General features: G+C 70.2%; 45 protein-coding genes. 26 read left to right on the forward strand and 19 right to left on the reverse strand.

Annotated elements, in window-relative coordinates:
* The 6 genes from creD to CEK65_RS02355 all read left to right on the forward strand — a co-directional run.
* Positions 1-761 (forward strand): cell envelope integrity protein CreD (gene creD, locus CEK65_RS02330; RefSeq protein WP_193314667.1); only part of this gene is annotated, 761 nt, incomplete at its 5' end.
* Between the two features lie 20 nt (positions 762-781).
* Entirely contained in the window at positions 782-1,219 is a 438-nt protein-coding gene (locus CEK65_RS02335) for a hypothetical protein (RefSeq protein ID WP_152180640.1), read from the forward strand.
* A 389-nt stretch (positions 1,220-1,608) separates the two neighbouring features.
* Positions 1,609-2,214 (forward strand): GNAT family N-acetyltransferase, encoded by a 606-nt coding sequence (locus tag CEK65_RS02340; RefSeq protein ID WP_152180641.1) that lies wholly within the window; start codon positions 1,609-1,611, stop codon positions 2,212-2,214.
* A complete protein-coding gene (locus CEK65_RS02345; protein ID WP_152180642.1) occupies positions 2,211-3,095 on the forward strand; it encodes a carbon-nitrogen hydrolase family protein in 885 nt (294 codons plus the stop codon). The genes CEK65_RS02340 and CEK65_RS02345 overlap by 4 nt, the downstream gene beginning before the upstream one ends.
* Positions 3,096-3,257: 162 nt before the next feature.
* Positions 3,258-4,664, forward strand: coding sequence for a glutamate--tRNA ligase (gene gltX, locus CEK65_RS02350; protein ID WP_152180643.1), 1,407 nt, complete (start codon positions 3,258-3,260; stop codon positions 4,662-4,664).
* 16 nt (positions 4,665-4,680) lie between these two features.
* Positions 4,681-5,169, forward strand: coding sequence for a transcriptional repressor (locus CEK65_RS02355; protein WP_010343476.1), 489 nt, complete (start codon positions 4,681-4,683; stop codon positions 5,167-5,169).
* Positions 5,170-5,355: 186 nt separating this feature from the next.
* On the opposite strand, the gene rtcR is transcribed toward CEK65_RS02355, so the two are convergent.
* Complete coding sequence (gene rtcR, locus CEK65_RS02360) at positions 5,356-6,966, reverse strand: RNA repair transcriptional activator RtcR (RefSeq protein WP_152180644.1); 1,611 nt, start codon at positions 6,964-6,966, stop codon at positions 5,356-5,358.
* A 184-nt stretch (positions 6,967-7,150) separates the two neighbouring features.
* Here rtcR and CEK65_RS02365 point away from each other — a divergent pair, with 184 nt between their 5' ends.
* Positions 7,151-8,698 carry a TROVE domain-containing protein gene (locus CEK65_RS02365; protein WP_152180645.1) on the forward strand — a complete coding sequence of 516 codons (1,548 nt, stop codon included), beginning with the start codon at positions 7,151-7,153 and terminating at the stop codon, positions 8,696-8,698.
* Between the two features lie 329 nt (positions 8,699-9,027).
* On the opposite strand, the gene CEK65_RS02370 is transcribed toward CEK65_RS02365, so the two are convergent.
* Positions 9,028-9,393 (reverse strand): hypothetical protein, encoded by a 366-nt coding sequence (locus tag CEK65_RS02370; RefSeq protein ID WP_152180646.1) that lies wholly within the window; start codon positions 9,391-9,393, stop codon positions 9,028-9,030.
* Positions 9,394-9,505: 112 nt separating this feature from the next.
* On the opposite strand from CEK65_RS02370, the gene CEK65_RS02375 reads away from it, so the two are divergent.
* Positions 9,506-10,726, forward strand: a complete 1,221-nt coding sequence (locus CEK65_RS02375; RefSeq protein WP_017911856.1) for an RtcB family protein — start codon at positions 9,506-9,508, stop codon at positions 10,724-10,726.
* A 96-nt stretch (positions 10,727-10,822) separates the two neighbouring features.
* Positions 10,823-11,842 carry an RNA 3'-terminal phosphate cyclase gene (gene rtcA / locus CEK65_RS02380; RefSeq protein ID WP_152180647.1) on the forward strand — a complete coding sequence of 340 codons (1,020 nt, stop codon included), beginning with the start codon at positions 10,823-10,825 and terminating at the stop codon, positions 11,840-11,842.
* Positions 11,843-11,935: 93 nt separating this feature from the next.
* Here rtcA and CEK65_RS02385 read toward each other — a convergent pair whose 3' ends face one another.
* From CEK65_RS02385 to CEK65_RS02395, 3 genes are read right to left on the reverse strand one after another with little or no spacing between them, the layout of a single operon-like run.
* Positions 11,936-12,715 carry a LytTR family DNA-binding domain-containing protein gene (locus CEK65_RS02385; protein WP_152180648.1) on the reverse strand — a complete coding sequence of 260 codons (780 nt, stop codon included), beginning with the start codon at positions 12,713-12,715 and terminating at the stop codon, positions 11,936-11,938.
* Positions 12,712-13,791, reverse strand: coding sequence for a histidine kinase (locus tag CEK65_RS02390; protein WP_226980449.1), 1,080 nt, complete (start codon positions 13,789-13,791; stop codon positions 12,712-12,714). Before CEK65_RS02390 ends, CEK65_RS02385 begins: the two co-directional genes overlap by 4 nt.
* Before the next feature lie 46 nt (positions 13,792-13,837).
* On the reverse strand, positions 13,838-14,719 hold the full coding sequence (locus CEK65_RS02395) for a DUF2306 domain-containing protein (protein WP_043090463.1): 882 nt from the start codon (positions 14,717-14,719) through the stop codon (positions 13,838-13,840).
* Between the two features lie 206 nt (positions 14,720-14,925).
* Between CEK65_RS02395 and CEK65_RS02400 the strand changes: the two genes are divergently transcribed.
* From CEK65_RS02400 to CEK65_RS02410, 3 genes are all read left to right on the forward strand, one after another.
* Complete coding sequence (locus CEK65_RS02400; protein ID WP_152180650.1) at positions 14,926-16,074, forward strand: crosslink repair DNA glycosylase YcaQ family protein; 1,149 nt, start codon at positions 14,926-14,928, stop codon at positions 16,072-16,074.
* Positions 16,075-16,312: 238 nt separating this feature from the next.
* Positions 16,313-17,365 carry an XdhC/CoxI family protein gene (locus CEK65_RS02405; RefSeq protein ID WP_152180651.1) on the forward strand — a complete coding sequence of 351 codons (1,053 nt, stop codon included), beginning with the start codon at positions 16,313-16,315 and terminating at the stop codon, positions 17,363-17,365.
* Positions 17,365-17,970: a nucleotidyltransferase family protein gene (locus CEK65_RS02410; RefSeq protein ID WP_017916845.1), complete on the forward strand. Its 606-nt coding sequence runs from the start codon at positions 17,365-17,367 to the stop codon at positions 17,968-17,970. Before CEK65_RS02405 ends, CEK65_RS02410 begins: the two co-directional genes overlap by 1 nt.
* Before the next feature lie 267 nt (positions 17,971-18,237).
* Here the strand turns inward: CEK65_RS02410 and CEK65_RS02415 are convergent, their stop codons facing one another.
* The 4 genes from CEK65_RS02415 to CEK65_RS02430 all read right to left on the reverse strand — a co-directional run bounded on the left by CEK65_RS02415 (position 18,238) and on the right by CEK65_RS02430 (position 25,012).
* The gene (locus tag CEK65_RS02415) at positions 18,238-20,433 is read right to left on the reverse strand and encodes a xanthine dehydrogenase family protein molybdopterin-binding subunit (RefSeq protein ID WP_152180652.1); all 2,196 of its coding nucleotides are present in this window, start codon (positions 20,431-20,433) and stop codon (positions 18,238-18,240) included.
* 22 nt (positions 20,434-20,455) lie between these two features.
* Complete coding sequence (locus tag CEK65_RS02420) at positions 20,456-21,457, reverse strand: xanthine dehydrogenase family protein subunit M (protein WP_152180653.1); 1,002 nt, start codon at positions 21,455-21,457, stop codon at positions 20,456-20,458.
* Entirely contained in the window at positions 21,444-22,277 is an 834-nt protein-coding gene (locus CEK65_RS02425; RefSeq protein ID WP_152180654.1) for a 2Fe-2S iron-sulfur cluster-binding protein, read from the reverse strand. The genes CEK65_RS02420 and CEK65_RS02425 overlap by 14 nt, the downstream gene beginning before the upstream one ends.
* Before the next feature lie 344 nt (positions 22,278-22,621).
* Positions 22,622-25,012, reverse strand: a complete 2,391-nt coding sequence (locus CEK65_RS02430; RefSeq protein ID WP_152180655.1) for a TonB-dependent receptor — start codon at positions 25,010-25,012, stop codon at positions 22,622-22,624.
* Between the two features lie 452 nt (positions 25,013-25,464).
* Between CEK65_RS02430 and CEK65_RS02435 the strand changes: the two genes are divergently transcribed.
* Entirely contained in the window at positions 25,465-25,797 is a 333-nt protein-coding gene (locus tag CEK65_RS02435; RefSeq protein ID WP_152180656.1) for an SMR family transporter, read from the forward strand.
* A 56-nt stretch (positions 25,798-25,853) separates the two neighbouring features.
* Here CEK65_RS02435 and CEK65_RS02440 read toward each other — a convergent pair whose 3' ends face one another.
* The gene (locus CEK65_RS02440; protein WP_152180657.1) at positions 25,854-27,926 is read right to left on the reverse strand and encodes a TonB-dependent receptor; all 2,073 of its coding nucleotides are present in this window, start codon (positions 27,924-27,926) and stop codon (positions 25,854-25,856) included.
* Positions 27,927-28,081: 155 nt separating this feature from the next.
* Here CEK65_RS02440 and CEK65_RS02445 point away from each other — a divergent pair, with 155 nt between their 5' ends.
* Positions 28,082-28,495, forward strand: coding sequence for a MerC domain-containing protein (locus CEK65_RS02445; RefSeq protein WP_017907253.1), 414 nt, complete (start codon positions 28,082-28,084; stop codon positions 28,493-28,495).
* A 111-nt stretch (positions 28,496-28,606) separates the two neighbouring features.
* A complete protein-coding gene (locus CEK65_RS02450; RefSeq protein WP_017911843.1) occupies positions 28,607-28,792 on the forward strand; it encodes a 30S ribosomal protein THX in 186 nt (61 codons plus the stop codon).
* Positions 28,793-28,960: 168 nt separating this feature from the next.
* On the opposite strand, the gene CEK65_RS02455 is transcribed toward CEK65_RS02450, so the two are convergent.
* The 4 genes from CEK65_RS02455 to CEK65_RS02470 form a co-directional block, all read right to left on the reverse strand.
* Positions 28,961-30,394: a chloride channel protein gene (locus CEK65_RS02455; RefSeq protein WP_152180658.1), complete on the reverse strand. Its 1,434-nt coding sequence runs from the start codon at positions 30,392-30,394 to the stop codon at positions 28,961-28,963.
* A 224-nt stretch (positions 30,395-30,618) separates the two neighbouring features.
* Positions 30,619-31,890: an ectonucleotide pyrophosphatase/phosphodiesterase gene (locus CEK65_RS02460; protein ID WP_193314668.1), complete on the reverse strand. Its 1,272-nt coding sequence runs from the start codon at positions 31,888-31,890 to the stop codon at positions 30,619-30,621.
* 124 nt (positions 31,891-32,014) lie between these two features.
* Positions 32,015-32,542, reverse strand: coding sequence for a methylated-DNA--[protein]-cysteine S-methyltransferase (locus CEK65_RS02465; RefSeq protein ID WP_152180660.1), 528 nt, complete (start codon positions 32,540-32,542; stop codon positions 32,015-32,017).
* Entirely contained in the window at positions 32,539-34,011 is a 1,473-nt protein-coding gene (locus tag CEK65_RS02470) for a DNA-3-methyladenine glycosylase 2 (RefSeq protein WP_152180661.1), read from the reverse strand. Before CEK65_RS02470 ends, CEK65_RS02465 begins: the two co-directional genes overlap by 4 nt.
* A 225-nt stretch (positions 34,012-34,236) precedes the next feature.
* Here CEK65_RS02470 and CEK65_RS02475 point away from each other — a divergent pair, with 225 nt between their 5' ends.
* The 5 genes from CEK65_RS02475 to ubiM all read left to right on the forward strand — a co-directional run bounded on the left by CEK65_RS02475 (position 34,237) and on the right by ubiM (position 38,008).
* A complete protein-coding gene (locus CEK65_RS02475) occupies positions 34,237-35,265 on the forward strand; it encodes a hypothetical protein (protein ID WP_226980450.1) in 1,029 nt (342 codons plus the stop codon).
* Positions 35,266-35,351: 86 nt separating this feature from the next.
* Positions 35,352-35,639, forward strand: coding sequence for a hypothetical protein (locus tag CEK65_RS02480; RefSeq protein ID WP_150410323.1), 288 nt, complete (start codon positions 35,352-35,354; stop codon positions 35,637-35,639).
* A gap of 75 nt (positions 35,640-35,714) precedes the next feature.
* Entirely contained in the window at positions 35,715-36,290 is a 576-nt protein-coding gene (locus CEK65_RS02485) for a DUF4019 domain-containing protein (RefSeq protein WP_226980451.1), read from the forward strand.
* A 41-nt stretch (positions 36,291-36,331) separates the two neighbouring features.
* Positions 36,332-36,721: an MAPEG family protein gene (locus CEK65_RS02490; RefSeq protein ID WP_026143987.1), complete on the forward strand. Its 390-nt coding sequence runs from the start codon at positions 36,332-36,334 to the stop codon at positions 36,719-36,721.
* A gap of 99 nt (positions 36,722-36,820) precedes the next feature.
* The gene (gene ubiM, locus CEK65_RS02495) at positions 36,821-38,008 is read left to right on the forward strand and encodes a 5-demethoxyubiquinol-8 5-hydroxylase UbiM (RefSeq protein WP_152180663.1); all 1,188 of its coding nucleotides are present in this window, start codon (positions 36,821-36,823) and stop codon (positions 38,006-38,008) included.
* Positions 38,009-38,116: 108 nt separating this feature from the next.
* Here the strand turns inward: ubiM and CEK65_RS02500 are convergent, their stop codons facing one another.
* A complete protein-coding gene (locus tag CEK65_RS02500) occupies positions 38,117-38,446 on the reverse strand; it encodes a hypothetical protein (protein ID WP_017916269.1) in 330 nt (109 codons plus the stop codon).
* Between the two features lie 67 nt (positions 38,447-38,513).
* Positions 38,514-38,735, reverse strand: a complete 222-nt coding sequence (locus tag CEK65_RS02505; RefSeq protein WP_017909138.1) for an RNA-binding S4 domain-containing protein — start codon at positions 38,733-38,735, stop codon at positions 38,514-38,516.
* Between the two features lie 265 nt (positions 38,736-39,000).
* Between CEK65_RS02505 and CEK65_RS02510 the strand changes: the two genes are divergently transcribed.
* The 3 genes from CEK65_RS02510 (at position 39,001) to CEK65_RS02520 (ending at position 43,031) form a co-directional block, all read left to right on the forward strand.
* On the forward strand, positions 39,001-40,959 hold the full coding sequence (locus tag CEK65_RS02510; RefSeq protein ID WP_152180664.1) for a DEAD/DEAH box helicase: 1,959 nt from the start codon (positions 39,001-39,003) through the stop codon (positions 40,957-40,959).
* A 151-nt stretch (positions 40,960-41,110) separates the two neighbouring features.
* Positions 41,111-41,830 (forward strand): pseudouridine synthase, encoded by a 720-nt coding sequence (locus CEK65_RS02515; protein WP_010343505.1) that lies wholly within the window; start codon positions 41,111-41,113, stop codon positions 41,828-41,830.
* 133 nt (positions 41,831-41,963) lie between these two features.
* Positions 41,964-43,031, forward strand: coding sequence for a sensor domain-containing diguanylate cyclase (locus CEK65_RS02520; protein ID WP_152180665.1), 1,068 nt, complete (start codon positions 41,964-41,966; stop codon positions 43,029-43,031).
* 270 nt (positions 43,032-43,301) lie between these two features.
* On the opposite strand, the gene CEK65_RS02525 is transcribed toward CEK65_RS02520, so the two are convergent.
* The 3 genes from CEK65_RS02525 to CEK65_RS02535 form a co-directional block, all read right to left on the reverse strand.
* Positions 43,302-44,249 carry a DMT family transporter gene (locus CEK65_RS02525; RefSeq protein WP_017916225.1) on the reverse strand — a complete coding sequence of 316 codons (948 nt, stop codon included), beginning with the start codon at positions 44,247-44,249 and terminating at the stop codon, positions 43,302-43,304.
* Between the two features lie 52 nt (positions 44,250-44,301).
* Positions 44,302-45,276: a 2-keto-3-deoxygluconate permease gene (locus CEK65_RS02530; protein ID WP_152180666.1), complete on the reverse strand. Its 975-nt coding sequence runs from the start codon at positions 45,274-45,276 to the stop codon at positions 44,302-44,304.
* Positions 45,277-45,483: 207 nt separating this feature from the next.
* Entirely contained in the window at positions 45,484-46,323 is an 840-nt protein-coding gene (locus CEK65_RS02535) for a DUF72 domain-containing protein (protein ID WP_152180667.1), read from the reverse strand.
* Between the two features lie 373 nt (positions 46,324-46,696).
* On the opposite strand from CEK65_RS02535, the gene CEK65_RS02540 reads away from it, so the two are divergent.
* The 3 genes from CEK65_RS02540 to tgt all read left to right on the forward strand — a co-directional run bounded on the left by CEK65_RS02540 (position 46,697) and on the right by tgt (position 51,828).
* Positions 46,697-48,313, forward strand: a complete 1,617-nt coding sequence (locus CEK65_RS02540) for a serine hydrolase (protein ID WP_152180668.1) — start codon at positions 46,697-46,699, stop codon at positions 48,311-48,313.
* A 304-nt stretch (positions 48,314-48,617) separates the two neighbouring features.
* A complete protein-coding gene (locus tag CEK65_RS02545; RefSeq protein ID WP_152180669.1) occupies positions 48,618-50,447 on the forward strand; it encodes an ABC transporter ATP-binding protein in 1,830 nt (609 codons plus the stop codon).
* Between the two features lie 235 nt (positions 50,448-50,682).
* The gene (tgt, locus tag CEK65_RS02550) at positions 50,683-51,828 is read left to right on the forward strand and encodes a tRNA guanosine(34) transglycosylase Tgt (RefSeq protein WP_026144018.1); all 1,146 of its coding nucleotides are present in this window, start codon (positions 50,683-50,685) and stop codon (positions 51,826-51,828) included.
* Positions 51,829-51,882: the final 54 nt, after the last annotated feature.

A 51,882-nucleotide genomic window follows, 5' to 3' on the forward strand; every position in this document is an offset into this window, starting at 1 on the left:
CGGTGCTGCCGGCATTGCGCGATACGCAGCAGGGCCGGCTGACCGATCTGCACGAGGTGCAGATGGAATTCGTGCTCGACGGCACCCAGGCGCTGTCGATCGTGCCGGTCGGCGACGACAACCAGATCGCGCTGAACTCGCCGTGGCCGCATCCGTTGTTCGGCGGCCGCTTCCTGCCCAACGAGCGCCGCATCACCGCGCAAGGGTTCCAGGCGAGCTGGGCGCTGTCGTCGCTGGCGACCGGCGCGCAGGCGCAGCTGGCCTCCGGCGGACAGGATCTCGACGCCTTGCGCGTGGACCTGGTCGACCCGGTGGACGTATATACCCAGGCCGAGCGCGCCAGCAAGTACGGCCTGCTGTTCGTGGTGCTGACCTTCGTCGCCTTCGGCCTGTTCGAGCTGATCAAGCGCCTGCCGATCCATCCGCTGCAGTACCTGCTGGTCGGCCTTGCGCTGGCAATCTTCTTCCTGCTGCTGCTCAGCCTGTCCGAGCACATCCCGTTCTGGCAGGCGTATCTGGTCTCGGCGGTGGCCTGCATCGGGCTGCAGTTCTTCTACCTGTCCGGGGTCTTGCGCAGCCGCCTGCGTGCGGCCGGCTTCGCCAGCATGCTCACCGTGCTGTACGGCGCGCTTTACGGCCTGCTGGCCTCGGAAGACAACGCCTTGCTGATGGGCTCGCTGCTGCTGTTCGGCATCCTCGGCGCGATCATGTGGATCACCCGCCGGATCGACTGGTACGAACTCGGCGCGTCGCTGCGCTGAGCCGTCGGGGAGAACCGGACATGGTCGCGCATCGTCATCGTCATCTGCATCGGCGTCTGCAGGCGCTGCTGCCGCCCGCCCTGGAGACCCATGGCCTGCATCCCGGCAACCTGCCGGGGGCGCTCGCGCGCAGCGCGCAGGCCGCGCTGGTCACCGCCGCCGACCGCGGCGGAGCCCTGTGGCTGCGTTTGAGCGAACGCAGCCGCGCGGCCCTGGCCGGCGACGCGGTGGCGTTCCTGGCCGGCGCGCTGCAGGCGCGTGCGGCCTTGCCGGGCGATGTCGCGCCGTGGCGCTACTGCCCCTGGCGCGCGGTGCGCCGCGATCCGGCCTGGGCGATGGACGTGGAGCGGTGCGGGGACACGCCTGCGCCGGGGTTCGTGACCTGGGAAGCGGAAGGCCGCGCGCGCTTGCTGGTGCTGCCGGCACAGGCCGCGCTGCTGTGCCGCTGGTGGCGCTGAGGCAGGGCACCCGCATCGATCGCCGCCACGGCGGGCGGATCGGTCGGATGGTCATCGGCCATTGACGGCAGAAACACCGACGGTGGCGGGACGGATGCCGCCATGGGTCACAGGACGGGCAGGGACGCCCACGCAGGGACGCTGCAAGGGCGCACGCAAGCGCATCGCCCAGGCAGCTAGCGCAAGGAGGCGCTTGCGTCACAGGACGGGCAGGACGCTCACGCAGGGAGGCGGCAAGGGCGCACACGCCAAGGCGCCGCAGGCAGGGCAAGGAAGCGCGTGCGCCACAGGACGGGCAGGACGCCCGCGCAAGGACGCGGCAAGGAGGCACATGCAAGGGCATCGCCAGGCAGGCAGCGCCAGGGAAACGCTTGCGGTAGAGTGCACGGATGCACTCTCCGCTCTCCATTCAGCGCCTGCGCGGCGCCGGGATCGTGCCGTTCCTGGACGCGGTCGCACAACTGCGCATCGTGGTGTTCCGCGACTGGCCCTACCTCTACGACGGCGACCTGGGCTACGAACGCGAGTACCTGGCCGCCTATGCGGCGTCGCCCGACAGCGTGTTCGTGCTGGCGCGCGACGGCGAGCAGGTGGTCGGGGCCTCCACCGGGCTGCCGCTGGTCGACGACACCGAGGCGTTCGCCGCGGCCTTCGCCGGCAGCGGCATCGACCCGGCCGAGGTGTTCTATTTCGGCGAGTCGGTGCTGTTGCCGCAGTACCGCGGGCGCGGCGCCGGCCATGCCTTCTTCGACGAGCGCGAGGCGCATGCGCGCGCGCTCGGTCGCTTCCGCCTGACCGCGTTCTGTTCGGTGGAGCGGGCGCCCGACGACCCGCGGCGACCGCCGGACTACCGCGGCAACGACGTGTTCTGGCGCAAGCGCGGCTATCAGCCGCAGGCTGCCTTGCGCATGCATCTGCCGTGGAACGAGGTCGACCGCGGCGAAACGCCGCATACCCTGGGTTTCTGGACCCGCGCGCTGGAGCCTGCCGCATGAAAGTCGCCGTCGCCAAGTATCCGATCGGCGCGCCCGCCGACTTCACCGCTTTCGCCGACAAGCAGGCCACCTTGCTCGGCGAGGCCGCGCAGGCCGGCGCGCAGCTGGCGGTGCTGCCGGAGTACCTGTCGCTGGAACTGGCCGCGACCTTCGGCGCCGAGGTGTCGGCGCGGCTGCCGGCCTCGCTGGCGGCGATCCAGGCACTGCATGCGCCTTACCTGGCCCTGTTCGCCGACCTGGCGCGGCGCCATCGCCTGCACGTGGTCGCCGGCAGCTTCCTGCTCGACGACGGGCAGGGGCGCTACCGCAACCGCGCCTACTGGTTCACCCCGGACGGCGACCACGGCTGGCAGGACAAGCTGCAACTGACCGGCTTCGAGAAGGCCACCGGCCTGATCGACGGCGGCGAGGCGCTGAAGGTGTTCGAGGCCGAGGGCGTGCGCGCCGGCGTGGCGGTCTGCTACGACAGCGAGTTTCCGCTGCCGGTGCGTGCCCAGTACGAGGCCGGGGCGCGGCTGCTGGTGGTGCCCAGTTGCACCGACACCGAGGCCGGCGCCACCCGCGTGCGCGTGGGTTGTCTGGCGCGGGCGCTGGAGAACCGCATCTTCGTCGCTCAGTCGGTGACCGCCGGCGTCGCCGAGTGGAGCCCGGCGCTGGACGTGAACACAGGCGAAGCGACGCTGTACGCGCCGATGGACGCTGGTTTCCCGGCCGACGGCATCGTTGCGCAGACCCGCGGCGAGCAGGTCTGGGCGATCGCCGAGTTGGACTTCGCCGCGTTCGAGGCCAGCCGCGCCAACGCACAAGTGGCCAACGACCGCGATTGGCGCGGGCAACTGGCACCGGCCGTGCTACGCGCGGAACTGAGCCGCTTCGCATAGGAGCGTTTCCCGCAACGTGCCGCGCCTCGGCGTGCCATGCCCTGTTCCCGGGGCGAGACGCTGCTTGACCAATCCCGAATCACCAATCCCCAATCCCGCGGCGCCAGCAGGCGCCGCCCCGGCAAGGTAAAATCGCCCGATTCCCGTCGTTTCGAGCGTTCCATGGCCTGCCGCACCCGTTTCGCCCCCAGTCCCACCGGTTACCTGCACATCGGCGGCGCGCGCACCGCGCTGTACTGCTGGCTGGAGGCGCGCCACCGCGGCGGCGAATTCGTGCTGCGGATCGAGGACACCGACCGCGAGCGCAGCACCCAGGCGGCGATCGACGCGATCCTGGAGGCGATGGAGTGGCTGGGCCTGGATTACGACGAAGGCCCGATCTACCAGACCCGGCGCCTGGATCGCTACCGCGAGGTCGCCGAGCAGTTGCTGGCGCAGGGCCAGGCCTACTACGCCTACGAGACCCGCGAGGAACTGGACGCCATGCGCGAAGCGGCGATGGCGCGGCAGGAAAAGCCGCGCTACAACGGCGCCGCGCGCGAGCTGAACCTGCCGTACCGCGACGATCCCAACCGGGTGATCCGCTTCAAGAACCCGACCGAGGGCGTGGTGGCGTTCGACGACCTGATCAAGGGCCGCATCGAGATCGCCAACAGTGAACTGGACGACATGGTGATCTTCCGTCCCGACGGCTACCCCACCTACAACTTCGCGGTGGTGGTGGACGACTGGGACATGGGCATCACCGAGGTGATCCGCGGCGACGACCACATCAACAACACCCCGCGGCAGATCAACATCTACCAGGCGCTGGGCGCGCCGGTGCCGAAGTTCGCGCACATGCCGATGATCCTGGACGAGCAGGGCGCCAAGCTGTCCAAGCGCACCGGCGCGGCCGACGTGATGCAGTACAAGGACGCCGGCTACCTGCCGCACGCGCTGATCAACTACCTGGCGCGGCTGGGCTGGTCGCACGGCGACCAGGAGCTGTTCGGGCGCCAGGAGCTGATCGACATGTTCGACGTCAAGGACGTCAATTCCAAGGCCGCGCGCCTGGACATGGCCAAGCTCGGCTGGGTCAACCAGCACTACCTCAAGAGCGACGACCCGGCGACGATCGCGCCGCAGCTGGAGTTCCAGTTGCGCAAGCTCGGCATCGACCCGGCCGCCGGCCCGGCTGCGGCCGAGGTGGTGGTGGCGCTGCGCGAGCGCGTGCAGACGCTCAAGGAAATGGCCGAGAAGGCCGAGGTCTGGTATCGCCCGCTGACCCGCTACGACGACGCGGCGGTGGCCAAGCACTTCAAGCCGGGCGCCGAACTGGCGCTGGGCAAGGCACGCGAACTGCTGGCCGCGCTGCCGCAGTGGAGCCTGGATGGCGTCGCCGCCGCGCTGCACGACACCGCCGCCGCCCTGGAGATCGGCATGGGCAAGGTGGCACAGCCGCTGCGCGTGGCCATCACCGGCACCCAGGTCAGTCCGGACATCTCGCAGACCGTCTACCTGGCCGGGCGCGAGGAGGCCTTGAAACGCATCGACGCCGCGCTCATCAAGATCCCAGCGGGAAGCTGATTCCCGGGAGACCGCCATGTCCAGCAAGAAGACCGCCTGTACCGAGCCGCACCACCACGTCCACGACGCTGCCGACTTCGTCAAGGTGGTGGAGCGGGTGAGTCGCGAGCGCGGTCTGCGCCTGACCCCGATCCGCGCCAACGTGCTGCGGCTGATCGCCGAGGCCGGGCGCCCGGTCAAGGCCTACGACCTGCTGGAATGGGTGCGCGAAGGCAAGGGCGTGGGCGCCGACGCGCCGCCCACCGTGTACCGCGCGCTGGACTTCCTGATGGCCAACGGCTTCGTGCACAAGCTCGAATCGGTCAACGCCTTCGTCGCCTGCCACCACCCGAGCAGCGCCCAGCACTCGGTGCCGTTCCTGATCTGCGACCGCTGCCACAGCGCGGTGGAGCTGGAGGACCGCGACGTGGTCGCGCAACTGGAGCAGCGCGCCAAGGCCCTGGGCTTCCAGCCGCAGGCGCAGACCCTGGAAGTGCACGGTCTTTGCGCGAAGTGCGCGGGCTGAGCCGGCGCAATTTGATGGGCGCTGCGTAGCGACCGGGTAGGGCGTTCGATCGATCTGAGCCTGGCTGCCGCGCACATTGCAGCCCCGGTGTTGCGCCGTCGCGGATAGGGCGGTTCCGTCCCCGTCGTTCTCTTGGCCAGCCCGGTTGCGGCCTTTTCGTGTCTCGCAGCGCCGCACGCCGATCGCTCAGTCCTGCGCCGCGGCGCGCCCACTCTCGCGCACCTGCTCCCAGTCCAGTCCGAACCGCGCCAGGTACTTGCGCAGGCGGTCGGCGTCGTTGGTGCTGGCGCGTTGCGTGCGGGACACGGCGAACAGTTCGCGTCCGGCCTGCGACAGCGACTTGGCGGTCGCGCAGACCCGCAGCACGTCTTCCAGTTGCACGCGCTCGAAGCGATCCAGCTGCGCCGCCGCGTCGCCGAGCAGGGCGTCCAGCGGCGAGGGCGGGGTGCCGTCGCGCCATTGCCGGCGCAGGCGCGCGATTTCCTCCTCCACCAGTTCGAGTTGGATGCGCCCGGCATTGGCCAGCGTCGCCAGGCGCATCACCGAGGCGCTGAGGTCGCGGAAGTTGCCGGACCAGCGCGCCTCCGCGCCGGTGGCGAAGGCGAGGTAGCGGCTGCGCGCCTCGCGATTGAAGGTCACCCGCTGGTGCTGCTCGTGCGACCAGCGCTCCAGTTCGAAGTCCAGGTTCGGCTCGATGTCCTCGCGGCGTTCGGCCAGGCCGGGCAGGTGGTAGGTCCACAGGTTCAGGCGCGCCAGCAGGTCCTCGCGGAAGCGGCCCTGCGCGACGTGCTGGTGCAGGTCGCGGTTGGTGCCGGCGATCAGCTGGAACTCGCTCTCCACCTCGCGGTCGCTGCCGACCGGCAGGAAGCGCTTCTCCTCCAGTGCCCGCAGCAGCATGGCCTGCTCGTCCAGGCCCAGTTCGCCGATCTCGTCGAGGAACAGCAGGCCCTGGTGGGCCGAGCGCAGCAGCCCCGGGCGGTCGCTGACCGCGCCGGTGTAGGCGCCCTTGGTATGGCCGAACAGCGCGCTCATGGCGCCGTCGCCGCGCAGGGTGGCGCAATTGACCTCGACGAAACGCCCCGGCAACTGGTGCTTGAGCTTCTTCAGTTCGAACACGCGCTTGGCCAACTGGCTCTTGCCGGCGCCGGTCGGCCCCATCAGCAGCATCGGCGCCCTGGAGCGCGTGGCCACGGTCTCGATCTGTTCGATCATGCGGTTGAACGCCGCATTGCGCGTGGCGATGCCGCTCTTCAGCAACGCACGGTCCTGCAGTTGCTGCTGCTGGAAGCGCTGCGCGATGCGGTCGTAGCGCGACAGGTCCAGGTCGATCACGGTGTAGGCGCCGGCCTCGCCGCTGCCCTGTTTGCGCGGCGGCGAGGTCTGCAGCAGGCGCCCGGGGAAGTGCCGGCTCTCGGTCAGCAGGAAGCCGCAGATCTGGCTGACGTGGCTGCCGGTGGTGATGTGCAGGTAGTAGTCCTCTTCGTCCGGGCGGAACGCGTAGCCGGCGAAGAAGTCGTGCAGGGTGGCGTAGACCCCCTCGAAGTCCCAGGGATCGGCCAGGTAGGTGTCGTGCAGCCGCACCTGTGTGCCCGGCGAGACCTGGCCCAAGTCCTCGCTCACCAACTGCGCCAGCTTCTGGTAGCGGCGCAGGTCGGTCAATAACTCCAGGCGGCTGAGCAGAAAGTCCTCGTGCATGCCCAGCGCCACCGTCGGGCGCCACTTCTCCCAGCGCCCGGGGCCGCTACCGGAATCCAGCTGGGTGCCGAGCATGCCGAACACCACCTGTGGCCTATCCATATCCATCCTTATAAAAGTCTTGCTGAAGTTATAGGAATGTTCGGCGCCGAACAAGCGGGGGTCGCCGCTTGATTCTCGATTTTCTTTTTTTAATCAATGCGTTGAGGTGTTATCGAAAAAGTTGGCACGGCCATTGCGATACCTGGGCATCACCAACGCGGGCCGTTCCCGCCAGGAGCCTGACATGGCCAACCTCTCTCTGTTCTCGTCCTCGCGTGGCGCGCTGCTGCCGCCGGCGACCGTGCGCAACGACGCCGGTGGCGCCGCCTATGCGCGTTCGCCGCAGGCGGCGCTGGCGCTGTATGCGGCCACCGGCTGCTTGAACGGCACGTTCTATGCGGGTGCCGAGGTGCAACTGCAGCAAGTACTCGGGCTGTGCGCGCAGGTCGATCCGGCCTTCGTCGCGCAGACCGCGATCTACGCACGCCAGGTCGCGCACATGAAGGACATGCCGGCATTGCTGTTGGCCACGTTGACCACCCGCGATCCGGACCTGTTCGCACGGGCCTTCCCGCGCGTGATCGACAATGGCCGCCTGCTGCGCAACTTCGTGCAGATCGTGCGCAGCGGGCAACTCGGGCGCAAGTCGCTGGGGTCGCGGCCCAAGCGCCTGGTGCGGCAGTGGCTGCAGCAGGCGTCGGCGCAGACCATCGTGCAGGCGGCGATCGGCCAGCAGCCGTCGTTGGCCGATGTGATCCGCATGGTTCACCCGAAGCCGGCCGATGCCGAGCGCGAGGCGCTGTACGCGTGGGTCGTGGGCAAGCCGTACCGCGAGGACGCGCTGCCGGCGATGCTGCAGGCGTACGAGGCGTTCAAGCGCGCACCGTCGGGGCCGTTGCCGGAGTTGCCGTTCCAGTACTACACCGCCCTGCCGCTGACCGCGGCGCATTGGGCGGCGCTGGCCCGGAACGCCTCGTGGCAGACCTTGCGCATGAACCTCAACACCTTCGCGCGGCATGGGGTGTTCGAGGACAAGGCGATGGTGGCGCAGGTGGCGGCACGCTTGCGCGATCCGGCGCAGATCCAGCGCGCTCGGGTGTTCCCGTACCAGTTGCTGGTGGCCAGCACCGCGGCCAGCCAGTTGCCGCCGCAGATCGGCGAGGCGCTGCGCGACGCGATGGAGATCGCGACGCGGCAGGTGCCGCGGCTGGACGGCAAGGTGGTGGTCGCGGTGGACGTCTCCGGGTCGATGGCCGCACCGGTGACCGGCTTCCGCCGCGGCGCCAGCAGCAGCGTGCGCTGCGTCGATGTGGCCGCGCTGATCGCGGCCTGCGTGCAGCGGGTCAATCCGCGCGCCACCGTGTTGCCGTTCGACACCGAGGTGCGGTCGCTGCGCTTGCGGCAGCGCCAGGACGTGATCGCGCAGGCGCAGCAACTGGCCGCGTTGTGCGGTGGCGGGACCAGCGTCAGCGCGCCGCTGCTGCAGTTGAACGCGCAGCGTGCGCTGGTGGATTTGCTGGTGCTGGTGTCGGACAACGAGAGTTGGCGCGACACCCGTAGCGGTGCGACCGCGACCATGCAGGCCTGGGCCGAACTGAAGGCGCGGTGTCCGCAGGCGCGCATGGTCTGCATCGACCTGCAGCCGGTGGCCACCAGCCAGACGGTCGAACGCGACGACATCCTGCACGTCGGCGGCTTCAGCGACGCGGTGTTCGACCTGCTGGCCACGTTCGCGGCCGAAGGCGCCGGCGCCAAGCGCTGGGTCGAGCGGATCGGCTCGATCGTGGTCTGAGGTGGCTTGAAAACAAGGTTTACCCGGCGGGCAATGGGGCCCGCCGGGCCGCGGGAGAAGCACGATTCGCGTTGACGGAGGCGGCCATGGCGGCCTCCATGTTTCGCCGCCGGCGTCCACGAATGCCGATGGAACTACAGCCTCCGAAGCTCCATGTCGCGGGTTCGAATCCCGCCCACTCCAAGGATGGGGTCGGTAGCTCAGTTGGTAGAGCGGGAATGTTCCATCACTCTTGTCGTGGCCGTCGTCGGTCCTGTTGTGTGCGTTGCATGGAAGCACTGGACCCGGCGGGCAATGGGGCCCGCCGGGCTGAAGGAGACGCAAGATGTTCAGTTGAAGGAGGCGGTGCTCGCCGCCTCCATGTTTCGCCGCCGGCGTCCACGAATGCCGATGGAACTACAGCCTTTTAAGCTCCAGGTCGCGGGTTCGAGTCCCGCCCACCCTTCGATGGGGTGGTAGCTCAGTTGGACAGAGCGGGAATGTTCCATCTCTCTTGTCGTGGCCGTCGTCGGTCCTGTTGTGCGCGTTGCCTGGCGGATGCAGGCGGAACTCCATCGGTCGCGGGTTCGAATCCCGCCCGCCGTCAGGCGGTAGCTCAGCGGTAGAGCGATCGTTCCGCACATGGACTTGCCGCGTGAGGCGATGCGTTGGTTTTGCGGTGAATGCAGGTGGAACTCCATTTGGTAGCCCTTCATGGGTCGGGTTCGAGTCCCGGCCGCCTGGCGGCACTGCCTCCAGGCGGCAGGTTCCACCGTCACTCGTCACCGCGCTTTTTTTTTGAAGATCCGTTGCACAAGGAGCAACACCATGAACACCGAGCAGTACGACGTCATCGCGCAGCCGGGAGCGGCGCCGATCAAGCTGTGGACCCGCGGCGTGCCGCTGGAGGACGAGGCGCGCCAGCAGCTGCAGAACATCGCCAAGCTGCCCTTCATCCATCGCTGGATCGCGGTGATGCCGGACGTGCACCTGGGCAAGGGCGCGACCGTCGGCTCGGTGGTGCCGACCATCGGCGCGATCGTGCCTGCCGCGGTCGGCGTGGACATCGGCTGCGGGATGATCGCCGCGCGCACCTCGCTGGTCGCCAGCGATCTACCGGATAACCTGGCGCCGATCCGCAGCGCGATCGAGCGTGCGGTGCCGCACGGGCGCACGCCTGGCGCGCGCGACAAGGGCGCGTGGCAGACGCCGCCAGGCGCGGCCGTGGACGGCTGGGCGCAGCTGGCCAGCGACTTCGCGTTGATCTGCGAGCGTCATCCGCGCCTGCGCAAGACCAACAACCTGCAGCATCTCGGCACCCTCGGCACCGGCAACCACTTCGTCGAGATGTGCCTGGACGAGGCGCAGCGGGTCTGGTTCATGCTGCACTCCGGTTCGCGCGGCGTCGGCAATGCGATCGGCAACCATTTCATCCAGCTCGCCAAGGAGGAAATGCGGCGCTGGATGATCAACCTGCCGGACCAGGACCTGGCCTATCTGCCGGAAGGCAGCCAGTACTACGGCGACTATGTGTTCGCGGTGGACTGGGCGCAGCGCTATGCGCGGATCAACCGCGAGATCATGATGCGCAGCGTGGTCGAGGCGGTCCGTACGGTCATTGCCAAGCCGTTCGAGGCGCAGGCCGAGGCGGTGAACTGCCACCACAACTACGTCAGCCGCGAGCATCACTTCGGCAAGGACGTGTTCGTGACCCGCAAGGGCGCGGTGAGCGCGCGCAAGGGCGAGCTGGGTATCATTCCGGGCAGCATGGGCGCCAAGAGCTTCATCGTGCGCGGGCTGGGCAATGCCGACAGCTTCCACAGCTGCAGCCATGGGGCCGGCCGGGTGATGAGCCGCACCGAGGCGCGTCGCCGCATCAGTGTCGACGAGCACGTCAAGGCCACCGCGCATGTGGAGTGTCGCAAGGACCAGGACGTGGTGGACGAGTCGCCGGCGGCGTACAAGCCGATCGAGGCGGTGATGGCCGCGCAGCGTGACCTGGTGGAGATCGTGCATACGCTGCGGCAGGTGGTGTGCGTCAAGGGGTAGTCACAGGTGTCGGTCGGCTTGCAGTGGCGCCGGCCGGCGCCGATCGTCCGTGCGGGCTTGCCCGCACGGGCGTTTTCAATGATGGATTGTTTGGCAATGGACATGATCGAACTCGACGGTGCCGCAGGCGGCGGGCAACTGCTGCGCACCGCACTGACGCTGAGCCTGTGCACCGGGACCGGCTTCACCTTCCGCAACATCCGTGGCGCACGTCCGCGTCCGGGCCTGATGCGCCAGCACCTGACCGCGGTCGTGGCGGCCGCCACGGTCGGCCAGGCGCGCACGCACGGGGCGCAGATTGGTGCGACCACGCTGCGCTTCGAGCCGGGAGCGGTGGTGCCCGGCGACTATCAGTTCGCCACCGGCAGTGCCGGCTCGACCACGCTGGTGCTGCAGACGGTGCTGCCGGCGCTGTGGCGCACCGCCGCGCCGTCGCGTCTGACTCTGGAAGGCGGTACCCACAATCCGCTGGCGCCCTGCGCCGATTTTCTCGCCGAGACCTGGCTGCCGGCGCTGCAGCGCCTGGGCGTGGCTGCGACGTTGACGCTGGACCGGCATGGCTTCTATCCGGCCGGCGGCGGCGCGCTGCGGGCCAGCATCGCGCCCTGTGCGCAGTTGCAGCAGGTCTGCTTCGATGCGCGAGGCGACCTGCAGGCGATCGAGGCGCAGGTGCTGGTCTCGGGCCTGTCCGGCAAGATCGGCCGGCGCGAACTGGCGGTGCTGGCCGAGCGACTTGGCGTGGACGCCAATCCGCGCCACGTGCACAGCGTGCGTCCGGCGCAGGGCCCGGGCAACACAGCGCTGGTGCGGGTGCGGCATGCGGCGCACGTGGAGGTCTTCGCCGGCCACGGCGAGCGCGGGGTGTCCGCCGAGCAGGTCGGCGAACGCCTGGCGGCGCAGGTGCGCCAATACCTGGAGAGCGGCGCCTGCGTCGGCGAGCACCTCGCCGACCAGTTGCTGCTGCCGATGGCATTGGCCGGTGGCGGCGCCTTCACCACCGACACGGTCAGCGCGCACCTGTCCAGCAATGCCCGCCTGATCGAGAAGTTCCTGCCGGTGGAGATCGCCTGGGAGCCGGTGGATGCGCGGCAGTGGCGGGTGGTCGTGTCCAGCTGACCAAGGGCGCTGGCACCTTCCGCGATGGATGCTGTCGTCGCTGTCGTCGCTGTCGCCGCGCCTGTGCTTGCAGTCGCAGCCGGCGCGGCGCCCCTACATCGCCCGGAACAGCGGCAGGTAGCTGCGGCTGACAGGCAGCGTCTCCGCGCGGCCGCGCAGGTGGATCTGTGCGGTCTCATTGTCGCCACGCACCACGTGCAGGATCGCGCGGCGATTGACAACCACCGAGCGGTGCACCTGCTGGAAGTCATCCGGATCCAGTTGCGCGGCCAGGTCCCTGAGCGGCGTGGACACGATCGAGGTGCACGCCTGTCCGTCCGGATCGCGCCAGGCCACGCTGGTGTACTTGCTGTCCGAGCGCAGATAGTCGATGGCCTCCACGGCGATCAGGCGCACGCTGCCGCCGCTCTGCGCCTGCAGCCAGCGCAGTGGGGCGGGGCGCTCGGGTGGGCGCAGCCGCTGCGCCAGGCGCAACAGTTGCTCGCTGAGGTCGGCCGCCGGTTGTGCGGCCTGCAGGCGCTGTTGCAGCCGCGCGACGGTATCGGCCAGACGCGCGTCCTGCACCGGCTTGACCAGGTAGTCGAGCGCGCCTTCGGCAAACGCTTGCACCGCATAGTCGGTGTAGGCGGTGACGAACACCAGATGCGCGCGGCGGCCGATCTGCTGCGCGGCCTGCACGCCGGACAGACCAGGCATCTGGATGTCGAGCAGGCAGATCTGCGGCGCATGTTCCTCGAACAGGCGCACCGCCTCGCGGCCGTTGCGCGCCTCGGCGACGATCCGCAACTCGGGCCACAGACGCCCCAGCTGACACCGCAGGGCCTCGCGCAGCAGCGGTTCGTCGTCGGCGATCAGCGCGGTGGGCGGGATCATCGGGGCGGTACCGTCATCGGCAGGCTGAGATCGGCGCAGGTGCCCTGCGGCAGGCGCGGACGCAACTGCAACTGCGCCGTATCGCCGAAGCCGAGCGCGAGGCGGTCGCGCAAGGTGCGCAGGCCGGTGCCCAGCCCGCCGCGGCCGTCGCCCTCGCCGGCGCCGCTGTCTTCCACACGCAGATGGCAGCGCTCGCCGCTGCGCCAGGCGCGAATGGCGATGCTGCCGCCTTCCTCGGACGGATCGATGCCATGCTTGACCGCGTTCTCGACCAGGGTCAGTACGGCGAGGGTCGGGCAGCGCACTGCCCGCACGGCGTCCTCGGCGTCGATCGCGTAGTGCAGCCGGTCGGGCATGCGCATGTGCATCAGCTCCAGGTAGGCGCGCGTCAGCGCCAGTTCGTCGCCCACCGTGCTGGTGGCCTCGTGCAGGCGCGGCACCGCGGCGTGCAGGTAGGCGGTCAGGCTGCGCATCAGGTCTGCGGCCCGCGGCGACCCGACATCGATCAGCGCCTGCACGTTGGCCAGGGTATTGAACAGAAAATGCGGGGCGACCTGGCGTTGCAACAGCTGCAGGCGCGCATCGAGCGCCTCGCGTTCCAGTTCGCTGCGTTCCAACGCGAACGCCAATGCCTGGTGCCGGGCCAACGCGTCCTTCTGCCGCACCAGGGCGGCCAGCGCCATCCATGGCGCGATCAGCACGCCGACGATGGTCAGCGTGGCGAAGCCGGCCAGCCGATCCGGGTCCTGCCAGAACGGCGGAGCGCCGGCGTGGGTGGAGCCCAGGTAGATCAGCAGGGTCGTCGTCGGGATCGCCAGTGCGACGCCGGCCACCTGCAGCGCCCAGCGCGCCAGCCAGCGCGGCAGCCGTTGCGGCCGGCGCTCCAACAGCGTGTAGGCACCCAGCGCGGCGGCGCCCAGCATGAGGCTGCGGACCAGGACCGGCAGGGGACTGTCCCAACTCAGGCTCATCAGCAGGCCGAGCGCGCCGGAGACCAGGAACACCGGCACGATGCGCGTCCAGGTCAGCAGCGCAGGCATGCGCGGCGGTGCGGAGAGCGGGGACGGAGGCGACATGGCCGCGAGCATACCGGAGCGCGGGCGTTCGCTGCGCTGGCTGCGCTCAGGCGTGCCGCAGCACCGGCCACCACATTCCCGCCACCGCGGCGAGGGTGCCGACCAGGGTGGCCGCGCTCATTGCGGCGAGCACCGCCGTCGCCAACCACTCCGGGCCGCTGCGGCGGCTGTCGAGTGCGCGCAGATACAGTTCCAGCACCGCCAGCGGTAGCAAGGTCTGCGCGAACGCCAGGGCGGTCAGCGTCGGGCCGACGAAACGGTCCGGATCGAAACCGACCGGTGCCTGGTTGAGGGCCAACCAACCCATCAGCCCGATCCGGAAGAACCACACGCCGCTGACGGCCAGGAACAGGCGCAGCGCCCAGCGCCGATGCGCCGGCCACTGGCCGCGGCGGGCGTGGCGCCAGGCCATGGCCACGCACAGCAGGATCAGCACCGCATTGGCGCTGGTGCCCAGATGCTGCCCCAGGTCGCCAGCGACGCCGCCGCGGATCCAGATCATCGCCAGTCCGCCCAGGCTGAGCACGACGGCGCAGACCAGGTAGATGCGTCCGTTCCAGCGATGCAGGGCGGGACGCCTGCGTCGCAACGCCGGCAGCAACTGCGCTGCGCCGCCGAGCACGATCGCCACGGCCAGGCCCAGGTGCAGCGCCAGTACCGCATTGAACACGGTGTCGCCGGCGACATGGCCGCGCGCCATCACCTGGTTCCAGCGCTCGGGGGTGCCGGCCAGCGCGGTGCGTCCGTAGAAGCCGGCGACATAGGCGGCGAAGGCGAGCTGACCGCCGATGGCGATGCTCATCCACAGCGCCGCGGCACCACGCAGCAGGCGTGTCGCCCAGCCTTGCCCGGCGTGCGGCTGCGCCGGCCCCGCCAGGTGCGGCGCGGCGGGAGCGGGGTGGTGCGGGGCGGAGAGGATCGAGGACATGGCGGCGTGCGCGGCGGTGGCGGTGACACGCAGTGTCGACAGTGCGGCGCTGCCGCGCCTGCGTGATCGGACAGGTGGCGGCCGCGGCGGGCGAAGTGCGGCAGGTGCCGACGAAACGCACCGCGACGGATGCAGCGCGGTCCGCATTGCGCAATCCGGGTTGCTATCCTCATGGGCGCTACCGCATTGCCAGGAAGGTCGTTCCGATGCGCACTCCCGTCGCTTCCGTCCCGCTCGCGCCCGACCGGGCGCGCGCGCTGTGGCTGCATGCGCAGCGCCTGACCACGCCGGCACCGTTCGGCAGCGGCGCCGAGGCCGTGCGGCAGGCCACCGCGCACCTGGGCTATGTGCAGATCGATACCATCCACGTGATCGCGCGCAGCCACCACCACGTGCTGTACACGCGCATTCCCGAGTACCGCGAACGGGATCTGGAACAGGCGCAGTCGCAGGACAGGTCGCTGTTCGAGTACTGGACCCATGCCTTGGCCTACGTGCCGGTCGCCGACTACCGCATGTACGTGGCGCAGATGGCGCGCCGACGTGCACAGGCCGACGCCAGGGGCACGGTGGATGCGCAGGACTATGCGCGGCTGTTGCGCCGCATCCGCAGCGAGGGGCCGTTGTCGATCCGCGACATCGACGACGAGGTGCTGGTCGAGAAGACCCATCCGTGGGGCAGCCGCAAGCCGTCGCGGGCCGCGTTGCAGTACGGTTTCTTCAGCGGCGACCTGGTGGTCACCCAGCGCAGCGGCATGCTCAAGACGTACGAATTGGCCACGCGGCATTTCGGCTGGCGGCAGCGGCCGCGTCCGGTCAGCGACGCGCAATATGCGCGTTACCTGCTGCAGCGAGCGTTGCGCGCGCAGGGCATCGTCGGTGTGGAGTCGATCTGCTATGGCGAGACCGCCGCCAAACCGGCGGTGCGCGCGTTGATCGCCGCGGAAGTGGCGCGCAAGCGCCTGATCCCGGTGCATCTGCAGGGCCAGGAAGGCGTGGCCTTGTGGGCCGAGCCGGACGTGCTGGACAGCGTGCCGCCGCCGCCGGATCCGACGCGGGCGCAGTTGCTGTCGCCGTTCGATCCGCTGGTGATCCAGCGCAAACGGCTGCAGCAATTCTTCGACTATACCCACCGCTTCGAGGCCTATGTGCCGGCGCCGCAGCGGGTGCTGGGCTACTTCGCGTTGCCGGTGCTGGTCGGCGACCGCATCGTCGCCGCGCTCGATCTGAAGATGGACCGTCGCGCCGGCCGCCTGCTGATCCAGCAATGGACCTGGCTGGCGCCGCAGCGACCGGCGCTGCAGGCGAGGATCGACGCGGCGCTGCAGCGGTTCGAACGCTTCCATCTGCTGTAGCCGGATGCTGCCGCCGCAAGGTATGACTTGCGGCGGTGCAACTCGCGCCAAGGGCATCCGCGGCGCAGCGCCGGACTTCGGCAGGATGCCTCGCATTCCCGATCGCATGCCTACGTCGGTTGTTGCCCAAACGTACCGCTGTTGCCGCGAACCGACGCCCACGCACGGCGGCCAGGGTCACCTCGCGACCACAGGCTGCCGCTTAGGCTCGGGTTTCCCACGTTGCCTGTGCCGCCGCATGTCCGCTGCCCGACACTGTCTCCATGCTGCAATCGACGCCTGCCGCCGCGGCACGCCCGCGGTCCTGGCCGTGGCGATGGCCCGCGAAGGCTCCACTTACGCGCATGCCGGGGCGATGGCCTTGTTCGGCCCCGATGGTGCGCAGCAGGGTTGGCTCAGCGGCGGGTGCCTGGAGCCGGAGATCGCGCGCTGCGCCGCGGAGGCCGTCGTCGCCGGCATGCCGGTGTGGATGGAGATCGATACGCGCGAGGACGAAGACCTGCTGTCGGGTTCGTCAGCCGGTTGCCGGGGCCGCCTGCACCTGGCCTTGCTGCCGCTGCTCGCCTTGCCTGGCTTCGACGGGCTGGCCCAGGCCTGGCTGCAGGGGCGCGGTGGATTGACCCTGGCGCTGGAGGCCGACGGTCGCATCGCCGCCAGCGTGGCCGAGCAGGCGTTGCGGTGGTGCCTGCCTTGGCACACGCTGTCTGTGGCGCCGTCGCGCGTCGGCGAAGTGCAGGTGCCGCCGCCGCCGAGGGTCAGCGTCTTCGGTGCCGGCCCGGAAACCACCGTGTTGCTGCCGCTGCTGCGTCAATTGGGCTGGATGACGACCCTGGTCGAGCAGCGGCCGCGCTGGTCTGCGTTGGCGGCGCTGGCCGACCGCGCCCTGGCATGCACGCCGACCCGCGCCCTGGCCGACTGTGACGGCAGCGATGCGGCACTGGTGATGCACCACAATTTCGAACTGGATCGCGAAGCGCTGGACGCGCTGGCCGGCAGCGCGATCCCGTTCCTCGGCCTGCTGGGGCCGGTGCGGCGGCGCGAGGACCTGTTCCGTTTGCTGAGTCCGACGCAACGCGCGCAGTTGTCGCCGCGCCTGCATTCGCCGATCGGGCTGCGCCTGGGAGGCAATGGCGCAGAAGCGATCGCGCTGAGCATCGCCGCGCAGTTGCAGGCCAGCCGGGCGGCGCCGCCGCGGCTGAGTGCGGTCGCGCAGGCGAGCGACAGGCCGCGGCGATCGCACCGCGATGCGCTGACGGCAGCGCCGCGGTTGCTGGCCGAAGGTGCCAGGTGATGGCGCAGGCGCACGCGGCGCTGATCCTGGCCGCGGGTGGCAGCCGCCGCCTCGGCCGTCCCAAGCAGACGCTGACCAGCGACGGCGAGCCGCTGCTGCGCAAGGTCGTGCGCCTGGCGCTGTCCACGGCGCCGGCGCGTTGCGTGGTGGTGCTGGGTGCGCAGGCCGAGGCGCTGCGCCCGTTGCTGCAGGGATTGCCGGTGGAGTGCGTGCGCAATCCGGACTGGTCCACCGGCATGGGCGGCAGCCTGGACTGCCTGCGTGCGGCGGTAGGCGACGATGCCGCGATCACCCACAGCCTGGTGCTCGGTTGCGACCAGCCAGCGTTGGCCGCGGCGCATCTGCAGGATCTGCTGGCGGCGGCCTCACGGGCGGCGTCCGGTTGCGCGGTGAGCGCCTACGCCGGCGTGCGTGGCATGCCCGCGGTGGTGGCGCAGCAGCGCTGGCGCGCGCTGCCATTGGGCGGCGACCAGGGCTTGCGCACGCTGTTCGCGACGCTGGCACCGGATAGCCTCGGTTGCATCGTCGCGCCGGCGTTGGCGCTGGACCTGGACACGCCGGAGGATGTACAGGCGGCGGTGGCGAAAGGGTGGCTGGATCCATAGCGGTCGCCACAGGGCGCGACGTAGCGATGGTTCCTGCAGGACTTGCTGCGGGATGCGATAGATGCAGCGAAGGCTTCCGTCAGACAACGGTCGACGTTGGATGGCGTCCTACTTTGCTCTTTGCAACGGAATGCCACTTCTGATGACTACGGAAGCGATGTCGTAGGAGCCGCTTCAGCCGCGACAGGCGCCATGGGTGACGTCTGTCGCGGCTGAAGCCGCTCCCACGAGGGATAGGGCGAACGGCGCAGCAAGCGGCGCTCGTGCTCAGCCGATCAACTTGTCCGGAGTGATCGGCAGGTCGCGGATGCGCTTGCCGGTGGCGTGGAACACGGCGTTGGCGATGGCTGCGGGAATGCCGACCATGCCCAGTTCGCCCATGCCCTTGACCCCGAGCGGGTTGACGATGGTGTCGTCCTCTTCGACGAACATGGTCTGGATCTCGTGCACGTCGGCGTTGACCGGCACGTGATAGTCGGCCAGCGAGGCGTTGAGCATGCGCCCGTAGCGATGGTCGATCTCGGTGCCTTCGCTGAGCGCCATGCCGATGCCCATCACCACGCCGCCGATTTCCTGGCTGTGCGAGGTCAGCGGATTCATGATCTTGCCGCAGGCGGTGGCTTCGATGACCCGCGTCACCTGCACCATGCCGGTGTCCGGATCGACCTTGACCTCAATGAACTGCGCGCCGTGTGCGGCGGTGGCGTACTGCTTGCGCTCGGCCGAGGGCTTGGATTCGTGCACCACCTCCAGTTCCTGCAGGCCGTGCTGGCGCATCAGCTTGGCGACCTCCAGGCCGGCCTCGGGCTTGCCGGTCGGACGCAATTGGCCATCGACCAGTTCCACCGCATCCATATCCAGCCCGCTGAATGCGGCCTGCCCATCCTGCCTGGCCAGTTCCAGCAGCTTGCCGCGGATCTCGCGCGCCGCGCCGTGGATCGCGCTGCCGACGCTGGCGGTGGTCCACGAGCCGCCCTGCGCCGGCGCCTTCGGCAGGCGCGTGTCGCCCAGTTCGAACTGCACGCGCTTGGCGTCGATGCCCAGATACTCGGCGGCGATCAGGGTCATCACCGTGTAGGTGCCGGGGCCGATGTCGGAGGTGGCACTGCCGACGCGAGCGCTGCCATCGGCCTTCAGTACCACCCGCGCCAGCGCGGGCATCTGCATCGACGCCCAGGTGCCGGTGGCCATGCCCCAGCCGACCAGCAGGCGGCCGTCGCGCATGGAGCGCGGCTCGGGCGTGCGCTTGCTCCAGCCGAAGGTCTCGGCGGCGAGCGCGTAGCACTCGCGCAGCGCCTTGCTCGAAAACGGCTTGCCGGTTTCCGGGTCGGTCTCGGCGTAGTTGGCCAGGCGCAGTTGCAGCGGGTCCATCTTCAGCGCATAGGCCAGTTCGTCCATCGCGCATTCGATGCCGAACATCTGGCTGATGGTGCCGGGCGCGCGCATCGCCTGCGGCGTCGGCAGGTCGGTCTCCACCACCTCGAAGCGATCCTCCACGTTGGGACAGGCGTACAGCGAGCGCGCGTTGCGGAAGAAGGCCTCGTTGAATGCCTCGATGCGCGAGGTGTTGAGCACGTGCCGGTAGCGGATCGCCTGCAGTGTGCCGGCGGCGTCGGCGCCCAGCCCCAGTTCCACGCGGTAATAGGGGCGGTAGCCATGGCCGCTGAACATCTGCCGCCGGGTGTAGACGATCTTCACTGGCAGGCCGACCGCCTTGGAGACCGCGCCGAGCAGGAAGGTGTAGTAGTTGGGGCGCAGGCAGGAGCCGAACGCGCCGCCGACGAACAGCGACACCACGTTGACCTTGTCCACCGGAATGCCGAAGTAGCCGGCCAGCTGTTCGCGGTCCTGGTAGACGTTCTGGCTCTTGTTGACCACGGTCAGGGTGTCGCCGATCCAGTAGCCGATGCCGCCGTGCGGCTCCATCGGATTGTGGTGCTCGACCGGCATCGTGTACGCGGCCTCCAGCTTCACCGGCGCGGCAGCGAACGCGGCGGCCGGGTTGCCGCGCGGCTTGGGCGCGTCTTCCGGGGTTGGATCGTGCGCCTGGTCGAGCAGCGCGTCGAAATCGGTCTGCGCGGCTTCGGTGGCGTACTCCACCTGGATCAGTCGCGACGCGTGCCGCGCCTGCTCGAAGGTGCTGGCGACTACCACGGCGATCGGTTGCGCATTGAAATGGATGCGGTCGTCGACCAGGGCACGGAACGACAGATCCTCGCCTTTCTTCTTGACCGCGTCGGAGACCGGCTTGATCGCATTGAGATGGGTCAGCACCTTGATCACGCCCGGCGCGGCTTCGGCGGCGCGGGTGTCGATGCGCACGATGCGGCCCTTGGCGATGGTGCTGGTGAGGATGTAGCCGTGGACCAGATGCGGGATCTGGAACTCCGCCGCATAGCGCGCCTTGCCGGTGACCTTGGCGTAGCCGTCGACGCGGCGCATTTCCTTGCCGATGTAGTTCATTGCCGGTTCTCCGGTTGGCCGCTCACGCGGCGTCGCTGCCGCTGGCGCGGTGCAGGGCGCGGATCATCGCGTGCGTGCCCATCGGGATCTTGTAGGCGTTGTGCGCCAGTGGCCGCGCCGCGGCCATCTCGGCCTGCGCGGCGGCAGTGAAGGCGTCTTCACCGACCCGCTGCCCGACCAGCGCACGTTCGGCGGCACGCGCGCGCCAGGGTTTGTGCGCCACCCCGCCCATGGCGATGCGCGCGTCGCGGATGCGCCCGTCCGGTTCCAGTGCCAGCGCCGCGGCCACCGAAATCAGGGCGAATGCGTAGCTGGCCCGGTCGCGCACCTTCAGGTAATGGCTGTGCGCGGCGAACCCCGGCGCCGGCAGGGTGATGGACTCGATCAGTTCGCCATGCGCGAGCTGGTTGTCGATATCGGCTCGCGCCTCGGGCAGCAGGTGGAATTCGGCGAACGGAATCTCGCGCTGGGTGCCGGCCGGCGTGCGCACCTGCACCGTCGCGTCCAGTGCGGCCAGCGCCACGCACATGTCCGACGGGTGCACGGCCACGCAGTGTGCGCTGTGGCCGAAGATCGCGTGGGTGCGGTTGAGCCCCTCGCGCGCGCCGCAACCGCTGCCGGGTTCGCGCTTGTTGCAGGGCAGGGCGGTGTCGTAGAAGTAGCCGCAGCGCGTGCGCTGCAGCAGGTTGCCGCCGTTGCTGGCCATGTTGCGCAACTGCATCGTGGCCCCGGCCAGGATCGCCTGGCTCAGCAACGGATAGCGTTGACGCACCAGCGGATGGTTGGCGGTCTGCGTGTTGTTGGCGAGCGCGCCCAGGCGCAGGCCGCCGTCGGCGGTTTCGGCGATCTCGGCCAGGCCCTTGAGCCGGGTCAGGTCGACGATCTCGTCGGCACCGGTCACCCCTTCCTTCATCAGGTCGAGCAGGTTGGTGCCGCCGCCGAGGAAGCGCGCGTTCGGGTTGGCGGCGACACGGCGCACCGCGTCCTCCGGCGAGGTCGCGCGCTGGTACTTAAACGGCGTCATCGGCCACCTCCTTCGCCATCTTCAGGGCGGTCAGTTCGGACTGGTCGACATAGCGCCAGGTCAGCGGCCGCGGCGCACCACCGCTGTGCACGTCCTGGATGGCGGCGACGATCTTCGGGTAGGCGCCGCAGCGGCAGATGTTGCCGCTCATCCGCTCGCGTACCTCGGCGTCGCTGAGTTCGGTGACCGGCCGGCTGACGTCGGCGCTGACGTGGCTGGCATCGCCGCGCCTGATCTCGTTCAACAGCGCCACCGCCGAGCAGATCTGCCCAGGCGTGCAATAGCCGCACTGGAACCCGTCGTGCTGCACGAACGCGGCCTGCATCGGATGCAGTCGCTCGCCGTCGGCCAAGCCCTCGATGGTAGTGATCTGCGTGTCTTCGGCCTGCGCCGCCAGAGTCAGGCAGGACAGCCGGCGCTCGCCATCGACGATCACCGTGCAGGCACCGCACTGGCCGTGGTCGCAGCCCTTCTTGGTGCCGGTCAGTGCCAGGTGTTCGCGCAGCGCGTCCAGCAACGTGGTCCGTGGATCCAACTGCAGGGCATGGCGCTGACCGTTGACCTCCAGGACCACGGGCAAGGCGTTCTGCGGTGGCGCGGCCTTGGCGGCCGGCGCGGCAAATGCGGCCTCGCTGAAGAGGATCTGTCCGCCCGCGCTGCTCAGGCCGGCGGCCGAGAGCAGGGAGAGGAATTCGCGGCGCGAGAGGCCGTTGATGCCGAGCCGGCGCGCGAGCGCGGCTTCGTCCTCGCTCAGCGGGGTGTCGCGCGCGCTGTCGGCGGCGCCGGACGCGTCATCGGTACGGTGGGGCTCATGCTGCATCGGTCTCTCCTGCCTGGGGACCGCTACCGCGCGCGCCGTGGCGCAGCATGGAGCGAATCGACCTGGGTAGCGGCGCTGCCATCGCGACGCCGACGTGCGGGCACGCATCGGCACCCGAGCGCGAGCATCGCGGCGGGACCGCGAAGGGATTGCGAAGAGAACGCGAAGGGAGGGTGTCGAGGCACTGATACGGACGGGTGGCCGTACTGGATCGGGATGCGCGTGCATGCGCTCCTGCAGATGCCATCGCCGCCACGACAGGCGCGCGATTGCGCCTGTCATGGTCGGCGCCACGCGACGCCAGTGCAGCAATGGCGTCGCGTGCGTCTGCGATGCGGCAGGCGCTACCAGCGATACGCCACCGATGCCTGATACTGGCGGCCGGCGATCGGGCGGCCCATGAACACGCCGCCGGTGGCCGCGCCGGGCACGCGTACATTGCCTTCGGTCAGGCCCAGCGTGTCGGTCACGTTGCTGCCGCTGACGGTGAACTCCCAGTGCTCGCCGCTGTGCAGGCTGGCACCGACGTCGAGCATGTCGTAGGACGGCAGGCGCTGGCTGTTGGCCAGGTCGGCGTAGCGTTCGCCGATGTAGGAATAGGTCGCGAACACGCGCAGGTCGCCGAACGGCAGCATCCAGTAGTAGCTCGGCGTCAGCCGGAACTGGCGCTTGGGCTGGCGCATGACCTGGTTGCCGGTGTATTCGCGGTAGTTACGGTACTTCGCGTCCAGCCACACCCCCGTCCCGGCCAGTTCGAAGCCGCCGAACGGGCGGATCGCGCCTTCCACCTCCAGGCCGTAGGCACGCGAATCGCCGACCGTGGTGAAGTTGCTGCCGTTGGCCAGGAAGGCCTGGAACGGCGAATTCCTGAAGGTGTTGTAGAACGCCGTGAGGTACAGATCGTAGTTGGCCGCACCCGACTTCAATCCCAATTCGTATTGCCGGATGTCCTGCACCTTGGTCTGGCTGTCGCGCAGGTTGTCGAAGCCGGGAAACTTGATCCCGGAATTGACCCGCGCGAATACGCTGTTGTGCGCGTCGAGCTTGTAGTTGAGTCCGGCGGTCCACGACAGCGCGTTGTCGTCCTGGTCGATGCGCCGCGCGCTCGGCAGCGAGATCGAGGTGGCATTGTCGTAGAGCGTGGCCGGATTGCCGTCCAGGTCCACGGTGGCGGTGTCGTGCACGGTGCCGGTGACGTGCTGGCGTTCGTAGCGCACGCCCAGGTCCAGGCGCAGGCGCTCGTCCAGTTCCCATTCGTCGGCGACGAACACCGCGGCGTTCTCGCCCTCGTAATGCGCGCGCAGCGCCAGGAAGGCGGTGCTGGTGAAGCCGTCGCGCGTCGGCTGGCGGCCGTCGTCCAGGGTCACGTCGATGCGCCGCGCATGGTTCTGCGCGGTCAGCAGCATGGTATTGCCGAGGTACCAGGTGTCGTTGGAGGTGTACCTGGCGTAGTAGCTGCCCACGGTGAGCGTGTTGCCGGCGAACAGCGTGCGGCTCAGGCGCAGATCGTTGGTGAAGGAGTTCAGGCGCTTGTCCACCGACCACCAGCCGGCTTCCAGCACCTGCTGGTTCCGGTCGACCGCGCCGCCGCCGTTGGTATAGCGCGCGCTGCCGGTGCTGCCGTAGCCGGCGATGAAGTCGCCCAGCCGCTGCGGCGCGTTGCCGGTGAACAGCGCGTAGGTCGGCGCGGTGCCGCCCATCACGTTGAAACGGTCGGCGACGGTCCAGTCGCCCACCTCCCAGTTCAGTTCGCCGCCGAACACGTCGATGTTGACGCCGCGGCCGTCGCCCAGGTCGCGCCGGATGGTCTGGCCGTTCGGGCCGACCGGCAGGGTGACGTTGCGGAAGTCGTCGCTCAGCAGCGTGCCGCGCTGCGCGTCGAGGCCGGGGAAGCTGGACAGGTCGTTGCCGTTGTTGCGCGACAGCAGCGGGATCGCGGTGTAGAAGGCGTTGTTGTCGTCGGTATGGCGCGCATAGAACGACAGTTCGCCGCTGTCCCAGCGCTTGCTCAGGGTGGCGCTGAACTGGCCGCCCTTGTCGGCGGGGAACTGCGGGTCGCGCACGCCGTCGGTCTCGCGGAAGAAGCCGCCGACGCTGTAGTACCAGCCGTTGCCCATCGGCCCGCTGTCGAACAGATCGATGCGGCGCAGTGCATCGCTGCCGCCGGTGAGGCGTACGCTGCCTTCCGGCTCGTCCTGGCCTTTCTTCTGGATGAAGTTGACGGTGATGCCGGCCTGGCCGTTGGAGAAGATCGGGCTGGAACCGCCGCGCAGCACTTCCATGCGTTCGATGGTGTCGTCGGTGCGGAACAGCGTGGAGTTTTCCAGGAACGACAGGGTCGGCGGCGGGAACAGCGGCGCGCCATCGAGCTGGAAGGTGACGAACGGCGCATCGCCTTCGGAGGGCATGCCACGCACGAAGATGTTGGCGCCGGTGCCGCCGCCGCTGGGTTCGGCCCACACGCCCGGCACGATCTTCAGCAGGTCGGCGCTGCTCTGCGGCACCGCCTGCTGGATCTGTTCGGGTGTGGCGGTGGTGATCGAGAAGCTGGCGTCGCGCTTGCGCAGGCCGCTGAAGCGCGCAGTGCCGCTGACGACCACGGTATCCAGGGTGGTGGCGTCGGGTTGCGTTGCCGGCGCGGTGGGTGCGTCGGCGGTCTGCGCCAACGCGGGGGGCGCGAGCAGGACGGCGGCGATGGACAGGGGCAGCAGATGACGAAGCGGCGCAAGATGCATGAAGAATCTCTCCTTTCTTCATTCGGAACGATCGGCCGGGATGCGGCACGCGCGTGCAGCGCGCGGCCGCGTCGCATCGGCCGGGACGGCGCGAAGCAGGGCGACGCGCGGCGCCCTTTGTAACGCCGTCGGGCGATCGGACCGTTGTGCAGCGCGGTACAGGCCGCGTTTGCGTGACGGGTTGCCCAGGCAGATCGCCATCGCACCGCAACCTGCGGCGTGCGCTGCGCAGGGCGGCGTCGCTTCGATTGGTCATGCGTGTGGCCATGCGTGGCGTCGCAGGAGAGACGCAGCCGTGCCAGAGACGATCCCGGAACGCCGATCGCGGTCGATTTCCAGAAGGGCACAACGCGCCGCTCCTGCGCAGCGTGCATCCGGGGCAAGGGCCGTCGCCATCGTCGCCACGCGCCGCTTGCTATCGTGGCGCGCTGCGCGTCCAGGAGTGTCCTGCAATGAAGAACTGGCTGTTCCTGCTGGTGGCCATCCTCGCCCAGGTGGTCGCGACCTCGGCGCTGAAGGCCAGCGAAGGCTTCACCCGGCTGTGGCCGACGCTGCTGGCACTGTGCGGCTATGGCATCGCCTTCTATCTGCTGTCGCTGACCCTGCGCAGCGTGCCGGTGGGCGTGGCCTATGCGCTCTGGTCGGGCATCGGCATCGTGTTGATCTCGCTGCTGGCGTGGTGGCGGTTCGGCCAGGCGCTGGACCCGCCGGCGATCGTCGGCATGGCGCTGATCGTCGCCGGCGTGGTGGTGATCAACATGTTCTCGCGCAGCGCCCCGCATTAGCGGAAAAAAGAGGCCGCCCGAAGGCGGCCTCGTCACGCTGCAGCGAAGCTGCCCGATCAGAAGAACAGGCGCACGCCGAACGAGGCGCTGCGGCCGGGCAGCATGACGTCGTCCTTGAGGAACGAGGTATGCACGCGCGCATCCTGATTGGTCAGGTTGTTGCCGTCCAGGAACACTTCCCAGGCGGTGCTGCCGGCATCGACGTGATAGGCCAGATGTGCATCGACCAGGGTGTAGCCGGCGGTGGGCGTCTCGTTGACCGCCACCTTGTCCTGCTTCTGGTAGCGGGTCGCGCCCAGCGCGGCGCGCCAGTTGCTCGCGTCCCAGCGCAGCTGCGCGCCGTAGCGCGCCGGCGCGATGCGCGGCAGGTTGCCGCCGTCCTTCAGGCGTGCGCGCACGGTGTCGCCGAACACGCGCAGGTCCCAGGCGCCGCTGTCGTTGTCGGCCAGGTGGAAGGTGGCCTCGCCCTCGAAACCATGGAACACCGCATCGGCCTGGGTCCACTGGCGGATCGGCAGGAAATCGTTGTCCTCCTCGTGGAACCACTGGCCGCCGGTGTCGACGATGTAGATGAAGTCGTCGTAGCGGTTGTAGTAGCCGGCCACCTTGGCGTCGACCCAGTCGTTCTTGAAGATCAGGCCCAGTTCGGCCTGGTTGGCCTTCTCGGTCTTCAGATCGGGGTTGCCGATCTCGTAGGCGAGGGTGGCGATGTGCGGACCGTTGGCGAACAGTTCTTCTTCGGCCGGGGCGCGCTCGGCGTGGTCGAGGTTCGCGGTCAGGCGCCACTGCTCGTTGAAGCGGAAACCGCCGCTCAGCGACAGGCTCTTCGGAGTGAAATCGCGATCCACGCCGGTGTCGGTCTCGTACTTGGTCCTGTCCACGCGCGCGCCGACCTCGGCCTGCACGCGGTCCCAGGTGTTGCGCGCCAGCGCGAACACGCCGATGGCGCGAGTGTCGGTCTTCGGCACGAAGGCTTCTTCGCCGGTGGCCTGGAAGGTCGAGTCGCTGCCCTGCACGCCGACCGCGGTCTGCCAGCCGCCGCCCAGGCCGAAGGAGGCCTCGACGCGGCCTTCGTTGGCGCGCTTGTCGAACTTGGTGCCCACTTCCGCGCCTTCGAACTCGGTGTGGGTGTAGGCGGTATGGCCGAAGCTGTAGCGCAGTGCGCTGCCGTCGCCCCACGGGTCGTTCAGCGCACCCTTGAGCTCGAAACGGTCCTGGTGCAGCTGCAGCGACACGCCGCGCTCGCCGGCGGCCGGATCGCCGGGCTCGCCGGGGTTGCCGTAGTTGTCGCGGAAGCGCGAGATCGACACGCCGACGAAGCCCCAGTCGCCGGCCAGCGAACTGCCGATCGAGCCGACCTTGGACTTGACGAACGAGTTGAGCTGCGGGCCCTGCGGCGTGTCGTAGTCCTTCAGGTTGCGGTACACGCCGTCGGCATGGATCGACAGGCCACTGCCGTTGCCGGCATCGACGCGGAACATGTCGGTGTTGCCGCTCTTGTCGCCGCCTTCCCAGCGCGCTTCGGCACGACCGTGCACGCCGTCGACCGGGGTCTCGGCGATGCGCCCGTCGACCACGTTGACCACGCCGCCGATGGCGCCGGAGCCGTACAGCAGGGTGGACGGGCCCTTCAGCACTTCGATCTGGTCGGCCAGGAACGGCTCAACGGCAGGCGAATGATCCTGGCTGACCGTGGACACGTCCTGCGAGGACAGGCCGTCGTTGAGCACCGCCACGCGCGGGCCGTCGAGGCCGCGGATGATCGGCCGGCCCACGCCGGGGCCGAAGTTGGAGCTCTGCACGCCCGGCAGGCTGGCCACGGTCTCGCCGATGCTGGCGCCGCGGTTCTCGTCAAGGCGTTCGCCGGCCAGCACGCCCACCGGCTGGCTCAGCGCACCGGCGGCATCGCGCAGCGGGCTGGCGGTGACCACCACCTGGTCCATGTCCTTCACGTGCCGGTCCTGCCTGTGGCCTGCGCCGTGGCGGCTGTCGCTGGCCGGCGGCGTGGCGTCGGTCGCGGTCGTCGTGGTGGTCGGGTCGGCGGCCAGGGCCAGCGACGGGCTCAGCAGGCCAAGCAGGGCCAGGGACAGGGCGGAACGGCGGAGCAGGACGGGACGGGGAGAGGGCATGGGCATTCCATTAGGAGGGACAGTCGGGGGCGACGTGCGCGCTGCCGGCACCGCACAGCGGCGGTGGACGGTCGGGGAAGGGGCGCGGGACGCGCTGGTCGCCGGCGGCCGAATGTTATATTATTCCGTAACACTTTCAACCCGTGCCGACCGTCATGTCCTCATCGTTCGATCTGCGCGCCGCGCTCGACCGCCTCGGCGCCACCGGTTCGCTGCTGTGCGCGGTGCATTGCGCGGTGTTGCCGCTGGCGCTGGCGGTGCTGCCGTCGCTGGGTCTGGCGATGTGGCTGGGCGAGGGCGTGGAGCGCACCCTGGTCCTGTTCGTGACCTGCCTGGGCCTGTTCAGTCTGGTGCTCGGGTATCGCCGGCACCGCGTGTGGCAGGCGCTGGGATTGCTCATCCTCGGCCTGCTGGCCCTATGGGCCGGGCTGCTGGTGCCGGCGCTGCATCATGCGGTGGCGCCGCACGCGGCGATCATGACCTTCGGCGGCACCCTGGTCGGCCTGGCGCACCTGCTCAACCTGCGCTTGAACCACGGCCACGTGCACGACGCAAGCTGCGCCCATTGAGCGCACGTGGTAGGCTTGCCGCCCTTGCGCGAGGGCGCTGACCGCGTTGGCCTCGCCAAACCCCGTGCATCTCGCGGGGGTTTTCGCAAACACATTCAGGAGTCGATGAGCATGGGTAAGGGTGACCGCAAGACCGCCAAGGGCAAGCGCTACAACGCCAGCTACGGCAATTCGCGCTCGCACAGCGTGAGCAAGGTGGCCGTGGGCGCTGCATCGCCGGCCGCGAAGAAGTCGGTGGTCAAGGCGCCGGCGGTGAAGAAGGCCGTGGCCAAGAAGACGGTCGCCAAGGCCGGCTGAGCCAGCCACCGGTTGCGACGAAGAACGCGGCGCTTGCGCCGCGTTTTTTTATGTCTGTCTGTTTTTACCTTGGCCGTCGCTACCAGGCGGCAGGCGGCGGTCTTGCGTCGGAAGCGGGCAGCAGTGGCGCGCGTTCCGATCGCACCAGCGCCTGGCACGCACCGCCAATCAGTGCGGGCGTGGCGCGGTCGGGCTGTCGTCGCGGTCGTCGTGGTCGCTGCCGGCCAGGTCGGCCACCAGCGAGGTCGGCGTTTCCTCTTCCGCGGGCGGCGTGGGCGCCGGCGGTGGCGCCACCAGCAACAGTTCGGCCAGGCCGCGGTAGATCGGCGTGCGGCAGACCAGCGCCGAAGCGCCGCGGGCGATCAGCACCGTCGCCAGTATCGGCAGCAGCATGTCGCTGCTGTCGGTGAGTTCCAGCGAGATCACCGCCGAGGTCAGCGGCGCCTGGGTCACCCCGGTGAGATAGGCGCACATGCCCAGCAGCACGAAGATGCGCGGGTCCACGCCCGGCATCAGCACGGCCAGGTTGTGGCCGAGTCCTGCGCCGACCGCCAGGGCCGGCGAGAACAGGCCGCCGGGGATGCCGGCCACGTAGGACACCAGGTTCGCCAGCAGCTTCATCAGGCCGAATTCGTGGCCGACGCTGGCGTGCCCCTGCACCAGGCTGCGCGCCTGCTCGTAGCCGGTGCCGAACGCGCCGGCGCCGAAGATCAGGCCCAGCAGCACCAGCGCCAGACCGCACAGCGCGGCCAGCAGCACCGGCTGGCGCCGGCGCAGCTCGCCCAGCCAGCGCGGCTTGCCGGCGACGGTGAGCAGCACCATGCGCGCGAAGGCGCCGCCGAGCAGGCCGGCGACCACGCCGCACAGCAGGATCGCCAGCCACGCCTTGCCCAGCGGCAGGCCGGCGGTGGCGACCCGGCCGAAGTAGGTGTAGTCGCCGAGCAGGCCCAGCGAAATCACGCCGCCGACGATCACCGCGGTCAGCAAGGTGCCGGAGAAGTGGTGCTCGAAGCGTCCGCTCAGTTCCTCGATGGCGAACACCACGCCGGCCAGCGGCGTGTTGAATGCCGCGGCGATGCCGGCGGCGCCGCCGGCCAGCAGGAAGTGACTGGCCTGGCGCGCATCGCGAAAGCCGAACCAGCGCCCGAACACGTACATCAGGCTGGCGCCGACGTGCACGGTGGGGCCTTCGCGGCCGATCGAGGCGCCGCCGAACAGGGCCATGGTGGTCAGCATCAGCTTGCCCGCGGACACGCGCAGCGACAGGTTGGCCTGGCGGAAGCCGTCGTCGGGACGTTCCAGCGCGGCGATCACCTGCGGGATGCCGCTGCCGCGGGTGGGGCGCAGCGCGCCGTTGGTCAGCCAGGCCAGCAGGGCGAACACGCTCGGGGTCAGCAGCAGCGCCCACCACGGCGAATGCGCGGTGATGCGCTGGAACACGTGGAAGGCGGCGTCGCTGGCCTTGGCGAAGACGATGGAGACCAGGGCCACCGCCACCGCGCCGCCCCACAGCACGGCGCGCTGCTTCCAGCTCTCCTGCGAGATCAGCGGGCGCAGACGATGGCGCAGGCGCGGCGGTTGCGCGGAGTCGGGCGAATGCATGCCGCCATTGTCGCACGCGTTGCCATGGGCGGGCGTCGCCGCGCCGCGACCGTTGTCGTGGCGCTCAGGGCGTGTCACCCATTCCCGAGTATGCCGCGCGCCTGCCAGACCCAACCCGAAGGGCCGCGCTTGCGCGCGCCCGTGGTCGCGTCATCGCGCGGGCGTGGACGCTTGCCACAGGCACGCGCAATCGTGGCGCGGCATGCTCGGGGAGTGGTGGCCGCCTAGCGCAGCGCCGGCAGCAGCGCCCGCGGATCGCCGTCGTTGGGGGCGGCGGGAATGCCGAGCAGGCGGGTCAGCAGCGGGTAGACGTCGACGTTGTCGATCGGCGCCAGGGTGACGCCCTGGCGAAACGCCGGGCCGCGGGCGACGAACACCGCGCGCATCGACGGCAGTGCCGGGTCGTAGCCGTGGGAGCCGCGCAGGCTGCGCGGCTTCTCGGCGATGCGCGCACGCGGCAGCGCATCCCAGCCCTCGTGCATCTGGCACACGATCGGCGGGATGCGCGGATTGCTGCCGTAGTGCCAGCGCGCCGGCAGTTCGCCCTTGCGCCAGCAGTCGTATTGCGGATGCGCGCCGAGCAGGCGCGCCTCGACCGCGGCCTCCTGGCCCGGGCGCGGAACGATGCCCACCGATTGCCCGTAGCTGATCACCGTGACCTGTTGCGGCGGGACCATCTCCTCGACCGCGAGCACCTGCTTGGGCGGCACCGCGGCCATGCCGTGGTCGGAGACCAGCACCAGGTTGATCCGGTCCAGTTCGCCGCGCTGCGCCAGGCCGTCGAGCAGATGTCCGATCGCCGCATCGATCCTGGCGACGGCCTGTGCGTATTCGCGCGACTCCGGGCCATGCTCGTGGCCGGCTTCGTCCACCTGTTCGAAGTACAGCGTCAGCAGCTGCGGACGCGGCGCGCTGGGATCGTCGAGCCAGCCCAGCACCTGGTCGACCCGCGCGTTCGGCGGCATGTCCGCGTCGAAGGCCTGGCGGCGGCTGGGGCGCACGCCCTGGATGGCCGCCTCGCTGCCCGGCCAGGCCCACGTCGCCGCGTGCAGGCCTGCCTTCTCGACGCCGACCCAGATCGGCTCGCCACCCCACCAGCGGCCATCGCTGACCGCGGCGCGATCGCTGAGCTGGAACGTGCCCAGCAGCGGATCCTGCATGCTGTTGTGGACGATGCCGTGATGGTCCGGGCGCAGCCCGGTGGCGATGGTGTAGTGGTTGGGGAAGGTCAGCGACGGATAGGAGGGCGACATCCACTGCGCGCGCACGCCGTCGTGGACCATGCGGCTCAGGTTCGGGGTGATGCCGCGATCGAGCATGTCCGCGCGCAGGCCGTCGATCGAGATCAGCAGCACCGGCGTGGGCAGCCTCGCCGGTACGGCGGCGCTTGGTGCGGCGGCCGCGGCGGTCGCGTGCGGCGACGTGGAGGGGGCGGAGGCGCAGGCACCGAGCAGCAGGGTGGCGCAGACGAGCGTGGAACGCAGGACGGAGGACATCATCGCGGCATCATAAGGCGCGGACGGTGACGTGGCGAAGACAGCGCCTGCGGCGCGCGTGCATCGCTATCCGGGGCGCGCGATGCCGCAGCGCTCGCGGCGTCGCCGCCACAGGCTGCGACGCTCAGCCGAACAGCGGGGCCATGGTGCCGGCGGCCGCGTCGCCGCCCTCGCGTCGCTCCAGCGCCAGCAGCGCGGCCTTGGTCGGCAGGCCGCCACCGAAGCCGGTGAGCGCGCCGTTGGCGCCGATCACCCGGTGGCAGGGCAGCACGATCGGCAACGGGTTGCGGCCATTGGCGGCGCCGACCGCGCGCACCGCACGCGGCTGGCCCACATGCTGCGCCAGTTGCGCGTAGCTCCAGGTCGCGCCGAACGGGATCTCGGCCAGCGCCAGCCACACCCGCCGCTGGAAGTCGGTGCCGTGCGGCGCCAGCGGCAGGTCGAAGTGCTCGCGCTCGCCGGCGAAGTAGGCCAGCAACTGCTCGCGCGCGGCGCGCACCGGAGCCGGATCGTGCACCCAGTCGGCGCGACCGCGGGCGTCGTAGCGGTTCTCGGGGAACAGGATGTGACGTACGCCATCGCTGCCGACAGCGACGGTGAGAATGCCGATCGGGGTGTCGAAACGGTCGTAGGACAGCGGGGACGCGGTCATGCGCGGATCTCCTCGGGAGGGTCGTTGGCCAGGTGCCACAGGTGCAGCACCGCGTAGGCGCGCCAGGGACGCCAGGCCTGCGCGCGCGCCTCGGTGGCGCGTTCGCTCAGGCGTGCGCCGTCCGCGCCGAGCATGCGCTGCAGGACCAGGTCGCCGGCGGGGAAGGCGTCGGGCTGGCCGAGCGCGCGCAGGGCGATGTACTGCGCGGTCCAGGCGCCGATGCCGGGCAAGGTGATGGCGTGGGCGACGAAGTCGTCCAGGCGCTGGCCGGCACGGAACGACAGACGGCCGTCCAGCACCGCCTGCGCCAGCGCACGGATCGTCGCCGCACGCGAGCGCGGCAGGCCGATCGCTTCCAGCGGCGCGTCGCGCAGTGCCTGCGGGGTCGGGAAGGCGCGGTCCAGCCCCGGCGGCTGGCCGGGCCGCGCGGCGCCGTGCCGATCCACCAGGCGCGCGGCCAGGGTCGCCGCGCCGGCCACGCTGACCTGCTGGCCGAGCACCGCGCGCACCGCCACTTCGAAGCCGTCCCAGCCGCCCGGCACGCGCAGCCCGGGGCGCCGCGCGATGGCGCGCGCCAGCAGCGGATCCTCGCCGAGCGTGGCGTGCACCGCGCGCAGGTCGGCATCCAGATCGAACACGCGGCGCACCCGGCGCACGATGTCGGGAATGGCGCGCGGATCGGCCGCGGCGATGTGCAGGCGCAGTTCGTGGCGCTGCGGATCGGCCTCGACACGGATGCGGGTGGAGGCCTCGCAGGGGCCGAGCACGCGCTCGTAGCTGGCCTCGCCGATGCGCTCGATGCCGGGGATCGCGCGCTTGCGCAGGAACGCCAGCATCGCCGGGAAGTCCAGCGGCGGCCGATAGCCCAGGCGCAGCACCAGATCGCCGCCGGGAATGTCGGTGCGCTGCTTGCGGATCGCCGAGGGTGGCATGCCGCAGCCGTCGAGGAAGGCGGCATTGAAGCGGCGCAGGCTGTTGAAGCCGGCCGCCAGCGCCACCTGGGTGATCGGCAAGGCGGTTTCGGTGAGCAGTTGCTTGGCCAGCAACAGCCGCCGGGTCGCATGCACTGCCGCCGGGGTGGCGCCGAGCTGGGCCACGAACAGGCGCTGCAGCTGGCGCGCGCTGATGCCCAGTTCGGCCGCCAGCGCGGCGACGCTGGCGTCCTGCAGCGCGCCCTCGGCGATCAGCGCCAGTGCGCGCCGCACGACTTCTTCGCCCAGGTGCTGCTGCGCCTCCGGCGAGAGTTCGGGGCGGCAGCGCAGGCACGGCCGGTAGCCGGCCGCCGCGGCCGCGGCGGCGCTGGGGTAGTAGCGCACGTTGCTGCGCTTGGGCGGCGGCGCCGGGCACACCGGCCGGCAGTAGATGCCGGTGCTGCGCACGGCGGTGAAGAACACGCCGTCGAAGCGCGCGTCGCGGGACTGGCGGGCGCGGTCGTAGAGGGCGTGGTCGGTGGCGGCGAGGGCAGGCATGGCGCCAGTCTAGTCGGCCCCGGCGCGGCGCACTGGCCGTTTTCGGACAGCAATGCCGCGGCTGTCGCGTGGCCGCAGTGCCCGCGGTTTAGGCGCAGTTGGGGAGGTTCCGCGCGCCGGCACTAGACTAGGTCCACAGGCGCCTGGCGCCTGTCTTTTTCGTCTCGTCCATGGATCCTCCGTTTGGCCGCTCCGTTCAGACTCTGCTGGTTGTCGCTGTGTTGCCTGGGCCTGTTGGCCTGCAGGCAGCAGCCGGCGTCGGCGCCGCGGACCGTCGCCGACAGCCCCTCCGCCGATGGCGAGCACATGGTCTCGATCGGTGCGCCGCCGGCACCGCCGCCGCATGCGGTCGCGCCCAAGCGCGACCCGCAGGCCTGGGACGAGGCCACGCTGGAGAATGGCGAGGCCTTCATCAGCTGCGACACCGACTATGCCGCCGACGCCGGCGACGGCCAGCCGCTGGCCGGGCTGGACCGGCCCGCCGTGGAGGCGGCGCTGGCGCCGTGCCGCGAGCGTGGGCTGATGCGGGTGCGCTATGTCGGCAAGATCAACGCCGGCTTCGCCGAGATGGTGCGGCGCCTGGCCGAAGTGGCCAGGCAGACCGGCATCGGCAAGCGCGTGCTCGATCTGGATTCCAGCGGCGGCCAGGTCGAGGCGGCGATCCGTGCCGGCGATGCGATCGGCGAATCCGGCTGGACCGTGTGGGTGCGCGAAGGTTCGGTCTGCCACAGCGCCTGCGTGTTCGTGCTGGCCGCCGGCGACAACCGGCTGATCTCCGGCAAGGTCGGCATCCACCGGATGATGCGGATCAGCTCCACCGCGACCTCGCGCGCCGAGCTCAATCGCGAGCTGCAGGAGGTCTATGGCAACGTCAAGGACTACCTGGAGCGCAACGGCGTGGCGGTGGCGGTGGCCGACCTGATGATGACCGTGCCCAACCGCAGCCTGCGCTTGCTCAGCAGCGACGAACTCAAGCAGTACGGGCTCGACGGCACCAATGCGGTGCAGGACGATTTGGAGCGGATCAAGCAATTGCGCAAGTGCGGCGACGATTTCGTACGGCGCAAGGATGCGTTCCTGGTCGCCTTCGACCAGGAGTGCAAGACCAAAAAAGACGTGGACCTTGAGAGCCTGACCGCCTGCGGCCAGGCGCTGAAGCAGCGCTTCGGGTTCCCGGACCAGGCCTGTCCGGCGGAAAGTCCGCTGTCGGAGATCGACGTGGCGACGCTGCCGCTGGCCTCGCCCGGCGCCTGAACGGCCGCTGCGGCGTGTGCCGCCCATTCACGTGGCGGGCATGGACGCGGGGCTAGCGTCGCCGCATCCCCTCCCGGAGTGCGCGCATGGCCGCCGGAACCCGCTTGATGCTGCGGCTGTACCTGCCCCCGGCGTTGCTGGCGTTGGGCGGCTTCGCGATCGCCGAAGTGCTGCTGCACCTCGCCAACGGCCTGCATGCGCCCTGGCTGGCGCGGACCGGCTCGCTGCTGAGTCTGCTCGCTCTGCTGGCGGCGACCGCGTGGGCGCTGTGGGCGAGCTGGCGTGCCTGGCACAGGCAGCGCTATGCCGCCCCGGCCGCGGCCGCGGGAGTGGCGAGCGAGAATACGGTAGTGGCGACCGAGGAGACGCCATAGGGCCGCTGCGCTGGTCCGCACAGGCCGCGTAGACTGCGGCCTTGCCACCGCCGCTGCCGAGCGATGTCCTTGTCCATCTCCTTCGCGTTCCGCCTCACTCCCGTCCTGCTGGCCTTCGTCGCTGGCGTCGCTTCCGCGCAGAACGCGCCCCCGGCATCGTCCGCGCCCGCGCCGACGACTGCCCCGCCAGCGGCCCCCGCCGCACCTGCTGCCGCTCCCGCGGCGGTGCCGAAACCGGCGCCGCGCCATGCCGGCCCCGCCGCACCCGCACCCGGGCCGCTGGCCAAGCAGGATGCGCAGATGGCGCAGGCCGGCCTGCGCGCCGCGCAACTGGTCGATGCCGGACGCACCGGTGAGCTGTGGGACGGCGCCTCTGTTGTGGCGAAGAAGGCGGTGACGCGTGCGGTGTTCGTGCGCGAGATCGACGCCGCACGTGCGCGGCTGGGCGCGCTGCTCGGCCGCGGCGTCGCCAGCGTGGCGCGGGTGCAGTACGCTGCCGGCTCGCAGGTGCCGCCGGGCACCTACGTCAACATCAGCTTCCCCAGCCGCTTCGCCAATGCGCCGCAGCCGGTGCGCGAGCTGGTGTCGTTGCGGCTGGACGAGGACAAGACCTGGCGCCTGGTCGGCTATCACGTGGCCATGCCCGATTGAGCGGCATGCTGCGCGCCGTCTTCCTTCCCTCCGAGGCTCCGATGCCCATCGAAATCCGCATGCTGGCCTGGGCGATCCTGCTCGGGATCGCGCAACTGCTGCTCGCCTCTGCCTTCGTCACCGCGCAGCGCGGGCTGAAGTGGAACGCCGGCGCGCGCGATGCGCCGCAACCGCCGCCGGCCGGCGTGGCCGGGCGCCTGGACCGCGCGCTGCGCAACTTCCTGGAAACCTTCCCGTTCTTCGCCGCCGCGGCGGTGGCGGTGGCGGCGCTGGGCAAGGGCGATGCGCACACCGCGCTGTCGGCGCAGATCTACCTGTGGGCGCGGGTGGCGTACGTGCCGCTGTACGCGGCCGGCGTGCCGTACGTGCGCAGCCTGGTGTGGGTGGTGTCGCTGTGGGCGATCCTGCAGCTGGTGTGGGCGCTGTTCTGAGCCCCGCGGGCTGCGACCGATCGTCGCAGCGCTGATCCAGATCAAGGACGCGGTGCGCGGCGGTCGTATCCTGGCCGGGTCCGATCACGGAGTCGCCGCATGCAAGTGGATATCGCCATCGTCGGGGCCGGCCCTGCCGGCCTGTGCTTCGCCCGCTCGCTGGCCGGCAGCGGCCTGTCGCTGGCGCTGATCGAGCCGCAGCCGCGCGCGGCGCTGGCCGAGGCCGCCTTCGACGGCCGCGAAATCGCCCTGACCCATGCCTCGCGGGCGTTGCTGGATCAGTTGGACCTGTGGCCGCGGATCGACCCGCAGGCGATCGCGCCGCTGCGCGATGCGCGGGTGATGAACGGCTCCTCGCCGTTCGCACTGACCTTCGCGGCGGGCGAGGGCGGTCGTGGCGATCTCGGCTGGCTGGTGCCCAATCACCTGATCCGCCGCGCCGCGTTCGCCGCGGTGCAGGACCAGCCCGGTCTGACCTTGCTCGATGGTGTGTCGGTGCAGGCACTGCGTCGCGACGCGCGCCAGGCGCAGGTGCAGCTCTCCGACGGGCGCAGCGTGGCGGCGCGGCTGGTGGTGGCGGCCGACAGCCGTTTTTCCAGCACGCGGCGCATGAGCGGGATCGGCGCGCAGTTGCGCGATTTCGGCCGCACCATGCTGGTGTGTCGGGTGCGCCACGAGCGCCCGCACCATCAGACCGCCTGGGAATGGTTCGGTTACGGCCGCACCATGGCCCTGCTGCCGCTGCACGGCAACGAGGCCTCTGCAGTGCTGACCCTGCCGCCGGAACGCGCGCAGGCGCTGCTGCAGATGGACGAGGCGGCGTTGGGGGCAAAGATCAGTACCTGCTTCGAGCATCGCCTGGGCGCGATGACGCCGCTGGTGCGGCCGCAGGCGTACCCGTTGGTGGCCGTCTATGCGCAGCGCTTCGTCGCCGAGCGCTATGCCTTGATCGGCGACGCCGCGGTGGGCATGCATCCGGTGACCGCGCATGGGTTCAACTTCGGCCTGCAGAGCCAGGCGCGGCTGGCCCGTGCGCTGCACGACGCGATCGCGCGCGGCGGCGACATCGCTGCGCCGGCCTTGCTGGCCGGCTACCAGCGCGGGCACCGCCTGGCCACGCGGCCGCTGTACGAAGCGACCAACGCGATTGCCGCGCTGTACACCGACGATCGCCTGCCGGCGCGCGCGCTGCGCAGCGTCGCGCTGCGCGTGGCCGACCGGGTCGCGCCGTTCAAGCGTGCCATCGCGGCGCACCTGACCCAGCGCGTGGCGGCCATGGCGCGCTGAGGCGGCGGTCGTGCCGATGCATGCGTGCGTGTCTATCGGTGCTCGGCGCGGCTTGCTTTCAATCCCGAATCCCGAATCCCGAATCCCGAATCCCGATCTCAGCGGCGGCTAGCTGGCGTCGGCGCGCCGCTGTTCTGCACCGGCGACCAACGCATCGAGGGCGCTCTGCAGGTCGCCGCTGCGCTGCGCCGCTTCGATCGGCGCGATGGCCCAGGCGCAGCCGGCGTGGCGCAGGTGCTGGCGCCAGTCGCCGGTCCAGCCCTCCAGTTCGTCCAGCGCCAGAGAGATGGAACCGCCGCGCTCCGCGTGGCCGCCGCGGATGGACTGGCCCAGGCGGAACGGCTGCGCTGCGTCGGGGTCGAGCTGCGCGATGTACACGTCGTGGTGCGGATCTTCCGCAGACGGCGCGATGTTGCGGATGCCCAGCGTGATCAGCATCGTATGGCGGTCCGCGCTGTCCGGCGCCACCGGCCGGCGAGTGGCAGGCCAGGGGCGCCGATGGCGGTTATGCCTTGCCGAGCACCTGCACCTGCACGTCGCCCAGCTGTACCACCTGGCCCGCGCGCACCTTGCAGGCCTTGCGCAGTTCGACCTCGCCATCCACGCGCACCTGGCCTTCGCTGATCACGGCCTTGGCGGCGCCGCCGCTGTCGCACAGGCCGGTCAGTTTCAACAGGTGCTTGAGTTCCACGTAGTCGCTTTCTAGCTGGAGATCGATGGTCTGCATTAGGGGCTTGCTCGGAAATCGGCGCCCATTGTCGGTCATTCGCGGGCAAAACGCCCGCCATGTCGGCGGCTGGGGGCTGTCGCCGCTGCCGCAGCCCGCGGCGCCGCGCCTGCTGCAGGCGGCCGCGGTGGCCGGCGTCCGCCAGTGCGGAGAGGGTCACGCCTGAACGGTGTCGTTCACCTGCTTTCGACATGCGGCCCGGCAGGGCGCACAATAGGGGCTTCTTTGCGCCTGCCGGTTCTCTGCGGCGCCCCCGGAGTCTCCCATGTCCCAAGATACCCCCGCGCCGCTGCTGTTCGCAGATCTCGGCCTCTCCCCTGCTGTGATGAAGGCGGTCGCCGACGTCGGCTACGAGTCGCCGTCGCCGATCCAGGCCGCCACCATCCCTGCGCTGCTGACCGGCCGCGACCTGCTCGGCCAGGCGCAGACCGGCACCGGCAAGACCGCCGCGTTCGCGCTGCCGATCCTGTCGCGGCTGGATTTCGCCCAGCGCAAGCCGCAGGCGCTGGTGCTGGCGCCCACGCGCGAACTGGCGATCCAGGTGGCCGAGGCGTTCCACCGCTACGCCGCGGCGATCCCCGGCTTCCAGGTGCTGCCGGTGTACGGCGGCCAGCCCTACGTGCAGCAGCTGTCGGCGCTCAAGCGCGGCGTGCACGTGGTGGTGGGCACCCCGGGGCGGGTGATCGATCACCTGGACCGCGGCACCCTGGACCTGTCCGAGCTGAAGACGCTGGTGCTCGACGAAGCGGACGAAATGCTGCGCATGGGCTTCATCGACGACGTCGAGGCAGTGCTGAAGAAGCTGCCGGAATCGCGCCAGGTGGCGCTGTTCTCGGCGACCATGCCGCCGGCGATCAAGCGCATCGCGCAGACCTATCTGAACGACCCGGCCGAGGTGATCATCGCCTCCAAGACCACCACCTCGGCCAATATCCGCCAGCGCTACTGGGCGGTGAGCGGGCTGCACAAGCTCGACGCGCTGACCCGGATCCTGGAGGTCGAACCGTTCGACGCGATGATCATCTTCGCCCGCACCAAGGCCGGCACCGACGAGCTGGCGCAGAAGCTGCAGGCGCGGGGCCTGGCCGCGGCGGCGATCAACGGCGACATCCAGCAGGCGCAGCGCGAGCGGGTGATCCAGCAGCTCAAGGACGGCAAGCTCGACGTCCTGGTCGCCACCGACGTGGCCGCGCGCGGCCTGGACGTGGAGCGGATCAGCCACGTGCTGAACTACGACATCCCCTACGACACCGAAAGCTACGTGCACCGTATCGGCCGCACCGGCCGGGCCGGGCGCAGCGGCGAAGCGATCCTGTTCGTCAGCCCGCGCGAGCGCGGCATGCTGCGCGCGATCGAGCGCGCCACCCGCCAGCCGATCGAGGAAATGCAGCTGCCCAGCGTCGACGCGGTCAACGACCAGCGCGTGAGCCGCTTCATGGAGAAGATCAGCGAGACCATCGCCGCCGGCGGCATCGACATGTACCGCGATTTGCTGCAGAAGTTCGAGGCCGAGAAGAACGTGCCGATGGTGGAAGTGGCCGCGGCGCTGGCGCGCCTGCTGCAGGGCGAGACGCCGCTGCTGCTGGCCCCGGACCGTCCGCGTCCGCCGCAGGGCGAGCGTTTCGAGCGCCGCGAGCGGCCCGAGCGTGGCGAGCGCCCGGACCGTCCCCGGTTCGAGCCGAAGTTCGAGCGCGAGCCGCGTGCGCCGCGTCGCGACGACGGCGAGCGCCCGGTGCGTCCGGTCCCGGCCGCGCGTGGCGAGGATTTCGACTACCACCGCGACGTCGGCAGCTTCGAGGCGCCGCGCCGCGACAAGGCGCCGAAAGCGCCGCGCGGCGCGCCGGAAGTGGGCATGGAGACCTACCGCATCGAGGTCGGCCACCAGCACGGGGTCAAGCCGGCCAACATCGTCGGCGCGATCGCCAACGAGGCCGGGCTGGAGAGCAAGTACATCGGCCGCATCGACATCCACGACGACCATTCGGTGCTGGACCTGCCGGCGGACATGCCGCGCGAGCTGCTGACGCACCTGAAGAAGGTCTGGGTGTCCGGCCAGCAACTGCAGATGCGCAAGCTCGACGGCGACGATGCCGGCGGCGCGCCGTTCAAGCCGAAGTTCGCCCGTACCGGCAAGCCCGGCGGCAAGCCCAACGCCGCCGGCCCGCGCCCGGCCGGCCGCTTCGCCGCCGACCGGCCGCCGCGCAAGGGGCCGCCGAAGCGCTGAGAGGCCGGGAATAGGGAGTAGGGAATCGGGAATGGGGGGCGTCCCCGCTGCCGCTCCCTGCCGTCGTTCCCGACGTTAGCCATGGCCCAGCCGGCAGCAGCCCGCTGTTGCCATTCCCCATTCCCAACTCCCCATTCCCAGCTCCCAGCCCATGTCCGTCCGCCTCAACAAGCACATCGCCGAGACCGGTTTTTGCTCGCGCCGGGAGGCCGATCGGCTGATCGCCGCGCGCCGGGTCACCGTCAACGGCCAGCCGGGTGGGGTCGGTTCGGTGGTGGGCGAGGGCGACGAGGTCAAGGTCGACGGGCAGCCGCTGCGCGCGCGCGCCAAGGCCAAGAGTGGGCGCCGCCACGTCTACATCGCGCTGAACAAGCCGGTCGGGGTGACCTGCACCACCGAGAGCGCGGTCAAGGGCAACATCGTCGACTTCGTCGGCCACGAGCAGCGCATCTTCCCGATCGGGCGCCTGGACAAGGAGTCCGAGGGGCTGATCCTGATGACCAGCAACGGCGACATCGTCAACGAGATCCTGCGCGCGGAGAACCGCCATCAGAAGGAATACCTGGTGGCGGTGAACAAGCCGGTCACCGACGAATTCCTGCGCGGCATGGCGCGCGGCGTGCGCGTGCACGACCAGATGACCCTGCCGTGCCGCACCGCGCGGATCGCCAAGTTCGGCTTCCGCATCGTGCTGGAGCAGGGGCTCAACCGGCAGATCCGCTTGATGGCCGCGGCGTTCGACTACCGGGTCACCCAGTTGCGCCGCGTGCGCATCGACAACATCAAGCTTGGCGCGCTGAAGCCGGGCCAGTGGCGCAATCTCACCGAACAGGAACTGCGCGGCCTGCTGCCGCAGCGCCAGGAGTGGTAACCACGTCGCAGTGTCGGCGTTCGGCTGCCGCCGCGCGGCCCAACCGTACAGGCGGCGCGCCCGCCAGGGCTGGCGTCCGCCGCGGATTTGGCCATACTGCGCAACGCGAACCATCGCCGCCGCCGGGTATTCCGTGATCAAGCCCCGCAAGCCCGACAACGAAGCCGCACGCCTGCAGGCGTTGCACGCGTTGCAGATCCTCGACACCGAACCGGAAGCGTCCTACGACGATCTGGTCGGCATCGCCGCCAAGCTGTGCGACACGCCCTCGGCGTTGATCTCGCTGGTCGATGACGAGCGCCAGTGGCTGAAGGCGCAGCGCAACGTCTGCCTGTTGAGCACCGCACGCGACGAGTCGTTCTGCGGGCACACCATCCTGACCCCGGAACAGGTGATGGTGGTCGCCGACGCCACCGCCGATGCGCGCTTCCAGCACAATCCGCTGGTCACCGAGGGCGGTGTGCGCTTCTACGCCGGCGCGCCGCTGCTGACCCGCGAGGGCCTGCCGGTCGGCACGGTGTGCGTGCTCGACAACCGTCCGCGCACCCTGCAGCCGGAACAACTGGCGGCGCTGCAGGCGCTGTCGCGGCAGGTGATGCAGCTGATCGAACTGCGCCGCAGCAGCCATGCGCTGGCGCTGCAGTTGCGCGAACGCGCCTGGTACGAGCAACAGCTGCTGCAGTACCAGGAATCGCTGGAATCGCTCAACGCCGAACTGCTGGAACAGGCGCGCACCGATCCGCTGACCGGCCTGCTCAACCGCCGCGCCTTCGCCACCGCGTTGATGATCCATGCCGAGGCGGCGCAGCCGGGTTCGGCGCCGCTCAGCGTGGCGATCCTGGATCTGGACTACTTCAAGAGCGTCAACGACCTGCATGGTCACGACAAGGGCGATGAGGCGCTGCTAGCGCTGGCCGACATGCTGCGCGCGCGCCTGCCGCCCGAGAGCGTCGTGGCGCGCTACGGCGGCGGCGAGTTCGCGCTGTTGCTGCCGGGGATGGACGCGGCGCAGGCCATGCGCGCCTGCGAGCGCCTGCGCCAGGACACCAGTCTGCTGCAGCTCGGCGTGCCGCTCACCGCCAGCATCGGCGTGGCCACGCTGCAGGGTCGCGAAAGCGCCGAGGACCTGCTCAAGCGCGCCGACCAGGGCCTGTACCAGGCCAAGCGTGCCGGCCGCGACTGCGTGTCGCTGGCGGCGTAAGTACGCCACGTCATTCCGGGACGATCCTCAGATTCCTCCTTGTTCTAGGGGAAAAATTCCCCCGCAGGGGTAGGCGCGTCGCCTCGCGAACGCAGACGACGCAGACGCTTTCGCGCCGTACTCTCACCGCAACCCCTCTCCCGGGGGAGAGGGGCTAGTTCCCCAGCATGCCGTGCCCTTCGCGTTGGGCCTGCGGTCATGCCGCAAATGCCCAGGACCGGGCCAATCCCGACTCCGCAATCCCCAATCCCGAAGTGAGCGCCCCCGCGCTCACTCCACCACGTTCTTCGCCTCGCAAGTGGCCAGCAGCTCCGGGTGCTGCACCGGACGCGTGCGGGTCAGCAGCGGATGCAGGAACACCGCGCCCAGGATCACTGCCACGCCGAGGTAGAACAGCCCGGTGAGCTGGCGCTGCTCGTCCAGCAGCACGATCGCGAACACGATCGCGTAGACCGGTTCCAGGTTGGTGACCAGTTGCACCGCGTAGGCGCTGAGCCGGCGCAATGCGACCAGGGCCAGGGCGAACGGCAGCAGCGTGCACAGCAGCGCCAGCGCCAGCAGCAGCGCGGTGTCGTGCAGGCTGGGCAGCACCAGCAAGGGCCCGCTCAACGCCGGCAGCACGAACGGCAGCAACGGCGCCAGCGCGGTCAGGGTCAGGGTGCCGGCGCCCAGTTCCAGTGCGGTCACGGTCAGCGGATCGGCATGGTCGACCAGGCGCTTGTTGAGCGAGCCGAAGGCCGCCACCAGCAGCGCCGACACCGCGCCGACGGCGACACCGGCGCGCATCCCGTGCGGTACCCCGCCGACCACCAAGGCCACGCCGGGCAGCACCGCCAGGCCGAAGGCCAGTTCGCTGGGGCGGAACGGCCGTTTCGCCACCCACGGTTCGATCACCGCGGTGAACACCGGCGCCAGCGCGATGCAGGTCGCCGCGACCGAGGCGTTGGCCAGCTTGATCGCGCCGTAGAACGTGAGCCAGTGCAGGCCGACCAGGGCGCCGACCACCGCGTAGCCGAGCGCCAGTTTCGGCGTCAGTGCCGCCAGGCCGCGCCACACCCGCGGCAGCAGCGCCAGCGCGGCCACCACCATCAGCATCCGCCACCACACCAGCGGCAGCGCGGGCAGGGTGATCAGCTTGCCGAGAATCGCGGTGATCCCCCACAGCAGGACGCAGAAATGGATTTGCAGTTGGGCTTTGGTGGTGGGGTGCATCGGCATCCGCGTATTGTCGCGCAAAGCGCGCCGCCACGGTCGCGGATCGCCACACGGGTCAGGCGTCTGGCGCCGGCGGCGACGCGTTCCGCGCCATCCTGCGCGCATAGGCGGCGGTGAGCGGCGGCACCAGCAGCGCCGTCACCACCACCGAGGTCGCCACCAGTGCGGTCGCGGCCGGCGCGGTGGCCCGGAACTGCGGCGCCACCGCCGCCACCAGCGCGGGCGTGGCCACCGCCGCGCCGGCGGTGCTGGAGGCGGCGAGGCCGGCGCTGCCGTTGCCGCCGGCCAGCCAGCGATCGGCCAGCAGCAGCGGGATCCCGGTCGCCACCATCACCAGCAGGCCCAGCGCGACCCCGGCCACGCCGGCATGGGCGACCATGCGCAGGTCCAGGGTATTGCCCAGGGCGAAGGCGAAGAACGGGATCAGTGCCGGCACCGCCCGCGCGAACAGGGCGCGCAGCGCCGGGTCCAGGTTGCCGAGCGCGAAACCGGCCAGCAGCGGCAGCACCGCGCCGAGCAGCAGCCGCGGTTCGAAGTTGGCGACGCCGGCGGTGCCGAGGATCAGCATGGTCACCAGCGGGCCGGATTCCAGCGACATCAGCGCCATCGCCCCGGCCTCGCCGCGGCGGCCGTACTGCTGCATGAGCGCGGCGAACAGGCCGGCATTGGTCATGTCCATCGCCGCGACCAGCGCCAGCACCGACATGCCGCTCCAGATGCCGGAGACGATGCCGCCCGGCGGCAACAGTCGCGCGGCGATCACCGCGGTCAGCCACGCCACCGCGATCTTGGTCAGCACCAGCACGCCGGAGGCGCGCAACACGCGGCCGCCGCTGCGCAGCCGGATCGAGGCGCCCAGGCAGAAGCACCACACCGCCAGGATCGGCACCAGCCCGCCGATCAGGCCCTGGGTGAACGAGCCGAACCAGGCGCCGGCCTGCGGCCACACGGTGTGGCAGAGCGCGCCGAGCAGCAGCGGCGCCAGCATCATGCCGCCGGGAAGACGTTCGAGGGTCTGTTTGATCCGCATCGAGGGACTCCGCGTGTGCAGGCGCGGCCCGCGGCCGCGGCCCGGCGACCGCGCCGGACGGGCGGTGTTGTACCGCAGCGCGGCGACCGCCAGGTGTCGCCGAGTGCGCGCGCTCGGGGTCCGGTTCAGCCGTCTTGCGACCGCGGCGGCCACGGTCGCGCTTGCGCCGTGCCGGGCGTCGCGTGCGCGTGCGCGTGGTCGAGCGCGTCATGCCTGTGCGGCGGACCCCAGCATCTTCAGCAGAGCCATCGCCGCGGCGGGATTGCGTTCCTTGGCGGCGCTGATGAAGTAGACGAAGACCTCGCGCGGCGTGGTCTTGGCCACGGCCGTATCGGCGTGCGGCAGCGCCTGCGGATCCTCGCCGCGGCGCCAGGCCTGCGCGTGCGCGGCCCAGGTCTGCAATTCCTTCGGCGGGTAGCCATGGGCGACGCCGGCGCGACTGCGCATCAGCCGCGCATAGACGAAGTCGGCGCCCAGGTCGGCGAAGGAGGGGAACTCGGGCGAATCGGTGAACACCGTGGCCACGCCGTGCCGGCGGGTCAGGTGCAGCAGTTCCGGTCCGACGCAGGCCGGGTCGCGCACTTCCAGCACGTGGCGCAGAAGGCGCCCGTCGGTCTTGCGCGGCAACAGGTCCAGGAACGCGGCCAGGTCGTCCAGGTCCAGGCGGTGGCCGTGCTCGAACTGCCACAGCAGCGGGCCGAGGCGGTCGCCGAGGTTGGCGATGCCGCCGACGAAATCCTCGATCTGCGTGCTGGCGCCGGCCAGCCGCCGCAATGCGGTGATGCGCTTGGGCGCCTTGGCCGAGAACAGGAAGCCCGGCGGCGTCTCGTCGCGCCAGCGCGCATAGGTCTCCGGCTTCTGCGCGCCGTAGTAGGTGCCGTTGATCTCGATGCTGGTGACGTGGCGGCTGGCGTATTCCAGCTCGCGGCGCTGCACCAGGCCCTGCGGATAGAACATGCCGCCGCGCCACGGCGCGTAGGTCCAGCCGCCGATGCCGACGCGGATGCCGTCCGGCGCGGCCGGGGCGGAGTCGAAGAGATCGTTCATGCGGGCGTGTCCGGCGGCAGGCGGGGAGCGATTGTGCCGCAGCGCGGCGTTGCGGGGTGTGGTCGTGGGTGTCAGTGGCCTGGTGGCGTCGCTGGGCGGTGCGCGGCGTGTGCCTGTGCCGCGTGTTCGTCGCCTGCGCGATGGCGTGCGCCATGCGTGCGTGCAGGGCGGGAATGGCCGCCAACTCCGCTGGCCGCTGCGTGCGAGTTGGACGTTGGCAGTAGCGGCCACCCGCGTCTGGACCGCATCTGGCACTACGCGGCGTTGCAGCGGCGCGCCTTGGTCCGCCGCAAACGGCCCGGCAGGCTCTACACTCGCCGGGACGCGCGCGCCAGTGTGCGGCCTTGGTTTCCCTTCTTCAGGAGCGACGCAGTTGAAGAGCATCTCGATGGGCTGCGGCCTGTTGCTGGCGATGAGCGCCACCGTGCAGGCGCAGGCGCCTGTCCCCGCCGCGGCCCCCGCACCGGCCCCGGCCGCATTGCCGCCCGGGCTGCAGGACCTGGACGCGCAGGTGGAGCGGGTGCGCAAGCAGTTCGACGTGCCCGGCATCGCCATCGCCATCGTCAAGGACGGGCAGGTGGTGCTGGAGCGCGGCTATGGCGTGCGCGAACTCGGCAAGCCGGAACCGGTGGACGCGCAGACCCTGTTCGCCATCGCCTCCAATACCAAGGCCTTCACCTCCGCCGCGCTGTCGATCCTGGCCGACGAAGGCAAGCTCAAGCTCGAGGACCGGGTGGTGGACCACCTGCCGTGGTTCCAGATGTCCGACGCCTACGTCACCCGCGAGATGCGCGTGCGCGACCTGCTCAGCCATCGCAGCGGCCTGAGCCTCGGCGCCGGCGACCTGCTGTTCTGGCCGGCCACCAGTTACAGCAACGAAGAGGTGGTGCGGCGCCTGGCGCATGTGCCGCTGAAGGGCGGTTTCCGCGACCGCTACGCCTACGACAACATCCTGTACGCGGTGGCGCAGAAGCTGATCGAGCAGGTGTCCGGGCAGAGCTACGCCGAGTTCGTGCGCCAGCGCATCTTCGTGCCGGTGGGCATGACCGGCGCGCGCATCAACAGCGACCACCTGCAGCCCGGCGACGAGGCCGCGGTCGGCCACGCCAAGTTCGACTTCCGCGAGTTGCGCACGGTGGCGCCGCTGACCTGGTCCAACAATTCCGGTGCCGGCGGCATCTACGCCAATGTGCACGACATGGCCAAGTGGATGCAGGTGCAGCTCGACGGCGGCCGCCTGCCGGCGGCCGATGGCCAAGCGCGGCAGTTGTTCAGTGCGCAGCGCCAGCAGGAGATGTGGCAGATGATCACGCCGATCGCGATCTCCGAGCCGAGCGTCCCGGAACTGCTGCCGGCCAAGCCCAACTTCGCAGGCTACGGCGAGGGCTGGAGCCTGAGCGACTACCGCGGCGCCAAGCTGGTCTGGCACACCGGCGGCTGGCCGGGCATGGTCTCGCGGCTGACCCTGGTGCCGGAGCGCAAGCTGGGCGTGATCGTGCTGACCAACCAGGAGGTCGGCGCCGCCTTCAACGCGATCACCCTGCGCGTGCTGGACGCCTACCTGGGCGCGCCGGCGACCGACTGGACCGCCGCCTACGCCAGGGCCGTGGCCAAGGCCGATGCCAATGCCGACGAGGACTGGGCCAAGCACGTCGCGGCCCGCGACGCCAAGTCCACGCCGTCGCTGCCGCTGTCCGGCTACGCCGGCACCTACCGCGACCCGTGGTACGGCGATGTGGTGGTGCGCCAGCAGGGCAAGCGCCTGGAACTGCAGTTCAGCAAGACCGCGCAGCTGGTCGGCACCCTGGAGCACTGGCAGCACGACACCTTCATCGTGCGCTGGCGCGACCGCTCGCTCAACGCCGACGCCTTCCTGAGCTTCGCCCTGACCGCCGACGGCAAGGTGCGCGAGGCGCGCATGCAGGCGATCTCGCCGCTGACCGATTTCAGCTTCGATTTCCAGGATCTGGTGCTGACGCCGGTGGAGTGACTGCTGGGAATCGGGAATGGGGAATAGGGAATGGTAGGAGCGGCTTCGACCGCGACCGGGCTTCCTCGGTGAAGCCAGTCGCGGCTGAAGCCGCTCCTGCGAGGGGGAACGATGGAGGAGCCACTGTCGCGAATCCCCAATCCCGGCGCTACCGCGTCGCGACTGAAGCCGCTCCCGCAAGGGAAAGCGATGCGCACGGACGCCCGCTTTTACGATTCCCCATTCTCCACTCCCCATTCCCAGCGTCACGAAGCGTGACGCCGAATACGCTACCCTGACGCCCCTTTTCAGGCGTGACGTGGCGATGTTCCGCTGGTTCGAGTCCCTGATCGAGGTCTTTCCGAAGATCGAGACGCAGATGCCGCCGCGTGGGGTGGTGCGCTTCTATCTGCACTATCTGCGCCCGCTGTGGCCGTTGCTGCTCGCCACGCTGCTGGCCGGTCTCGCGTTGGCCCTGGTGGAAGTGGCGATGTTCGACTTCCTCGGGCGCATCGTCGACATGGTCGCCGAGCAGCCGGGGCCGGACTTCTTCCAGCGCCATGCCGGCGAGCTGCTGTGGATGGCGTTCGTCGTGCTGCTGGCGCGGCCGTTGTTCGTGGCCCTGCACAACCTGCTGGTGAACCAGGCCATCGTGCCCGGCCTGAGCAACCGCGCGCGCTGGCTGATGCACAACTACGTGGTGCGGCAGAGCCTGGGCTTCTTCCAGAACGACTTCGCCGGGCGCATCGCCAACCGGGTCATGCAGACCGGCACCTCGCTGCGCGAGTCGGCGGTGCAGATGGTCGATGCGCTCTGGTACATCGTGGTCTACACCGGCAGCGCGCTGTACCTGTTCGCCCAGGCCGATCCCTGGCTGATGGCGCCGTTGCTGGTGTGGGTGCTGGCCTACGTGGCGCTGATGGTCTACTTCGTGCCGCGGATGAAGCAGCGCGCCTGGATCGCCTCGGACGCGCGCTCCAAGGCGATGGGCCGCATCGTCGACGGCTACACCAACATCGCCACGCTCAAGCTGTTCTCGCATGCCGGGCGCGAGCAGGCCTACGTGCGCGAGGCGATCGACGAGCTGGCGGTCAAGCACCGCGGGCAGACCCGCATGACCACCGCTATGGACAGCGCCATCGCCATCATCAACGGCTTCCTGATCGCGGTGACCTGCGGGCTGGCGCTGTGGCTGTGGAGCCGCGGACAGATCAGCGTGGGCGCGATCACCCTGGCCACCGGCCTGGTGATCCGCATCCACAACATGTCCGGCTGGATCATGTGGACGGTCAACGGCATCTTCGAGGACATCGGTGCGGTGCAGGACGGCATGGAGACCATCGCGCAGCCGGCGCAGGTGCAGGATCGCGCCGACGCGGTGCCGCTGCGCGTGGAGCGCGGCGAGGTCCGCTTCGAGCACATCCACTTCCATTACGGCAAGCGCGGCGGGGTCATCGCCGGGCTCGACCTGCAGGTGCGCGCGGGCGAGAAGATCGGCCTGGTCGGGCCGTCCGGCGCCGGCAAGTCGACCCTGGTCAACGTGCTGCTGCGGCTGTACGACCTGGAGCAGGGCCGCATCCTGATCGACGGCCAGGACATCGCCGGCGTCACCCAGGAGAGCCTGCGCCAGCAGATCGGCCTGGTCACCCAGGACACCTCGCTGCTGCACCGCTCGATCCGCGACAACCTGCTGTACGGCCGCCCCGACGCCAGCGAGGCGCAATTGCGCGCCGCGGTGGCCAAGGCGCGCGCCGACGAGTTCATCGAGCAGTTGCAGGACGGCGAGGGCCAGCGCGGCTACGACGCGCAGGTCGGCGAGCGCGGCGTGAAGCTGTCTGGCGGCCAGCGCCAGCGCATCGCCATCGCCCGCGTGCTGCTCAAGGACGCGCCGATCCTGATCCTGGACGAGGCCACCTCGGCGCTGGATTCGGAAGTGGAGGCGGCGATCCAGGACAGCCTGGACGAACTGATGGCCGGCAAGACGGTGATCGCGATCGCCCACCGGCTCTCCACCATCGCGCGGATGGACCGGCTGGTGGTGATGGACCGCGGCGCCATCGTCGAGACCGGCACCCATGCCGAGCTGGTCGCCCGCGGCGGGCTGTACGCGCGGCTGTGGGCGCGCCAGACCGGCGGCTTCGTCGCGGCGGACTGACGCGGCTCGCCATCCAGGATGGCCGGCGACGGCGCGACATCGGCGTCGTGCCGCCAGGGCGGGGCGGCGCCGGGTACGCGCCGCGGCATGGTCCTGGGCGGGGCCCGCGCTGTGCGTGCCCGACGCGCATCCGACCAGCCGACCGTGGTGTTCCCTGGGCGGCGCACCGCCAGGCGGTTCGGCGCCGATGGCCCGGCAATGCGACAATGCCCGGCTTACCGAGATTCGCCAGACCATGTCCCGATTGCAGTTCCAGCTCCACACCACCGACGGCGCCGCGCGCCGCGGCCGCCTGACCTTCCCGCGCGGGACGGTCGAGACTCCCGCGTTCATGCCGGTGGGCACCTACGGCTCGGTCAAGGGCGTGCTGCCCGAACAGATCAAGGCGCTGGGCGCGCAGATCATCCTCGGCAACACCTTCCACCTGTACCTGCGCCCGGGCCTAGACGTGATCGGCGATCACGGCGGCCTGCACGGCTTTGCCCGCTGGGACGGGCCGATCCTGACCGATTCCGGCGGCTTCCAGGTGTTCTCGCTGGCGCACCGACGCAAGATCAGCGAGCAGGGCGTCACCTTCGCCTCGCCGACCGACGGCGCCAAGGTGTTCCTGGGGCCGGAGGAGAGCATGAAGATCCAGCGGGTGCTCGATTCGGACATCGTGATGATCTTCGACGAGTGCACCCCGTACCCGGCCACCGAGGACGTGGCGCGGCGCTCGATGGAGCTGAGCCTGCGCTGGGCGCAGCGCTCGCGCGACGCGCACGATGCGCTGGGCAACGACGCCGCGCTGTTCGGCATCGTCCAGGGCGGCGTGCATGCGGACCTGCGCAGCCGCTCGATCGAGGGCCTGCAGGCGATCGGCTTCGACGGCTACGCGATCGGCGGCCTGGCGGTGGGCGAGCCGGAGCACGAGCGCAACGCCATGCTCGAGCACCTGCATCCGCGCCTGCCCGGCGACCGCCCGCGCTACCTGATGGGCGTGGGACGCCCGGAGGACCTGGTCGAGGGCGTGGCCCGCGGCGTGGACATGTTCGACTGCGTGATGCCGACCCGCAACGCGCGCAACGGCCACTATTTCACCTCGTTCGGCACGGTGCGCATCCGCAACGCCAAGTACGAGCGCGACCTCGATCCGATCGAGCCGGGCTGCGGCTGCCATGCCTGCAGCAGCGGCTACACCCGCGCCTACCTGCGCCACCTGGACCGCTGCAACGAGATGCTGGCGCCGATGCTGGGCACCCTGCACAACCTCTGGTACTACCAGAAGCTGATGGCCGACATGCGCGCGGCGATCGCCGCGGGAACCTTTGCCCAGTTCCGGCGGTCCTTCTATGCGGCGCGCGGGATGGAAGCCACCCCACTCCCAACGGAGCACGGATAAGCCCCTCTCCCCCCGGGAGAGGGGTTGGGGTGAGGGTCCGGGCGCAGCCTCGTG

Origin of the sequence: Xanthomonas sp. LMG 12459, assembly GCF_009192905.1 — a bacterium.
Taxonomy (GTDB): domain Bacteria; phylum Pseudomonadota; class Gammaproteobacteria; order Xanthomonadales; family Xanthomonadaceae; genus Xanthomonas_A; species Xanthomonas_A sontii.

Coding starts and splice junctions, on each gene's coding strand:
- CEK65_RS02335 (WP_152180640.1), top strand. CDS start 782: ATGGTCGCGCATCGTCATCGTCATCTGCATCGGCGTCTGCAGGCGCTG.
- CEK65_RS02340 (WP_152180641.1), top strand. CDS start 1,609: ATGCACTCTCCGCTCTCCATTCAGCGCCTGCGCGGCGCCGGGATCGTG.
- CEK65_RS02345 (WP_152180642.1), top strand. CDS start 2,211: ATGAAAGTCGCCGTCGCCAAGTATCCGATCGGCGCGCCCGCCGACTTC.
- gltX (WP_152180643.1), top strand. CDS start 3,258: ATGGCCTGCCGCACCCGTTTCGCCCCCAGTCCCACCGGTTACCTGCAC.
- CEK65_RS02355 (WP_010343476.1), top strand. CDS start 4,681: ATGTCCAGCAAGAAGACCGCCTGTACCGAGCCGCACCACCACGTCCAC.
- rtcR (WP_152180644.1), bottom strand. CDS start 6,966: ATGGATAGGCCACAGGTGGTGTTCGGCATGCTCGGCACCCAGCTGGAT.
- CEK65_RS02365 (WP_152180645.1), top strand. CDS start 7,151: ATGGCCAACCTCTCTCTGTTCTCGTCCTCGCGTGGCGCGCTGCTGCCG.
- CEK65_RS02370 (WP_152180646.1), bottom strand. CDS start 9,393: ATGAAGGGCTACCAAATGGAGTTCCACCTGCATTCACCGCAAAACCAA.
- CEK65_RS02375 (WP_017911856.1), top strand. CDS start 9,506: ATGAACACCGAGCAGTACGACGTCATCGCGCAGCCGGGAGCGGCGCCG.
- rtcA (WP_152180647.1), top strand. CDS start 10,823: ATGGACATGATCGAACTCGACGGTGCCGCAGGCGGCGGGCAACTGCTG.
- CEK65_RS02385 (WP_152180648.1), bottom strand. CDS start 12,715: ATGATCCCGCCCACCGCGCTGATCGCCGACGACGAACCGCTGCTGCGC.
- CEK65_RS02390 (WP_226980449.1), bottom strand. CDS start 13,791: ATGTCGCCTCCGTCCCCGCTCTCCGCACCGCCGCGCATGCCTGCGCTG.
- CEK65_RS02395 (WP_043090463.1), bottom strand. CDS start 14,719: ATGTCCTCGATCCTCTCCGCCCCGCACCACCCCGCTCCCGCCGCGCCG.
- CEK65_RS02400 (WP_152180650.1), top strand. CDS start 14,926: ATGCGCACTCCCGTCGCTTCCGTCCCGCTCGCGCCCGACCGGGCGCGC.
- CEK65_RS02405 (WP_152180651.1), top strand. CDS start 16,313: ATGTCCGCTGCCCGACACTGTCTCCATGCTGCAATCGACGCCTGCCGC.
- CEK65_RS02410 (WP_017916845.1), top strand. CDS start 17,365: ATGGCGCAGGCGCACGCGGCGCTGATCCTGGCCGCGGGTGGCAGCCGC.
- CEK65_RS02415 (WP_152180652.1), bottom strand. CDS start 20,433: ATGAACTACATCGGCAAGGAAATGCGCCGCGTCGACGGCTACGCCAAG.
- CEK65_RS02420 (WP_152180653.1), bottom strand. CDS start 21,457: ATGACGCCGTTTAAGTACCAGCGCGCGACCTCGCCGGAGGACGCGGTG.
- CEK65_RS02425 (WP_152180654.1), bottom strand. CDS start 22,277: ATGCAGCATGAGCCCCACCGTACCGATGACGCGTCCGGCGCCGCCGAC.
- CEK65_RS02430 (WP_152180655.1), bottom strand. CDS start 25,012: ATGCATCTTGCGCCGCTTCGTCATCTGCTGCCCCTGTCCATCGCCGCC.
- CEK65_RS02435 (WP_152180656.1), top strand. CDS start 25,465: ATGAAGAACTGGCTGTTCCTGCTGGTGGCCATCCTCGCCCAGGTGGTC.
- CEK65_RS02440 (WP_152180657.1), bottom strand. CDS start 27,926: ATGCCCTCTCCCCGTCCCGTCCTGCTCCGCCGTTCCGCCCTGTCCCTG.
- CEK65_RS02445 (WP_017907253.1), top strand. CDS start 28,082: ATGTCCTCATCGTTCGATCTGCGCGCCGCGCTCGACCGCCTCGGCGCC.
- CEK65_RS02450 (WP_017911843.1), top strand. CDS start 28,607: ATGGGTAAGGGTGACCGCAAGACCGCCAAGGGCAAGCGCTACAACGCC.
- CEK65_RS02455 (WP_152180658.1), bottom strand. CDS start 30,394: ATGCATTCGCCCGACTCCGCGCAACCGCCGCGCCTGCGCCATCGTCTG.
- CEK65_RS02460 (WP_193314668.1), bottom strand. CDS start 31,890: ATGTCCTCCGTCCTGCGTTCCACGCTCGTCTGCGCCACCCTGCTGCTC.
- CEK65_RS02465 (WP_152180660.1), bottom strand. CDS start 32,542: ATGACCGCGTCCCCGCTGTCCTACGACCGTTTCGACACCCCGATCGGC.
- CEK65_RS02470 (WP_152180661.1), bottom strand. CDS start 34,011: ATGCCTGCCCTCGCCGCCACCGACCACGCCCTCTACGACCGCGCCCGC.
- CEK65_RS02480 (WP_150410323.1), top strand. CDS start 35,352: ATGGCCGCCGGAACCCGCTTGATGCTGCGGCTGTACCTGCCCCCGGCG.
- CEK65_RS02490 (WP_026143987.1), top strand. CDS start 36,332: ATGCCCATCGAAATCCGCATGCTGGCCTGGGCGATCCTGCTCGGGATC.
- ubiM (WP_152180663.1), top strand. CDS start 36,821: ATGCAAGTGGATATCGCCATCGTCGGGGCCGGCCCTGCCGGCCTGTGC.
- CEK65_RS02500 (WP_017916269.1), bottom strand. CDS start 38,446: ATGCTGATCACGCTGGGCATCCGCAACATCGCGCCGTCTGCGGAAGAT.
- CEK65_RS02505 (WP_017909138.1), bottom strand. CDS start 38,735: ATGCAGACCATCGATCTCCAGCTAGAAAGCGACTACGTGGAACTCAAG.
- CEK65_RS02510 (WP_152180664.1), top strand. CDS start 39,001: ATGTCCCAAGATACCCCCGCGCCGCTGCTGTTCGCAGATCTCGGCCTC.
- CEK65_RS02515 (WP_010343505.1), top strand. CDS start 41,111: ATGTCCGTCCGCCTCAACAAGCACATCGCCGAGACCGGTTTTTGCTCG.
- CEK65_RS02525 (WP_017916225.1), bottom strand. CDS start 44,249: ATGCCGATGCACCCCACCACCAAAGCCCAACTGCAAATCCATTTCTGC.
- CEK65_RS02530 (WP_152180666.1), bottom strand. CDS start 45,276: ATGCGGATCAAACAGACCCTCGAACGTCTTCCCGGCGGCATGATGCTG.
- CEK65_RS02535 (WP_152180667.1), bottom strand. CDS start 46,323: ATGAACGATCTCTTCGACTCCGCCCCGGCCGCGCCGGACGGCATCCGC.
- CEK65_RS02545 (WP_152180669.1), top strand. CDS start 48,618: ATGTTCCGCTGGTTCGAGTCCCTGATCGAGGTCTTTCCGAAGATCGAG.
- tgt (WP_026144018.1), top strand. CDS start 50,683: ATGTCCCGATTGCAGTTCCAGCTCCACACCACCGACGGCGCCGCGCGC.